The organism is Acidocella sp., assembly GCF_036489515.1.
GTDB lineage: Bacteria > Pseudomonadota > Alphaproteobacteria > Acetobacterales > Acetobacteraceae > Acidocella.
In genome coordinates this window covers 1-56,161 of sequence record NZ_DASXFO010000093.1, presented here as the reverse complement: position 1 = coordinate 56,161, position 56,161 = coordinate 1, and the positions used below count along the sequence as shown (strand labels likewise).

50 protein-coding genes, 2 tRNA genes, 1 other RNA gene and 1 pseudogene (1 of these 54 cut by a window edge) are annotated in these 56,161 nt (G+C 63.1%); 25 read left to right on the top strand and 29 right to left on the bottom strand.

The annotated features are described in order from the left end of the window. From VGG47_RS13800 to VGG47_RS13785, 4 genes are all read left to right on the top strand, one after another. A protein-coding gene (locus VGG47_RS13800; RefSeq protein WP_331539531.1) for a dipeptidase crosses the window boundary here: on the top strand, window positions 1-461 show its 3' portion. Its footprint begins 565 nt before the window's first position; 461 of the gene's 1,026 nt are visible here — the last part of the coding sequence; the start codon falls outside the window, past its left edge; it ends in the stop codon at window positions 459-461. A 453-nt stretch (window positions 462-914) separates the two neighbouring features. Further along, window positions 915-1,928: an SDH family Clp fold serine proteinase gene (locus VGG47_RS13795; RefSeq protein ID WP_331539543.1), complete on the top strand. Its 1,014-nt coding sequence runs from the start codon at window positions 915-917 to the stop codon at window positions 1,926-1,928. Next, window positions 1,918-2,145, top strand: coding sequence for a hypothetical protein (locus VGG47_RS13790; RefSeq protein WP_331539529.1), 228 nt, complete (start codon window positions 1,918-1,920; stop codon window positions 2,143-2,145). Before VGG47_RS13795 ends, VGG47_RS13790 begins: the two co-directional genes overlap by 11 nt. A gap of 44 nt (window positions 2,146-2,189) precedes the next feature. Beyond that, window positions 2,190-3,083, top strand: a complete 894-nt coding sequence (locus VGG47_RS13785) for an IS1 family transposase (protein ID WP_331539527.1) — start codon at window positions 2,190-2,192, stop codon at window positions 3,081-3,083. 120 nt (window positions 3,084-3,203) lie between these two features. On the opposite strand, the gene VGG47_RS13780 is transcribed toward VGG47_RS13785, so the two are convergent. Continuing rightward, a complete protein-coding gene (locus VGG47_RS13780; protein WP_331539525.1) occupies window positions 3,204-3,575 on the bottom strand; it encodes a hypothetical protein in 372 nt (123 codons plus the stop codon). Window positions 3,576-3,589: 14 nt separating this feature from the next. Then, complete coding sequence (locus VGG47_RS13775; RefSeq protein WP_331539523.1) at window positions 3,590-3,925, bottom strand: hypothetical protein; 336 nt, start codon at window positions 3,923-3,925, stop codon at window positions 3,590-3,592. A gap of 239 nt (window positions 3,926-4,164) precedes the next feature. Here VGG47_RS13775 and VGG47_RS13770 point away from each other — a divergent pair, with 239 nt between their 5' ends. The 3 genes from VGG47_RS13770 to VGG47_RS13760 are packed head-to-tail and all read left to right on the top strand — an operon-like array spanning window position 4,165 to window position 7,389. Next, entirely contained in the window at window positions 4,165-5,208 is a 1,044-nt protein-coding gene (locus VGG47_RS13770) for a S1C family serine protease (RefSeq protein ID WP_331539521.1), read from the top strand. 2 nt (window positions 5,209-5,210) lie between these two features. Then, window positions 5,211-5,894 carry a response regulator transcription factor gene (locus VGG47_RS13765; RefSeq protein ID WP_331539519.1) on the top strand — a complete coding sequence of 228 codons (684 nt, stop codon included), beginning with the start codon at window positions 5,211-5,213 and terminating at the stop codon, window positions 5,892-5,894. 19 nt (window positions 5,895-5,913) lie between these two features. After that, window positions 5,914-7,389, top strand: a complete 1,476-nt coding sequence (locus VGG47_RS13760) for a sensor histidine kinase (protein ID WP_331539517.1) — start codon at window positions 5,914-5,916, stop codon at window positions 7,387-7,389. Between the two features lie 145 nt (window positions 7,390-7,534). Here VGG47_RS13760 and VGG47_RS13755 read toward each other — a convergent pair whose 3' ends face one another. From VGG47_RS13755 to dusB, 5 genes are all read right to left on the bottom strand, one after another. Then, window positions 7,535-8,938: a sigma-54-dependent transcriptional regulator gene (locus VGG47_RS13755; protein WP_331539515.1), complete on the bottom strand. Its 1,404-nt coding sequence runs from the start codon at window positions 8,936-8,938 to the stop codon at window positions 7,535-7,537. Beyond that, entirely contained in the window at window positions 8,935-11,157 is a 2,223-nt protein-coding gene (locus VGG47_RS13750; protein WP_331539513.1) for a sensor histidine kinase NtrY-like, read from the bottom strand. The genes VGG47_RS13755 and VGG47_RS13750 overlap by 4 nt, the downstream gene beginning before the upstream one ends. Further along, the gene (gene ntrC / locus VGG47_RS13745) at window positions 11,157-12,614 is read right to left on the bottom strand and encodes a nitrogen regulation protein NR(I) (protein ID WP_331539511.1); all 1,458 of its coding nucleotides are present in this window, start codon (window positions 12,612-12,614) and stop codon (window positions 11,157-11,159) included. Before ntrC ends, VGG47_RS13750 begins: the two co-directional genes overlap by 1 nt. After that, window positions 12,614-13,762: a two-component system sensor histidine kinase NtrB gene (locus VGG47_RS13740; protein WP_331539509.1), complete on the bottom strand. Its 1,149-nt coding sequence runs from the start codon at window positions 13,760-13,762 to the stop codon at window positions 12,614-12,616. The genes ntrC and VGG47_RS13740 overlap by 1 nt, the downstream gene beginning before the upstream one ends. A 76-nt stretch (window positions 13,763-13,838) precedes the next feature. Then, on the bottom strand, window positions 13,839-14,894 hold the full coding sequence (dusB, locus tag VGG47_RS13735) for a tRNA dihydrouridine synthase DusB (protein WP_331539507.1): 1,056 nt from the start codon (window positions 14,892-14,894) through the stop codon (window positions 13,839-13,841). 181 nt (window positions 14,895-15,075) lie between these two features. On the opposite strand from dusB, the pseudogene ispF reads away from it, so the two are divergent. Further along, window positions 15,076-15,558: pseudogene (gene ispF, locus VGG47_RS13730) on the top strand (2-C-methyl-D-erythritol 2,4-cyclodiphosphate synthase); the annotation flags it as partial. 369 nt (window positions 15,559-15,927) lie between these two features. Here the strand turns inward: ispF and VGG47_RS13725 are convergent. Together VGG47_RS13725 and ssrA are read right to left on the bottom strand one after the other, a co-directional pair. After that, on the bottom strand, window positions 15,928-16,236 hold the full coding sequence (locus VGG47_RS13725) for a putative quinol monooxygenase (RefSeq protein WP_331539505.1): 309 nt from the start codon (window positions 16,234-16,236) through the stop codon (window positions 15,928-15,930). 99 nt (window positions 16,237-16,335) lie between these two features. Then, window positions 16,336-16,698: a transfer-messenger RNA gene (ssrA, locus tag VGG47_RS13720) on the bottom strand. Between the two features lie 6 nt (window positions 16,699-16,704). Here ssrA and thyX point away from each other — a divergent pair. Further along, entirely contained in the window at window positions 16,705-17,607 is a 903-nt protein-coding gene (thyX, locus tag VGG47_RS13715) for an FAD-dependent thymidylate synthase (RefSeq protein ID WP_331539503.1), read from the top strand. Window positions 17,608-17,766: 159 nt separating this feature from the next. Here the strand turns inward: thyX and VGG47_RS13710 are convergent, their stop codons facing one another. Next, window positions 17,767-18,552: a Bax inhibitor-1/YccA family protein gene (locus tag VGG47_RS13710; RefSeq protein WP_331539501.1), complete on the bottom strand. Its 786-nt coding sequence runs from the start codon at window positions 18,550-18,552 to the stop codon at window positions 17,767-17,769. Between the two features lie 355 nt (window positions 18,553-18,907). Continuing rightward, window positions 18,908-21,601: an Rne/Rng family ribonuclease gene (locus VGG47_RS13705; protein ID WP_331539499.1), complete on the bottom strand. Its 2,694-nt coding sequence runs from the start codon at window positions 21,599-21,601 to the stop codon at window positions 18,908-18,910. A 533-nt stretch (window positions 21,602-22,134) separates the two neighbouring features. Between VGG47_RS13705 and VGG47_RS13700 the strand changes: the two genes are divergently transcribed. Continuing rightward, complete coding sequence (locus VGG47_RS13700) at window positions 22,135-24,294, top strand: malate synthase G (protein WP_331539497.1); 2,160 nt, start codon at window positions 22,135-22,137, stop codon at window positions 24,292-24,294. Between the two features lie 99 nt (window positions 24,295-24,393). On the opposite strand, the gene VGG47_RS13695 is transcribed toward VGG47_RS13700, so the two are convergent. The 10 genes from VGG47_RS13695 to VGG47_RS13650 all read right to left on the bottom strand — a co-directional run bounded on the left by VGG47_RS13695 (window position 24,394) and on the right by VGG47_RS13650 (window position 33,867). Then, complete coding sequence (locus VGG47_RS13695; protein WP_331539495.1) at window positions 24,394-24,570, bottom strand: hypothetical protein; 177 nt, start codon at window positions 24,568-24,570, stop codon at window positions 24,394-24,396. Between the two features lie 55 nt (window positions 24,571-24,625). Then, entirely contained in the window at window positions 24,626-24,751 is a 126-nt protein-coding gene (locus VGG47_RS13690; protein WP_331539493.1) for a hypothetical protein, read from the bottom strand. Window positions 24,752-25,002: 251 nt separating this feature from the next. Continuing rightward, window positions 25,003-25,380, bottom strand: coding sequence for a hypothetical protein (locus VGG47_RS13685; protein ID WP_331539491.1), 378 nt, complete (start codon window positions 25,378-25,380; stop codon window positions 25,003-25,005). Between the two features lie 157 nt (window positions 25,381-25,537). Further along, a complete protein-coding gene (locus VGG47_RS13680; protein ID WP_331539489.1) occupies window positions 25,538-26,059 on the bottom strand; it encodes a hypothetical protein in 522 nt (173 codons plus the stop codon). Window positions 26,060-26,091: 32 nt separating this feature from the next. After that, window positions 26,092-28,107, bottom strand: a complete 2,016-nt coding sequence (locus tag VGG47_RS13675) for an N-acetylmuramic acid 6-phosphate etherase (protein WP_331539487.1) — start codon at window positions 28,105-28,107, stop codon at window positions 26,092-26,094. A 183-nt stretch (window positions 28,108-28,290) separates the two neighbouring features. Then, on the bottom strand, window positions 28,291-29,637 hold the full coding sequence (locus tag VGG47_RS13670; RefSeq protein WP_331539485.1) for an MFS transporter: 1,347 nt from the start codon (window positions 29,635-29,637) through the stop codon (window positions 28,291-28,293). Between the two features lie 201 nt (window positions 29,638-29,838). Next, window positions 29,839-31,239, bottom strand: a complete 1,401-nt coding sequence (locus tag VGG47_RS13665) for an MFS transporter (protein WP_331539483.1) — start codon at window positions 31,237-31,239, stop codon at window positions 29,839-29,841. Window positions 31,240-31,263: 24 nt separating this feature from the next. Then, a complete protein-coding gene (locus tag VGG47_RS13660) occupies window positions 31,264-32,202 on the bottom strand; it encodes a hydroxymethylglutaryl-CoA lyase (RefSeq protein ID WP_331539481.1) in 939 nt (312 codons plus the stop codon). Further along, window positions 32,199-33,392 carry a CaiB/BaiF CoA transferase family protein gene (locus VGG47_RS13655; RefSeq protein ID WP_331539479.1) on the bottom strand — a complete coding sequence of 398 codons (1,194 nt, stop codon included), beginning with the start codon at window positions 33,390-33,392 and terminating at the stop codon, window positions 32,199-32,201. The genes VGG47_RS13660 and VGG47_RS13655 overlap by 4 nt, the downstream gene beginning before the upstream one ends. Before the next feature lie 400 nt (window positions 33,393-33,792). Further along, window positions 33,793-33,867, bottom strand: a tRNA-Thr gene (locus VGG47_RS13650). Window positions 33,868-33,956: 89 nt separating this feature from the next. Between VGG47_RS13650 and VGG47_RS13645 the strand changes: the two genes are divergently transcribed. After that, window positions 33,957-34,032, top strand: a tRNA-Ala gene (locus VGG47_RS13645). A gap of 168 nt (window positions 34,033-34,200) precedes the next feature. Here VGG47_RS13645 and VGG47_RS13640 read toward each other — a convergent pair. Continuing rightward, window positions 34,201-35,247: a cyclase family protein gene (locus VGG47_RS13640; RefSeq protein WP_331539477.1), complete on the bottom strand. Its 1,047-nt coding sequence runs from the start codon at window positions 35,245-35,247 to the stop codon at window positions 34,201-34,203. Window positions 35,248-35,424: 177 nt separating this feature from the next. Here VGG47_RS13640 and argE point away from each other — a divergent pair, with 177 nt between their 5' ends. From argE to VGG47_RS13625, 3 genes are all read left to right on the top strand, one after another. Continuing rightward, window positions 35,425-36,576, top strand: coding sequence for an acetylornithine deacetylase (gene argE, locus VGG47_RS13635; RefSeq protein ID WP_331539475.1), 1,152 nt, complete (start codon window positions 35,425-35,427; stop codon window positions 36,574-36,576). A gap of 368 nt (window positions 36,577-36,944) precedes the next feature. Further along, window positions 36,945-37,148, top strand: coding sequence for a DUF3311 domain-containing protein (locus VGG47_RS13630; protein WP_331539473.1), 204 nt, complete (start codon window positions 36,945-36,947; stop codon window positions 37,146-37,148). After that, a complete protein-coding gene (locus VGG47_RS13625; RefSeq protein WP_331539471.1) occupies window positions 37,148-38,620 on the top strand; it encodes a sodium:solute symporter family protein in 1,473 nt (490 codons plus the stop codon). Before VGG47_RS13630 ends, VGG47_RS13625 begins: the two co-directional genes overlap by 1 nt. 113 nt (window positions 38,621-38,733) lie before the next feature. Here VGG47_RS13625 and VGG47_RS13620 read toward each other — a convergent pair whose 3' ends face one another. Next, on the bottom strand, window positions 38,734-39,933 hold the full coding sequence (locus VGG47_RS13620) for an SfnB family sulfur acquisition oxidoreductase (protein WP_331539470.1): 1,200 nt from the start codon (window positions 39,931-39,933) through the stop codon (window positions 38,734-38,736). Continuing rightward, the gene (locus VGG47_RS13615; RefSeq protein ID WP_331539469.1) at window positions 39,930-41,114 is read right to left on the bottom strand and encodes an LLM class flavin-dependent oxidoreductase; all 1,185 of its coding nucleotides are present in this window, start codon (window positions 41,112-41,114) and stop codon (window positions 39,930-39,932) included. Before VGG47_RS13615 ends, VGG47_RS13620 begins: the two co-directional genes overlap by 4 nt. Window positions 41,115-41,444: 330 nt before the next feature. Between VGG47_RS13615 and VGG47_RS13610 the strand changes: the two genes are divergently transcribed. The 5 genes from VGG47_RS13610 to VGG47_RS13590 are packed head-to-tail and all read left to right on the top strand — an operon-like array spanning window position 41,445 to window position 46,496. Then, window positions 41,445-42,236, top strand: a complete 792-nt coding sequence (locus VGG47_RS13610; protein WP_331539467.1) for a MetQ/NlpA family ABC transporter substrate-binding protein — start codon at window positions 41,445-41,447, stop codon at window positions 42,234-42,236. A gap of 10 nt (window positions 42,237-42,246) precedes the next feature. Further along, entirely contained in the window at window positions 42,247-43,053 is an 807-nt protein-coding gene (locus tag VGG47_RS13605; RefSeq protein ID WP_413788650.1) for a methionine ABC transporter ATP-binding protein, read from the top strand. Beyond that, window positions 43,034-43,687: a methionine ABC transporter permease gene (locus tag VGG47_RS13600; RefSeq protein WP_331539465.1), complete on the top strand. Its 654-nt coding sequence runs from the start codon at window positions 43,034-43,036 to the stop codon at window positions 43,685-43,687. Before VGG47_RS13605 ends, VGG47_RS13600 begins: the two co-directional genes overlap by 20 nt. A 4-nt stretch (window positions 43,688-43,691) precedes the next feature. Continuing rightward, window positions 43,692-45,059: an LLM class flavin-dependent oxidoreductase gene (locus tag VGG47_RS13595; RefSeq protein WP_331539463.1), complete on the top strand. Its 1,368-nt coding sequence runs from the start codon at window positions 43,692-43,694 to the stop codon at window positions 45,057-45,059. A gap of 18 nt (window positions 45,060-45,077) precedes the next feature. Further along, window positions 45,078-46,496, top strand: a complete 1,419-nt coding sequence (locus VGG47_RS13590; RefSeq protein WP_331539461.1) for an FAD/NAD(P)-binding protein — start codon at window positions 45,078-45,080, stop codon at window positions 46,494-46,496. A gap of 139 nt (window positions 46,497-46,635) precedes the next feature. Here VGG47_RS13590 and VGG47_RS13585 read toward each other — a convergent pair whose 3' ends face one another. From VGG47_RS13585 to VGG47_RS13575, 3 genes are read right to left on the bottom strand one after another with little or no spacing between them, the layout of a single operon-like run. Further along, complete coding sequence (locus tag VGG47_RS13585; RefSeq protein WP_331539459.1) at window positions 46,636-47,844, bottom strand: FAD-dependent oxidoreductase; 1,209 nt, start codon at window positions 47,842-47,844, stop codon at window positions 46,636-46,638. A gap of 13 nt (window positions 47,845-47,857) precedes the next feature. After that, the gene (gene dmeF / locus VGG47_RS13580) at window positions 47,858-49,111 is read right to left on the bottom strand and encodes a CDF family Co(II)/Ni(II) efflux transporter DmeF (RefSeq protein WP_331539457.1); all 1,254 of its coding nucleotides are present in this window, start codon (window positions 49,109-49,111) and stop codon (window positions 47,858-47,860) included. A gap of 7 nt (window positions 49,112-49,118) precedes the next feature. Further along, window positions 49,119-49,397 (bottom strand): metal/formaldehyde-sensitive transcriptional repressor, encoded by a 279-nt coding sequence (locus tag VGG47_RS13575; RefSeq protein ID WP_331539455.1) that lies wholly within the window; start codon window positions 49,395-49,397, stop codon window positions 49,119-49,121. A gap of 350 nt (window positions 49,398-49,747) precedes the next feature. On the opposite strand from VGG47_RS13575, the gene VGG47_RS13570 reads away from it, so the two are divergent. Continuing rightward, complete coding sequence (locus tag VGG47_RS13570; protein WP_331539453.1) at window positions 49,748-49,942, top strand: DUF3311 domain-containing protein; 195 nt, start codon at window positions 49,748-49,750, stop codon at window positions 49,940-49,942. A gap of 13 nt (window positions 49,943-49,955) precedes the next feature. After that, complete coding sequence (locus VGG47_RS13565) at window positions 49,956-51,386, top strand: sodium:solute symporter family protein (RefSeq protein WP_331539451.1); 1,431 nt, start codon at window positions 49,956-49,958, stop codon at window positions 51,384-51,386. 44 nt (window positions 51,387-51,430) lie between these two features. On the opposite strand, the gene VGG47_RS13560 is transcribed toward VGG47_RS13565, so the two are convergent. Further along, a complete protein-coding gene (locus tag VGG47_RS13560) occupies window positions 51,431-52,441 on the bottom strand; it encodes an alpha/beta fold hydrolase (protein ID WP_331539449.1) in 1,011 nt (336 codons plus the stop codon). A 1-nt stretch (window position 52,442) separates the two neighbouring features. Continuing rightward, window positions 52,443-52,631: a hypothetical protein gene (locus VGG47_RS13555; protein WP_331539447.1), complete on the bottom strand. Its 189-nt coding sequence runs from the start codon at window positions 52,629-52,631 to the stop codon at window positions 52,443-52,445. Between the two features lie 78 nt (window positions 52,632-52,709). Between VGG47_RS13555 and VGG47_RS13550 the strand changes: the two genes are divergently transcribed. The 4 genes from VGG47_RS13550 to VGG47_RS13535 form a co-directional block, all read left to right on the top strand. After that, window positions 52,710-53,987 carry an amidase gene (locus VGG47_RS13550; RefSeq protein WP_331539445.1) on the top strand — a complete coding sequence of 426 codons (1,278 nt, stop codon included), beginning with the start codon at window positions 52,710-52,712 and terminating at the stop codon, window positions 53,985-53,987. 231 nt (window positions 53,988-54,218) lie between these two features. Beyond that, a complete protein-coding gene (locus VGG47_RS13545; protein WP_331539443.1) occupies window positions 54,219-54,743 on the top strand; it encodes a 2,4'-dihydroxyacetophenone dioxygenase family protein in 525 nt (174 codons plus the stop codon). A 15-nt stretch (window positions 54,744-54,758) separates the two neighbouring features. Further along, window positions 54,759-55,478, top strand: a complete 720-nt coding sequence (locus VGG47_RS13540) for an SDR family oxidoreductase (protein ID WP_331539441.1) — start codon at window positions 54,759-54,761, stop codon at window positions 55,476-55,478. 49 nt (window positions 55,479-55,527) lie between these two features. Beyond that, window positions 55,528-56,161, top strand: a 634-nt coding sequence (locus VGG47_RS13535) for an MFS transporter (RefSeq protein WP_331539439.1), incomplete at its 3' end; no start/stop codon positions are given.

Below are 56,161 nucleotides of genomic sequence, written 5' to 3'. Positions count from 1 at the left end.
ACGCGGCGAAAACCACCATGATGCAGGCGGCGGAATGCTCCGCCACGCCGATCCTCGCCACCCATTCCTGCATGCGCGCTTTGTGCGATCATCCGCGCAATCTCGATGACGAACAGCTCGACGTGCTGAAGGCGACCGGCGGCCTGGCGCAGATCACCATCGTCTCCGGTTTCCTGCGGCCCAAGGCGCGCGCTGCCGACCTCACGGTGGCGGACATCGCCGATCACGTCGATTACGCGGTGAACCGCATGGGCATCGACCATGTCGGCATCGGCACGGATTTCGACGGCGGCGGCGGCGTGCACGGCTTCATGAACGCCGCACAGGCGCCGCATCTGACCGCGGAACTGGCGCGACGGGGCTACGATCGGGTGGCCTTGCAAAAAATCTGGGGCGGGAATTTTCTGCGCTTGTTGCGGCAGGCCGAGGTCGCAGAAGAGAAGAAAGTGGCCGCTTTTTAAAAAAAGCGGCGCAAAAATTTGGTAGTGGGTTAGTTTGAAAATAACAAAAATGCTTGACCGCTTACGGACGCGGCGATATCCTTGCAGTCACCCACTTTCAACCTTGCCGAGAATCACGTATTTGTGATGCAATTCATCTGATCATTTAAGAAACGTTATAATATGAAACGCTACAGGCTAGGAATTGGTTCGGGAGTGTGCATATTTAGGGTATGCCTAACCGCTCAAGCAAACGCCCGACCGACCCGAACCAGCTCGCCAAGCTAATAGTGGATATCGCCAGTGGTGAGGCGGAAGACGTCCTTATCGACCCGCAATCGGGAAAAAATTTGGCGGCTGTCGCTCTCGGTCGAAAGGGCGGCCTAAAAGGAGGAGTGGCAAGGGCGCAAAATTTATCCTCTGAAGAAAGAAGTAGGATCGCCAAAAATGCGGCCAAAGCTAGGTGGAAACGTGATGCCGAATGATTACAATGAAACTGCATCAGATCAAGACGTCACGCCTGCTTCGTCTAGCCAAGATGAAGCATCGGTGAAAGCTGGTATGTGCAAAGCGAGCATCTACCAAGACAAGCCATTTACGGCCGACTTTTCGGAGGCCGTTTTACAACTACAAGAAGCACTTGGGCTCAAACTATGGGTTCTCATCCAGAATGGTGGGAATCATTTTGGCGACCTTAATAGTCGGATTTGCCAAGGCTTTAATGCGCAGAAGAATGCAATCAAAAAAGACGAAAAAGTTGGCCTTCTCGTACATTCTCCAGGCGGGAGCGCGGGAGATGCCTACAAGATTGCGCGGCTATTTCAGCGCAGAACGAATGAGTTTTATACTATTGTGCCTCTATACGCCAAAAGCGCGGCCACGTTGCTTTCGCTCGGAGGCAAGGAGATCATCATGGGCTCAGAGGCCGAACTTGGACCTCTGGATGTTCAAATGTACGATGACGACAAAGAGGATTATGATTCGGCGTTGAATGCCGTTCAATCGTTAGAGAGATTGAACGCATACGCATTGTCGGCCTTCGACCAAGCGATGTTTCTGTTTTTGTCGAGGACTGGGAAGAAGGCTGAAATCGTTATGCCCATGGCGATGCAATACGCCACTAGCATGGTGAAGCCGCTGGTCGAGAAAATCGATACCATTGAACTTACCAAAAAATCGCGTGAGCTAAAGGTCGCAGAAGATTATGCGATCCGCTTGATGCGGCAAAATTATAATGCGCGAGACTATGAGCGCATAGCAGATGCGCTTGTCTCGAAATATTCGACACATTCATTTGTCATAGATCGAGCTGAGGCGGGAAAGGGAAACTCGATGGGCAGACCTCAGAGTTCTGCCTCCAATGCTTTGAATCTTGGGCTAAATGTAATGCTGCCGAACGATATCGTTGAGGATTTGTTTGCAAGAATAGCCACGGAACTTTGGTCTGTAACGGCGATTGGGCAAATCATCGAGGTGGATGATGAATAATAGATTGTTTGAAAAGAGAACAGAAGTAATGCGTAGCTCTCGTCAAGTTGTTGAACACGCAATTTCACGTGCTAAGAGTGAGCGTGGATCGACCTGGGAGCTTGCTGCTCGTCAACATAAGATTCATGGGGAGCAATGGCCGGAAGAGGGTGAACCTTCAAACACACCCTCTCCCACTTCAGTTAAAGAGCGCTTCCGCTCGCCGATTTCAAAATAACTTTTTGCTTGACCGGTTAAGCATGAAGGGATACTCTCCCCTTCATGAACAAGCTCACGTCTGCTGATCGCGCTAAAATCCTTCACCTTCTCTGTGAGGGCAGCAGCATCCGTGCAATTGAGCGGATAACCGGCGTGAATAAGATCACGATCACGAAACTGCTGGTCGATGCCGGCAAGGTTTGCATGGACTACCACGATGCAAACGTCCGTGACGTTCAATCCAAGCGCGTCCAGTGCGACGAAATTTGGTCCTTTTGCTACGCAAAGAAGCGCAACGTAGAGGCCGCCAAGGCCGCCCCGGAAGGTGCTGGAGACGTTTGGACTTGGACTGCCTTGGACGCCGACTCCAAGCTAGTCATTAGTTACCTTGTGGCGAACCGGGACGCGCCTTCGGCCTATGCCTTCATGGCCGATCTGGCCGGTCGGCTGGCAAGTCAAGTTCAACTCACTACCGATAACCTCCGGTCCTATCTGGATGCGGTTGAGGACGCCTTTGGTGGCGATATTGACTATGCTATTTTGACGAAGCTCTACGGCGATGCGCCGGAGCCCAAAGGGCGCTACAGCCCTGCTTACTGCACCGGAACCCGTAAAGCTCGTATGATGGGCGCTCCCGACATGGCGCATGTTTCAACCTCATATGTCGAGAAAAACAACCTCACGATGCGGATGCATATGCGCCGCTTTACCCGGCTGACTAATGCTTTTTCGAAGAAGTTTGAAAATCACGCTTACGCAGTCGCGCTTCACATGATGTATTACAACTACGTCAAAATTCACGGTAAGTTGCGGACTAGCCCGGCCATGGCCGCCGGCATCGAAACCCGGCTGTGGGAAATATCTGATATTGTGGCGCTCTTGGAAGCTTGCGAAACTGCGACCGCTTCCAAGGTTCGCGGGCCTTACAAAAAGAAGGTTGCGGAATTTTCAAACTAACCCACTACCAAAAATTTTTGTTGTGCTGGGTTATGGGCGTTGTCGCCGACAACGCCCATAACCCAGCACAACAAAGTTTTTTTGCTACTTTTTGTTCACAAAAAGTAGTCCTAACTTCCTTTAGCTTTTGCGCCTGGGCACGGAAATATATTCGGCGAGCGCGCCGACCACCAGCGAGACGAGCAGCGCCTTTTTCGGATCCTTCCGCACCAGCATCGCCGTTAGCCTGCTCGCCAGGCCGAGGATGCTGCCGAATTCCGCCATCAGGCTGACCCGCCGCCGTTTCAGCTGGCGCAGGAGCACGCCGCCGGCCAATGCGAGGAAGGCGGCCACGCCCAGCAGCGCCGCCCCGGTGATTGCCGCCGCAGCCGCAGCACCCAGATGGGGGGCTATCCAGAGATAGAAAGCGGCGACGAAACACCCGGTCGCCGCCAGCGCGATGCACAGGACGGCGACGGCCAGGAAAATCCAGATCGCCGCCCCCTTGATCACGCTGTCGAACCTCGTCAGGAGCGGCGAATCAGTTGCGCGGCGAGCGCGCCGACCCCGAACGCGACCGCCAGGCTGGCGAGCGGCCGTGCGCCGACTTCGTGTTCCAGCTTCGCCACGGCATCCTTGCCGGTGCCCTTCAGCCGCCCCGCCAGATGTTCGAGCTCGGATTCCAGCATGCTGACGCGTGAAGAGAGCTGGCCCCTGTCCAGATAGGCGCTCATCTGCTCCAAGGTTTCGGCGGCATTATTGCTTAGTTTATCATTCATGCCGGCGAGTTCGGCGCGGAAACGGTTGAATTCCTGCTTCAGATGCTCGAGGTCGAACGTGTTGGGGTCGATATGGCTTTGCATCGGCGTCCTCCTGATGAGAGCCGCATCGCAGCGATGCAGGCTCCAGTCTATCTTTTGCAAGCTATTTCAGTCGCTTAAGCGGAAGCGGTTGTTCCCGGCTCAACGGCTGGAGCTACATCTTCCGATTTCGTAAGGCAGGCCGGGGTTTTCAACGCCTGACGGCAAATTTGCAGGCGGTGGTGTTGCCGCCATGCGGACGGCTTGCACGGCGCGGATCGGGATGGCATTGCCCATAACCCATGGAGCGTTTCCCGAAATACCGCCTGCTGGGGGTGGTTCTGGCCGTGCTGGTTGGCGCAGCACCTGCGCATGCGCAGCTCGGCCTGTTCGTCCGCGCACCGGCCTCGCTGGCGCCGCTGGTGCGCGCGGTGGCGCCGGTGGTGGTGGGGATCGCCGTGACCGAGACGGCGGACGCCGTCACGACCCAGGGGCCGGCGCCGGGCCCGGGGCTTCCCGGCCCAACCCAACAGGTTTCCGAGGCCGCGGGCTCCGGCTTCATCGTCAGGGACGACGGCATGATCGTCACCAATGACCATGTCGTGAAGGGGGCGGCGAGCATCGTCGTCACGCTGGATGATGGCGAGCGTTTCCCGGGCCGAGTCGTCGCGGCGGACGATCTCACGGACATTGCGATCGTGAAAATCAACGATCCCAGGAAGCTGCCGGTGGCGCAGTGGGGCAATTCCGCGAGGGCCCAGGTGGGCGACTGGGTGCTGGCCGCCGGCAACCCGTTCGCGCTCGGCAATTCCTTCACGCTGGGCATCGTCTCGGCGGAGGGGCGGGACATCGGCGATGGCCCGTTCGATCATTTTCTGCAGCTCGACGCGCCGATCAATCCCGGCAATTCCGGTGGGCCGGCCTTTGACATGCAGGGTCAGGTGATCGGCATCAATTCCGCCATCGTCTCGCCGTCCGGCGGTTCGGTCGGCATCGGCTTCGCGATCCCCAGCGACAGCGCGCGGCCGATCGTCGACGCCCTGATCGCGCACGGCGACATTGCGCGCGGCTGGCTCGGCGTGTCGGTGGCGGATGCGCCCGGCGGTCGCGAAGGTGCGGCCATCACCGGCGTCGAGCCCGGCGGGCCGGCCGACCAGGCGGGCCTGACCAGCGGCGAAGTGGTGGTGAGTGTCGATGGACACTGGGTGACCGGCGCTGCCGGCCTAACCCGGGCGATCGCCTCGATTGCGCCAAGGACCAGGGTGGTCCTTGGGATTCAGGACAATGGACATATATCCTACCTGCCGGTCATGATTGACCGTCGGCCGGTTCAACTGGGAGAGTAGAGATGCGTATACTCGTCGTGGAAGACGACAAGGATGTTGCCGGTTTTGTTGTCAAAGGCCTGCGCGAAGCGGGCCATACGGTGGAACATGCCGACAACGGCCGCGACGGTTTGTTTTTGGCTGCGTCGGAAAATTTCGATGCGATCATCCTGGACCGCATGCTGCCCGGCGGGATCGACGGCCTGCGCCTGCTGGAAACGTTAAGGGCGCAGGACAATGCGACGCCGGTGGTTTTCTTGTCCGCCCTCGGTCAGGTTGATGATCGGGTGAAGGGGCTGAAGGCGGGCGGTGATGATTATCTGACCAAACCGTTCGCCTTCGCGGAATTGCTGGCGCGGGTCGAAGCCTTGACGCGGCGCGGCAAGAGCGACGGGCCGACCACCCGGCTGGTGGTGGGCGACCTGGAGATGGACCTGCTGTCGCGCTCGGTGCGCCGCGGCGCGCAACGGATCGACCTGCAGCCGCGCGAATTCCGTCTGCTGGAATATCTGATGCGTCATGCCGGGCAGGTGGTCACCCGTACCATGCTGCTCGAGGGCGTGTGGGACTACCATTTCGACCCGCAAACCAACGTGATCGACGTGCACGTGTCCCGGCTGCGGCAGAAGATCGACAAGCCGTTCGACCTGCCGCTGCTGCACACGGTCCGCAATGCCGGCTATATGTTGAAGTCTGAAGAGGTTTAACGGCAGACGGCATGACCTGATGGAGACAAATCAGCGATCTGGCGCGGGCTGGTGGCGGGCTGTGCCGCCGGCCGTTTCAGTGCCGGCCCCGCGGCCGCAGAAACGCCGTGCACGCCCGCTGATCCGCTCCGCCGGCATCCGCTTCGCGCTGATCTACGCGGTGGTGTTCGGCGTCTCGGCCTTCCTGCTGGCCTTCTCGCTCTGGTACTCCACCGTCGGCCTGCTGCAGCGCCAGGTGGAGATGTCGATCCGCAATGATTCGATCGCCCTGAACGAGCGTTTCAGCAGCGGAGGCCTGCCGTCGGTGATCGCGGCGATCCATGACCGCATGACCGACGCGCTGGACTCCGACGGCATCTATCTGCTGCTCGATCCGATGGGCAATCGCATCATCGGCAATCTCGACCAATGGCCGGTCGGGCTGACCGAGGCCGGCACCTGGTACCAGCTGCCGGTGAACCGCCATGGGGTGAGCTCGATCGCGCTGCTGCGGGCCTCGACGCTGCCGGGCGGCGACCAGCTGCTGGTCGGGCGCGACGTGCGGGCGCGCTCGGAGCTGCGCAACGTGCTGCGCGACGGCCTGCTCTGGGCGCTGGGCATGATGTTCGCGCTCGGCATCATCGGCGCGTTCCTGATCCGCTCGCTGTTCCGGCGCATGATCCGCGACATTTCCACCACCACCAGGGCGATCGCCCGAGGCGACCTGACGCGGCGCGTCCCCAAGACCGGGGATGGCGACGAGTTCGACGAGTTGGCCGAGATCATCAACGACATGCTGGAGCGCATCTCGCGGCTGATGGACGGGGTGCGGCAGGTCTCCAACGCCATCGCGCACGACCTGCGCACACCGATCACCCGCGCCCGCACGCGGCTGGAGGACGCCTCGCTGCACGCGCATTGCGTGGACGACCTGCAATCGGCGATCGAGCGGGCGACCCAGGACCTCGACGGGATCGTCGGCGTGTTCGAGGCGCTGCTGCGCATTGCCGAAATCGAGGCCGGCTCGCGCCGCGCCGCTTTTGCCAAGATCGACCTGGCGCCGATGCTGTGCGACATCGACGAGCTGTACCGCGCCGTGGCCGAGGAGCGCGGGCTGATGCTGGAAACCAAGATCGACCGCAGGCTGCCGCTGCTGGGCGACCGTGAACTGGTCCAGCAGGCGGTGGCGAACCTGCTCGACAACGCGCTGAAATTCACCGCCCCCGGCACCGTCATCGGTTTCCGGGCCAAGCTGGACGAGGGGGTGATCGAGATCAGCATCGCCGATCGCGGCCCCGGCATCGCGCCAGAGGATCGCGGCCGCGCCACCGAGCGGTTTTTCCGCGCCGAGGCGGCGCGCAACACCGCCGGCTCCGGGCTCGGCCTGGCACTGGTGGCGGCAGTGGCGCAGCTGCATAACGGCACGCTGCACCTGGCGGACAACCATCCCGGCCTGCGCGCCATTATTTCGCTCCCGGTCAGGGGCGATGGGCTGGGGACGAGGCCACCGGTTTAAGACAGAAAGCGGCCGCTTTTTAAAAAAAGCGGCGCAAAAATTTTTTATGCTGGGTCATGGGCGTTGTCGCCGACACCGCCCATGACCCAGCATAGCAAAGTTTTTTTGCTACTTTTTGTTCACAAAAAGTAGCTTTCCTTCCTTTCTAAGCCTGAATGCGCTCCTCGGCGGCGCCGATGCCGAGTTGCTTCAGCTTGCGGTGCAGGGCGCTGCGTTCCATGCCGACGAAATTCGCGGTGCGGCTGATGTTGCCGCCGAAGCGCAGCAGCTGCGCCTGCAGATACTGCGTCTCGAACACGTCGCGGGCCTCGCGCAGCGGCATCGCCATCACGTCCGCGGACGGGTCGATGGCGAGCGCGCGGGGCGCGTGGACGGAGAGTTCGGTCGGCAGATGCTCGGCGCGGAACAGATCCGTGGTCTCGCCGCTGCGCATGATCATCAGCCAATCCATGACGTTGCGCAGCTGCCGCACATTGCCCGGCCAGTCATGCGCCTGCAGGGCGGCGATGGCGTCGGAGGCCAGCGCCCGGATCGGCAGGCCGGAGGTTTCCGCCGCACGCATAAGAAAGCTGGTCGCCAGTTCCGGAATGTCCTCGCGCCGTTCCTTCAGCGAGGGCACGCGCAGCGGCACCACGGCTAGGCGGTAATACAGGTCCTCGCGAAAGGCCCCGGCGGCGATGGCGCCGGTCAGGTCCCGACAACTGGAGGCGAGCACGCGGATATCCACTTTCACGCGCGTGCCCGTGCCGCTGCCGACGCGTTCAAAGCTCTGGTCCTGCAAGACGCGGGCGATCTTGCCCTGGGTTTCCAGGGGCATGTCGGCAACTTCGTCGAGCAGCAGCGTGCCGCCATGGGCGCGCTCGAGCACGCCGATGCGGCGCGGCGAACCCTGGCCGTCAACCCCCGCCTCGACGCCGAACAATTCCGCCTCGAAGCGCTCCGGCGCGAGAACCGCGCAGTTCAGCATCACGAACGGCCCATCGGCGCGGCGGGATTTGGCGTGGATCAGGCGCGCCACTGTCTCCTTGCCGGAGCCGGGCGCTCCGGTGATCAGCACGCGCGAACCGGTGGGGGCGACGCGCTCGAGCGCGCTCTTCAGGGTGGCGACGCCGTGGCCCTCGCCGGTCAGCGTGGTGTCGTTGCCGACGCGCAGGCGCAGTTCGGCATTCTCCGCCGCCAGTTTCGCCGCTTCCAAAGCGCGGCGCACCACCAGCAGCAGGCGGTCGGAATTGAAGGGCTTTTCGATGAAGTCATAGGCGCCGCGCTGGATCGCCGCGACCGCGGTCTCGATCGTGCCGTGGCCGGAGATCATCACCACCGGCACACGCGGCACTTCCTGATGCAGCACGTCCAAGATACCGATGCCATCGAGTTTCGAGCCCTGCAGCCAGACGTCGAGGATCACCAAAGCCGGGCGGCGGGCCCGGTAGGCGGCGATCGCTTCATCTGCGGTGGCTGCGGTGCGGGCCTCGAAGCCCTCGTCGCGCAAAATCGCCTCGACCAGCAGGCGGATATCCGGCTCGTCGTCGACGATCAGGATTTCAGTCATCTTGAGGGCATCTCCTTAACATCTTCCTTGGCCGGTTCAGACGCCGCGGGCAGAGCGGGCAGGACCAGACGTACTTCGGCGCCGACGCCGGCGGGGCCTTCGAGCAATTCGAGACGGCCCTCATGGTCCTCCATGATCTTGCGGACGATGGCAAGACCAAGCCCGGTGCCTTTCGGCTTGTGCGTGACATAAGGTTCGGTGAGGCGGGCGCGGTCGGTCGTGGGCAGGCCGACGCCGTCATCGATGACGCTGAAGACCGCATTCGCGCCGTCGGCCTGGAGGCGCAGTGTGACATGTTTCGCGCCTTCGCGCATCGCCACCGCGTCGGCGGCGTTGGCGAGCAGGTTGGTCAAGGCCTGGCCGATCAGCCGCCGGTCGCAGGTGGCGCGCGGGCTCTCCTGGATGTCGACCACCCATTCGATCTGCGGCTGCGCGACGCGTTGCAGCACCATCGCCTCACGGGCGAGGCGTTCCAGCGATTCCGGCCGCATCACCGGTGCCGGCATGCGCGCGAAGGTGGAGAATTCGTCCACCATGCGGCCGATATCGCCGACATGCCGCACGATCGTGTCGGCGCATTGGGTGAAGCTGTCGGGGTCGGAGGTGATCTCCTTGGCGAAGCGGCGCTTCAGCCGCTCGGCGGAGAGCTGGATCGGGGTCAGCGGGTTCTTGATCTCATGGGCGATGCGCCGCGCCACGTCGGCCCAGGCGGCCTTGCGCTGTGCCGAGAGCAGTTCCGTGACGTCGTCGAAGGTCACAATGAACCCGTCCGCCATGCCCAATTTCATCTCCGCGCCGATGCGCACCAGCAGCACGCGCTTATGCATCGCCGGGCCGTGCTCGATTTCCGCCGTCGCCGGGCGCTCAGGATTGGCCATCACGGCGGCCATCAGCGGCTGAAATTCGGGCACGACCTCGGCCAAACTCTGGCCAGTCTGGGGCGGCAGGTCGATTCGCAGCAACTCCGAAGCGGCGCGGTTGGGCAATTCGATGCGGCCCTTGCTGTCCAGGCCGATGACGCCGGCGGAGACGCCGGCCAGCACCGTCTCGGTGAAGCGCCGGCGCTCGTCGAGCTGGCCGTTGACGTCCAGCAGCTCGGCCCGCTGCGCGCCGAGCTGCGCGGTCATGCGGTTGAAGGCGCGCGAGAGCCCGGCCATCTCGTCGCCGGTGTCGCGTTCGGGCACGCGCACCGAGAGGTCGCCGGCGCGCACATTCTCGGCGGCGCGGATCAGATGGCCGATCGGCTTGGCGATCTGGTTGGCGATGACCAGGCCGAAGCCGACCAGGGCCGAGAGCACCAGCAAAGTGAGGATGGCGATCACCAGGGCGAAGGAGATTTCCAGCCCGGCGCGGTTGTGCGACAGGCGCTGGTACTCGGCCACGGCCTGCTGCGTGTGGCGGACATGGTCGAGGATCGACGGGTCGATCGGCTTCTCGATCATCAGCATCAGCGGCGGGGTGATGTCGAGCTTGATCACCGCCTGCTCGACGGTGCTGCCCGCAGGGGCGATCACCGGCACCTGGCCGGCCTGGGCCAGGGCCTGGATGCGCGCATCGGGCATGGTGGCGGCGATGCCGCCGAACAGCCCGGCGGAAGCGACCATGCCGCTCTCGGGGCCGAAAATCTCCGCTTCGGTCAGGCCGCGCTCGGCCACCTGCACTTCGAGATAGTTGGCGAACTCGTTGGGGTCGCCGAAGAACACCGAGCCGTTCTGCGAGAGGTCGCCGGCCATGGCCAGGGCGTCGAGCCGGATGTCGTTGTTATGCTCGGCGAGATAGCCCTGGGCGACCTGGTTGCTCTCGTCCAGGGCGGTCTGCACACGCTGGTTGAACCAGGCTTGGATGCCGAAATTGAAGAACACGATGGCGAACACCGCGACCAGGATGGCCGGCACGGCGGCGACGCCGCCGAACAGCAGCACCAGCCGCACATGCAGCCGCGCCCCGGCCGCACCCCGCCGGTGCTCCAGCACCACGCGGGTGACGCGGCCGACCAGCACGATGATCAGCATCAGCAGCGCCGCGAAATCCGCCACCATCATGCCGACGGCGGCGCCGGAATGCACGTCCAGCTTGATCCGCCCGGCCAGCACCGCGAAGGAGGCGATGCCGAGGGTGAGCGCGACCGAGGCGACCAGCAGCGTCGAGACGCGCCCGAGCAGAATGTCCAGGACGTTGCCTGACCAGGAGCGGGAGCTTGTCTCGGGCCGGGCTGCCATCAGCCCACCCGGCGTTGCACGCCGATGCCGTGCTCGCGGATCTTTTTACGCAAGGTGTTGCGGTTGAGGCCGAGCAGGGCGGCGGCGCGGATCTGGTTGCCGCGGGTTTCCGCCAGGGTCATGCGGATGAGCGGGCGCTCGAGTTCGGCCAGCGCGCGTTCGTAGAGCACGCCTTCCTCGCCGCTCTCGCGGATCGCGGCGAGCAGGCGGTTGACATGGCGCTCCACCACCGCGGCCATGGTGTCCGGGTCGTCGCTGCCGGCGGCTTCCACCGGCTCTTCCATGGGCACGTAGTCGGCGAGTTCCTCGGCCAGCAGCGCCTCGGTGATCACCGGCTGCGGCACCAGAGCGGCGAGGCGGCGGATCAGGTTCTCCAGCTCGCGCACATTGCCCGGCCAGCGATAGGTGGAGAGCAGGGCCATGGCGCCCGGGTCCAGCGTTTTGGCCGGCAGGCCTTCGCTCTGCGCCTTATTGAGGAAGTGCTGGGCCAGCACGGGGATGTCGTCGGGGCGCTCGCGCAAGGGCGGCAGGCGGATCGGCACGACGTTCAGGCGGTAGAACAGGTCTTCGCGGAACTGGCCGGAGCGGATCAGCGCGCGCAGGTCGCGATGGGTGGCGGCGACGATGCGGGCATTGGCGCGGATCGGCTGGCGGCCGCCGACGGTGGTGAACTCGCCTTCCTGCAGCACGCGCAACAGGCGGGTCTGCGCCTCGGGCGGCATGTCGCCGATCTCGTCGAGGAACAATGTGCCGCCATTGGCCTGCTCGAAGCGGCCGACATGGCGGTTGGTGGCGCCGGTGAAGGCGCCGCGCTCATGGCCGAACAGCTCGCTTTCGATCAGCTCGCGCGGGATCGCCGCCATGTTGATGGCGACGAACGGGCCTTGCCGGCGGCGGCCGTAATCGTGCAGCGCGCGGGCCACAAGCTCCTTGCCGGCGCCGCTCTCGCCGTTGATCATCACCGTGAGGTCGGTGGTCGTGAGGCGGGCGATGATGCGGTAGATCTCCTGCATCGCCGGGCTGCGGCCGATCAGAGGCAGCGCGTCGTCGGGGTTCGGTTTGGGTCCCTCCGCCGCGCCGGCCGGCGCGATCGGCTGTTTCAACGCGCGATCAACCACCGCGAGCAGATCCCCCAGATCGAAGGGCTTGGGCAGATAGTCGAAGGCGCCGCGCTGCGTCGCCTGCACCGCGGTGGTCAAAGTCGATTGCGCGCTCATCACGATCACCGGCAGTTCCGGGCGGATGCGGCGGATGCGCGGGATCAGGTCCAGCCCGTTTTCGTCGGGCATGATCACGTCGGTGATGACCACGTCGCCCTCGCCATCCTCGACCCAGCGCCACAAGGTCGCCGCCGAGGAGGTGGCGCGCACCTGGTAGCCCGAGCGCCCGAGCGCCTGGGTCAGCACGGTGCGGATGGAGCGATCGTCGTCGGCGATCAAAATGGTCGGCAGGGTCATCAGGTGCTACTCTCAGAGGGTTCTTCGAAGACCGGTAGGTTGATGCGGAATTCGGTGCGGCCGGGGCGGCTGTCGACATCGATCAGCCCGCCATGGTCGGCGACGATTTTCGCGACCAGAGCGAGGCCGAGGCCGCTGCCGGTTGCCTTGGTGCTGATGAAGGGCTCGAACAGATGGCGGCGGATGTCGTCGGGGATGCCGGGGCCGTTGTCGCGCACCGCGACGAACAGCGGCAGGTTGGCCCGCGCGCGCCCGGAGGAGGCGGTGAGCCGCACGCCGCGCTGGAACCCGGTGGAGAGATGGATCTCGCCATCGGCACGGTCCATGCCGGCGATCGCCTCGGCGGCGTTCTTCACCAGGTTCAGCAGCACCTGGATCAGCTGGTCGCGGTTGCCGTGCACGTGCGGCAGCGAGGGGTCGTAGCTCTCGATGAATTTCACGTTCGTGGCGAAACCGGAGCCGGCGAGCCGGCGGACATGCTCCAGCACGCGGTGGATGTTCACCGCCTGGCGTTCGAGCTTTTTCTCGCCGAAGGTTTCCATGCGTTCGACCATGGCGCGGATGCGGTCGGCCTCGTCGCGGATCAGGACCGCGAGCTCGCGGTCCTGCACCGGGGCGCTGGTCTCCAGCAGCTGCGCGGCGCCGCGTATCCCGGAGAGCGGGTTCTTCACCTCATGCGCCAGGATCGCCGCCATGCCGGTGATGCTGCGCGCGGCGTTGCGGGCGGACATTTGCTGGTCGAGTGCGCGGGCGGCGGATTCGTCCTGCAAGGTCAGCACCACGAAGCCCGGATTTTCCAGCAGCGGGGCAGCCTGCACCGAGCAGCCGCGCCGCGTCATGCGCGGGCTTTCCAGGATCATGTCGTGCTCGGCGATGGTCAGCCCGTCGTGGCGGGCGCGCTCCAGCACCAGAAACACCGGATGGTCCGCGGGCAGGATGTCGCTGAGCGGAGAGTCGAGCAGCAGCGCCCGGGAGGAGCCGAAAAACTCCTCGGCCGCGTAATTCACGGAGACGAAGCAGTCCTGCTCGTTCAGCACCGCCACGGCGAGCGGCAGTGCGGCGAGGATCTGCGCCGGGTCGAGGGTGACATTTCGCGCCGCTGTACCGGAGCGCTTGAGAATGCCGAAGACCCGTCTTGCAGTGTTCATGCTGCCGCTCCCCTGCGGGTCGCGGCAGCATGCTTATTGGTTTGGCGCATGGCCGCCCCACCATCCCCATGCGCCCTCATGCTGCCAACGCCATTTCGTCCTGGCGCACGAAGCCGGAGGCGATCAGAGGGTCGTAGAAATCGTGGATGAGCTGTTCCACTGCGGCGCCGTTGTCCAGCCGGTTCATCTGCGCGCGGAAGGCGGCGGAGCCGTGCAGGCCGTGGCTGTACCAGGAGACATGTTTGCGCCCCAGGCGCACGCCGGGGCCCTCGCCGAAATGCGCGCGGATCGCGCGGTAATGCTGGAGCAGAATGGCCTTTTGGTCCTCGAGGCTGGGGGATTGGGTGAGCACGCCCGTGGTGAGGTAATCAGAAACCTGTTTGAGGAACCAGGGGCGGCCATAGGCGCCGCGGCCGATCATCACGCCATCGGCGCCGGAGCGGCGCAGCGCGTCTTCCGCCTTTTGCTCCGTGGTGATGTCGCCGTTGACGATGACCGGGAGCGACACCGCCTGCTTCACGTTCGCCACGAAATCCCAGTCCGCCACGCCCTCGTAGAATTGCTGGCGGGTGCGGCCGTGCACGGTGATCATGGTGATGCCGGAGGCTTCGGCGATGCGCGCGAGGGCGGGGGCGTTCAGGCTGGCATGGTCCCAGCCCATGCGCATCTTCAGCGTCACCGGCACCTCGACGGCGCGGGCGGTGGCCTCCAAGATGCGCGCCGCCTGGAGCTCGTCGCGCATCAGCGCCGAGCCGGCGGCCTGGCCGACCGCGACTTTTTTCACCGGGCAGCCGAAATTGATGTCGATCAGGTCGGCGCCGTTGGCGACGGCGATGCGCGCCGCCTCGGCCATGGCGTCGGGGTCGCAGCCGGCCAGCTGCACCGAGGAGGGGCCGCCGCCGGCGACCACCTCGGCCATGCGCATGGTGTTGCGGTTCTCCCGCACCATCGCCCAGGAGGCGATCATCTCCGAGACCACCAGCCCGGCGCCGAGGGATTTGGCCAAGGCGCGGAAGGGCAGGTCGGTGACGCCGGAGAGCGGTGCCAGGATCACCGGTGTCGGCAGCGTGACCGCCTTTGGTCCGCTGCCGAGGGTGATCGGCTTGATGAGAGGAGAAAAGTCATTGCTCATGATTTGTGCAAATTACAGACCGAATCCGCGCAGCGCAATCGGCCTTGCGAAAGGATATGCATAAAAAGAGCGCCGTGCATGCGTGTGGTGCGGGCGTCTGCCTTGTGAGCCCTCGCTTATGGTTGACGCGCCGGGCGGGGCTCGTCACATCTGCCGCTGAAACTTAACAGCAGGAGCTTGCATGATCCCCCGTATCGGCACCGGATTCGACGTCCACGCCATGGCGCCCGATCGCCCGATGATTCTTTGTGGTGTCACCGTGCCGCACGAGCTGGGCCTGGCCGGGCATTCCGATGCCGATGTGGGCATCCATGCGCTGTGCGACGCCATTTATGGCGCGCTGGCGGAGGGCGATATCGGCCGGCATTTCCCGCCCACCGAAGAGGCCTGGAAGGACGCCGACAGCGCCCGCTTCCTGCGCCATGCCGCCGCGCGGATCGCCGCACGGGGCGGGGAGCTGGCCAATGCCGATGTCACGCTGATCTGCGAGCGGCCGAAAATCACCCCGCACGCGCCGGCGATGCGGGCGCGGCTGGCGGAACTGCTGGGCGTGGACATCGAGAAAATTTCCGTGAAGGCGACGACCACCGAGAAGCTTGGGTTTCCCGGCCGCGGCGAGGGTATCGCGGCGCAGGCTGCAGTGATCGTTCTAGTACCCCGATAGGTTACAGCTATTCTCTGCAGAAACCTGCACGCCGCGCAGGGTTGCTATGAATAACAGTACAGTTGGCGACTGCTTCCAACAATTCTGCGCTGCACAAAGCTCGCTTGTGAGCGGACAGGGAGATCGCCTATTACATCCCTCGACAGGATGAGTTTCTCTCCTGTCTTTCTTGGACGTTTCCTCCCTAAACTTGGCGGCGCTTTATGCGCCGCCTTTTTTTGCGCAGAAGAAAGAAGCCGCTTTTTGAAAAAAGCGGCGCAAAAACTTTTGTTATGCTGGGTCATGGGCGTTGTAGGCGACAGTGCCCATGCCCCAGATTAATAAAGTTTTTTTGCTACTTTTTGTTCACAAAAAGTAGCCTTTCTTCGCTTATGAGCCGCCGATCAGCTTGGTCTGGGCGATCACCGGCGGGGCGGTAAGGATCGGGCCGACCTCGTCCACCAGTGCGGCGAGGTAGGGCGAACCCATGTGGAAGTCGGTCGCGGCCTGGTCTTTGTAGATTTCGAAGAAATAGAAGGCGGCCGGGTTCTTCTGGTCCTGATGGATCATGTAGCTGATGCAGCCCGGTTCCTTCTTGGTCGGCTCGATCATCGCCAGGAGCGCGTCGCGGAGGATCTGCTCCTTGCCCGGCTGGGCGATCAGGATCGCAAAAACGTGGATTTGTTCGGACTGTGCCATTGATGGGAATTCCCTGTGCGAAGTTGCTCGGGCAGCCGGAGGGGCTGCCGGGCCGCGTGAGGCGGCGGGCAAGATGTGCGTATTCGCGCGGAAATGTGAAGTGGGGGGCTTCTGTTGCCCGGTGCCCCCCGAACCGCGCTTAGCTGCTAGTTAGGCAGCGACCGCGAATGCAACGTTGTTATCGTTCGCATTTATAATATAGCCCGATAACGGCGGTACAATGCCGGGCAAAAGATGGGTCTTTACCACGCGTGTCGAGCCTGTTTCACCCCCTCATAACCCCGAAGCGTCCCGATGACGGAGCGGCGACAAGCCGCGCAGTCTGAATCGGGCCGCTTGGAATATATGGAGGTGCCGGGTACTGCCCCCGGGTCCACAACGATTATTCCACGCACCGTTTATCACCATAGCCGGCAAGCCGGCACGACCAATATAGGCAATCTCGCCGGGATATGGAAGAGAGGCATTATGAGCCTGACACCGGACCAGAAAACTGAGATCGAAACCGCGCGCGCGCAGAGCCATGCGACGCGCCGTCCCACCGTCCCGGCGCTGGAGGAGATGCTGTTCTCCGCCATCCCCGTGCTGGATCACGGGTTTATCCGTGTCGTCGACTATATGGGCGACGATTCCGCGGTGGTGCAGGCCGCGCGCGTGTCCTATGGGCGCGGCACCCGCAAGACCACCGAGGATGAGGGGTTGATCCGCTATCTGATGCGGCATTACCACTCCACGCCGTTCGAGATGTGCGAGATCAAGTTTCATGTGAAGCTGCCGATTTTCGTGGCGCGGCAATGGATCCGGCATCGCACCGCGAATGTGAACGAGTATTCGGCGCGCTATTCGATCATGGACAAGGACTATTATCTGCCGGCGCCGCACCAGCTGGCGGCGCAGTCGATCGACAACCGCCAGGGACGGGGCGAGGTGCTGGGCGAGGGGACCGCCCAGCAGGTGCTGGCGTTGCTGCGTCAGGACGCGGAGCAGACCTACGGGCATTACGAGCTGATGCTCGAGGAGGATATCGGCCTGGCGCGCGAGCTGGCGCGGATGAACCTCACGCTGAACACCTATACCCAATGGTACTGGAAGACCGACCTGCACAACCTCTTTCACTTTCTCCGCTTGCGCGCCGACAGCCACGCGCAATACGAGATCCGCGTCTATGCCGAGGCGATGCTGGAGACGGTGAAGGCCTGGGTGCCGTTGTCTTACGCCGCGTTCCGGGACTACCGGCTGGGCGCGGTGACGTTCTCCGCGAAGATGCTGGAGGTGCTGCGCAGGCAGCTGGCAGGCGAGGCGGTGGACCAGGCCTCTTCCGGCTTGTCCAAGCGCGAATGGACCGAAATGCAGGCGGCGCTAGGCCGCTAGAAGGTTAGAAGGAAGGAAGACTTCTTTTTGTGAACAAAAAGAAGCAAAAAAACTTTGTTGATTTGGGTCATGGGCGTTGTCCGTGACAACGCCCATGACCCAGCACAGCCAAAAATTTTTGCGCCGCTTTTTTTAAAAAGCGGCCACTTTCTTATCCGTTCAGCGGCTGTTGCGCTGCCCGAACAGCTGCAGCATGAACATGAACAGGTTGATGAAGTTCAGGTACAAGGCCAGGGCATCGTAGACGCTGCGCTTGCCGGCCATGGCGACGCCATAGGAAGAGCCGTATTGCAGGTAGCTCGTCTTGATGCGCTGGGTGTCATAGGCGGCGAGGCCGGTGAAGATCAGCACGCCGAGCACGCTGACGGCGAAATTAAGCGCCGGGGAGTGCAGGAAGACGTTGACCAGCATGGCGATGAGGATGCCGATCAGCCCCATGACCAGGAAGCTGCCGAAGCTCGTGAGGTCACGCTTGGCGGTATAGCCGTAAAGGCTGGTGCCGGCGAAGGTGCCCGCGGTGACGAAGAAGACTTCGGCGATCGAGGTCTGGGTGTAGACCAGGAAGATGCTGGTCAGGCTGGCGCCCATCGCGGCGCAGAATACCCAGAACAGTGCCTGGGCGGCGGTGGTGGAGAGCTTGTTGATGCCGAAGCTCATCACCATCACGAAGACCAGCGGCAGGAAGATCGCGATATAGGCCAGCGGCGTGGGGGCGCGGACGAAGGCGCCGGAGGCGGTCTGCACCAGCGGGTAGAAGGCATCCATCAGGCTGGTGTGGGAGATGGCGTAGGCCACCAGGCCGGTGAGGACGAGGCCGGACGCCATCCAGTTGTACACGCGCAGCATATAGGCGCGCAGGCCCTGATCGAGCAGCGCCGCACTGCTGGAGGCGGCATAGCCGGCCTGCGCGGTGCGATATGAGTTGCCGTTCGGGTTGTAAGCCATGGAAATTCTCGCTCCTGAAAGTGGCTTTGATGGGCCACACTAGCACAATTTTGGTCCGTCGCGGAGGGGATATCAAGTCTACGACCGGCCCTGGCTTGTGGTTTTGGGCAGGCATTCCCAGTCGGACGTTTTATCGAGTGTCAGGTTAGTGACTTTTGCGCCGGCTCACAAGGAAGGGGCGCTCAGGCGGAGGAAAGCGGCCGCTTTTTAAAAAAAGCGGCGCAAAAACTTTTGTTATGCTGGGCCATGGGCGTTGTCACCGACAATGCCCATGGCCCAAATTGATAAAGTTTTTTTGCTTCTTTTTGTTCACAAAAAGAAGCCTTTTCTTACTTTACCTTACCTGGATGCCGCTTCAGCGGCGCCACCAGCCGCGCTTTTTCTCCGCGGCGGGGGCTTCGGTGGCGCCGATGACGATCGGCTTCACCTGCGTGTCCGGCACCGTGGCTTCGACGATGGCCGTCGTTTCGGCCGGGGCGCTGTCCATCACCGGGGCGGTTTCGGCCAGAAGTTCGGGCTGAACGGCCTCGGTCGGCGCCACGATCTCGTCCGCGGGTGCGGCCTTGGTCGCCTTGGCGGTCTTCGTGGACTTGGCGCGGGTGCGCTTCTGGCGGGTTGCGGCTTCGACGCGTTCCGCCGCTTCGAAAATATCGGCGATGTCGGCGAAAACCGGTTCGGCCGGCGTTTCCACAGGTGCTGCCGGGGCCTCGCCGGTGCGGCGGCGGCCGCCACGGGCGCGGCGGCGTGGTGCTGCGTCTTCGGCCGGCGCTTCGGCTGCGGGCTCGGCCGGGGCCATCATCTCGGTGACGACCTCGACGGGTTCACCGAGGGCGGCGGCCAGAACCAGATCGAGCTCGCTCGACTGTTCCACCGTTTGTTCCACCGGCTGTTCCGCCGCGATTTCCGTGGTCTCGGGGCCGGCCGCGTCGCCGGTTTCGCTCTCCGGCGCGGAGGCGGCGGCCGCTTCGGCGCCAGCATCCGGACGGCGCTTGCCACGGCGGCGGCGGCGGCGGCGCTTGCGCTCACCCTCCTCGGCGGTGTCGTTGGCATTCGGCGCGTCGGCTTCCTGGTCCTCCGCCCCATCGGCTTCTGCGGTCTCGACCGGTGCGGCGCGTTCGGCGCGCTCGGTCTGGCGTTCCACCGGACGCTCGGGCTGGACCGGCCCGGCATAGGTGGCGGGCGGCAAAGCCGGCGCGGCGGCGGCTTGGGCGCGGATTTTTTCGATGCGGAAATTGGAGCCGGTCAGCGCCGCATCGGGGGAGAAAATCACCCGCATGTTATAGCGCGCCTCGATGGCCGAGAGGCGCTCGCGCTTGTGGTTGAACAGATAGAAGGCGATTTCCGGCGGCAAGGTGACGGCGATCTCGGCGGCGCGGAATTTCGCGCCCTCATCCTCGATCGCGCGCAGGATATGCAGCGCCGCGCTCTCCGGCGAGCGCACATGGCCCATGCCGGCGCAATGCGGGCAGACCACCAGGGAGGCCTCGGTGAGCGAGGGGCGCAGCCGCTGCCGGCTGATTTCCATCAGGCCGAAATGGCTGATCGCGCCGACCTGGATGCGCGCCCGGTCGTTCTTCAGCGCGTCCTTCATCTTGCGCTCGACCGCCGCGTTGTTCTTGCGGACTTCCATGTCGATGAAGTCGATGACGATCAGCCCCGCGAGGTCGCGCATGCGCAACTGCTTGGCGATCTCCTCGGCGGCTTCCAGATTGGTGCGCAGCGCCGTGTCCTCGATGCTGCGTTCACGCGTGGCGCGGCCGGAGTTCACGTCGATGGCGACCAAAGCCTCGGTCTGGTTGATGACGATGTAGCCGCCGGAGCGCAGCTGCGCGACCGGGCTCAGCATCGCATCGAGTTGGGCTTCGACCTGGTGCTTCGAGAAGAGCGGCTGGCCTTCGGTCCAGAGCCGCACCTTCTGGGCGTGGTTGGGCATCAGCATGCGCATGAAGTCCTGCGCCGCGTGGAAGCCTTCCTCGCCGTCGACCAGCACCTCTTCGACGTCGCGCGTGTAGACGTCGCGGATGGTGCGCTTGATCAGGCTGGCTTCTTCATAGATCAGCGCCGGGGCGACAGCTTCCATGGTCCGCTCGCGGATGTCGTCCCAGAGGCGGAGCAGATACTCGCAGTCGCGCGTGATTTCGGGTTTCGGCCGGTTGGCGCCGGCGGTGCGCACGATCAGCCCCATGCCCTGGGGCACGTCGAGCTCGGCCATCGCCTCCTTCAGGCGGCGGCGGTCGGCGACCGAGGTGATTTTCCGCGACACGCCGCCGCCGGTGGGCGAGTTGGGCATCAGCACGGAATAGCGGCCGGCGAGGGAGAGATAGGTGGTGAGCGCCGCACCTTTATTGCCGCGCTCTTCCTTCACCACCTGGATCAGCATGATCTGGCGGCGGTGGATGACATCCTGGATCTTGTAATTGCGGAGGAAGCGCTGGCGCTGCCGGCGCTCGCGCGCCTCGGCCGCGTCGTCGCCATCACCGCCCAGGCTTTCCGGCGCCGGGGCGGTCTCGGACTCGGCGCCGGACTCCGGCGCCTCGAGGGCGGGTTCGTCACCGGCGGGCGCGGTCTCGTCTTGTGTGGCGCTTGTCGCGTCCTGTGGCAGCGTTTCGGCGGGTTGTTCAAGCGCGGTGACGTCACCTTCCGGCGATGCCTCCAGAGTTTCGCCCGGCGGCGGAGCCTCGAGGATTTCAATCGGCTTGACGTCCAGCGGCTGCGCGGCGCGCGGCGTCTCGTCGGCTTCGGCGCGGGCCTCTTCGGCCTCTTCCTCGGCCTGCATTTCCAGCAGCCGTTTCCGGTCGGCGACCGGGATCTGGTAGTAATCGGGGTGGATTTCGCCGAAGGCGAGGAAGCCGTGCCGGTTGCCGCCATATTCGACGAACGCGGCCTGCAGGCTGGGCTCGACCCGGATTACCTTGGCAAGATAGATATTGCCTTTGATCTGCTTGCGATTGGCCGTCTCGACGTCGAAATCCTCAAGGCGGTTACCATCCAGCACCACCACGCGGGTTTCTTCCGCGTGGCTGGCGTCGATCAACATTTTTTTCGTCATTAAGTAGGGAACTCCGATGCGCCGCGTCCGCTGGCAGGGAAGAACTTCTTCTTCTCGGTGCCGCGACGCCGCGATTCTGGGGATAAAACAGGGGGGCGGACGTGAGCCGCATCTCATCCGAACGGAACATCGAAAAGTCGATCGGCAGAGCGGTCATCGGTCCTTAATCTCGGTGGCCGGAACGTTCCGGCCGTTGGGTCGTCTTGGGTTCGTTTCGGCGAGTTTGGCCGTGGGCCAGCCCGGCTCTTGATCGAACTCGTCTTATGTTGATGACGGAAATACAGTTTCGCCGCAAGAGGGATGTTGCCCTGGGCGTTTTTACGGGCACAAGAAAACATAAATAAAATGTAATCCGGCTCAAAGCGGGGCCGGTTGGGGCGAAATTCTGGCGTGGCGAGCGGGCGACGCACGGTGCGGATGGTCAGCACTGCGCCTGACCGCTCCCACGGTCAGGCGCGGCGGGGATGAATTACCGCCTCTTGTAATTCCGTGCCAATGCGGCATCTGATGCATGCAAAACGAGGAGCCCATTGATGCCCGATCCCAGAACCAATGCCGGCGGCCTGCAGGTCGCGACGGTCCTTTATGATTTCGTGGAAAAGGAAGCGCTGCCGGGCACCGGCCTGGACGCTGCCGCCTTCTGGGAAGGCCTTGCCGCGCTGCTGAAAGAGTTCGCGCCGCGCAACGCCGCGCTGATGGCCAAGCGCGACGCGCTCCAGGCCAAGCTCGACACCTGGCACCGTGACCATAAAGGCCAGACGCACGACGCCGCCGCCTATCAGGCCTTCCTGAAGGAGATCGGCTACCTGCTGCCCGAGCCGGCGAATTTCTCGGTCGATACCGACCATGTGGATGACGAGATCGCTGCCATCGCCGGGCCGCAGCTGGTGGTGCCGGTGAACAACGCCCGCTACGCGCTGAACGCCGCCAATGCCCGCTGGGGCAGCCTGTACGACGCGCTGTACGGCACCGACGCGATCGCCGATGACGGTGATGCGAAGCGCACGGCCGGCTTCAACAAGGCGCGCGCGCAGGCAGTGGTGGCCCGCGGCCGCGCCTTCCTCGATGCCAATTTCCCGCTGAGCCATGGCAGCCATAAGGACGCCCAGGCCTATCGCGTGAAGAACGGGCATCTGTGCGTGGCGCTGTCGAGCGGCGAGACCGGGCTGAAAGACGGCGCGAAATTCGCCGGCTTCAATGGCGATGCCGCGCACCCGAGCGCGCTCCTGCTCAAGAACCACAATCTGCATGTCGAGCTGGTGATCAACCCGGCCAGCCCGATCGGCAAGGACGACGCCGCCGGCGTGGCCGACATCATTCTTGAATCCGCCATCAGCACCATCATGGACTGCGAGGACAGCGTCGCCGCCGTGGACGCTGCCGACAAGGCGGAAGTGTATCGCTGCTGGCTCGGCCTGATGAAGGGCACGCTGGAAGCCCCGGTCGAAAAGAACGGCAAGGTTTTCACCCGCAAGCTCAACACGGATCGCACCTACACCGCGCCGGATGGCAAGGGGAAAGTGACGCTGCACGGCCGCTCGCTGATGCTGGTGCGCAATGTCGGCCACCACATGCTGACCGATGCGATCCTCGACGCCGGCCAGGAAACGCCGGAGACGGTGCTCGACGCGGTGTTCACCTCGCTGATCGCCATGCACGACCTCAAGTCGCGCGCCAATTCGCGCAAGGGCTCGGTCTATATCGTCAAGCCGAAGCTGCACGGGCCGGAGGAAGTGGCGCTCGCCAACGACCTGTTCGGCGCGGTGGAAAAACTGCTGAAGCTGCCCGCGAACGCGCTGAAAATGGGCATCATGGACGAGGAGCGCCGTACCAGCGCCAACCTCAAGGCCTGCATCCAGGCGGCCAAGTCGCGCGTGGCGTTCATCAACACCGGCTTCCTCGACCGCACCGGCGACGAGATCCACACCTCGATCGAGGCCGGCGCGTTCATCCGCAAGGCGGACATCAAGAACACGCCGTGGATCAAGGCCTATGAGGACCGCAACGTCGATTTCGGCCTGGCTTGCGGGCTGCAGGGCAAGGCGCAGATCGGCAAGGGCATGTGGGCGGCTCCCGACCAGATGGCGGCGATGATGGAACAGAAAATCGCGCATCCGAAGGCCGGCGCCAACACCGCCTGGGTGCCGTCGCCCACCGCCGCGACGCTGCATGCCACGCATTACCACACCGTCGACGTCGCCGCGCGCCAGGAGGAGCTGAAATCTCGCCCGGTGGCGAAGCTCGACGACCTGCTCACCATCCCGCTCGCCGACCGGCCAAACTGGAATCCGGCAGAGGTGCAGCAGGAGCTGGACAATAACTGCCAGGGCCTGCTCGGCTACGTGGTTCGCTGGATCGACCAGGGCGTGGGCTGCTCGAAAGTGCCGGACATCCATGATGTCGGGCTGATGGAAGACCGCGCGACGCTGCGCATCTCCTCGCAGCACATCGCCAACTGGCTGCTGCAGGGCATCGCCAGCAAGGAGCAGGTGATGGAGACACTGAAGCGCATGGCCGTGGTGGTGGACAAGCAGAACGCAGGTGATGCGGCCTACAAGCCGATGGCCCCGGACTTCAAGGGCCCGGCTTTCGCTGCAGCGCTCGACCTGGTGTTCGACGGCCGTAACCAGCCGAACGGCTATACCGAGTTCGTGCTCACCCGCCGCCGCCGCGAGGCGAAGGCCGCCGCGTAAGGCAAGCAGCCGCTTTTTAAAAAAAGCGGCGCAAAAACTTTTATTTATGCTGGGCCGTGGGCGTTGTCGGCGACGACGCCCACGGCCCAGCTTTTTGCTCTAGGCTGCCCTTTTTCCGTCCGTTTGGACCAGCTTCCACACCATGGTGATGCGGCCGGAGGTCGCGTCGCGGCGCCAGGTAGCGACGACGCGGCGACGCGGTGGGATTTCGGCGTAGACGACCTCCTGCAAAGCGGGGATCGAGATCAGGCGAGTCTTGTTGCGGCGAAAGATCATGATGATCCCTCCTCTTAAGTCAGCGTTGGCAGCGGACCCGGGAGGGATTCAAGGGTCAGCGGCTCGTGCGCGCTGCCCCCAACATTCCAGCCCGGGCGATGATCCAGACGGCGGCGATGTCAGCGGGCGCGAAGCGCCGACTGTCACTCTCCGAGGTCTGGCTGGTAGATCGCGGGTTCATGTGTTCCTGTGCGGTTTGAAAAAAACGACGGCGAAAAACGCCGCCGATCGCCGGCCTATACGCCTGCGCGGAATAAAATATCAAGAGGGATTCAGGAGGCAACTGGGGAAATCGGCAGAGTGGGAAGCTGCCGTGCAAAGAGCAGAGGAAAGGCTTAATGCCGGGTCATGGGCATTATCGCCGACACCGCCCATGATCCAGCATAACAAAAGTTTTTGCGCCGCTTTTTTCAAAAAGCGGCTGCTTTCTTCCTAAGTCTGGTCATCCTGGGTCTCGAGCGCCCGCGTTATGCGCGCGCTCAGCTCCTGGTTCGTCTGGTGCAGCTCGGTCATCATGGCCTGAATGTTCTGCACCGTCTGCATCATCGCCTCGTGCTGATTGCGGACTTGCTGGTCGGTGGAGCGCGCCGCCAGGATGGTGCCGACGCCGATCAGCGGCATTGCCACCAGCTGCAGCACGCCGGAGCTGGCATATTGCACGAACGGCATGGCGGCCGGCCAGCGCAGCGGGATAAGCGTGAAGACCAGACAGAACCAGAAGAACCCCATGGTCGCGAAAACCTGGTTGGAACGGATAGCGAGCTGATCATTGAAGGCGGAGAGATATCGTCTCATGGTCGCGTACGTCATGCGGGGCTCCAAACACTTTTGTTGCCAGAAGCATAATCGGTGCAGGAAGCGGATGCCACGCGCTAGGCCTGAGGCTGTGTCGGTGACAACGCTCATGTCCCAGCATAGCAAAGTTTTTTTGCTGCTTTTTGTTCACAAAAAGTAGCCTTTCTTTCGCTTACCTAAGGGCGGAGATCGTGACCGGGCGCAGCACGCCGACTTCGCGCCGTAGCGGCGGCGGTTCGCGGCGGCAGCAGATGATCCAGTAGGGCAGCACCACCAGCAGGGTCCAGGCGAAGTTGAAGCCGAGTTCGCCATGCGCCTCGATCGGCCATTGCAAGGGGAACACCGCCAGGTCGAGCAGCCAGGCGGTGCGCCAGAACAGCCCGGTGGCGCGCACCGCCGGCAAGACATTCGTGCGCTGCGGCGCGTGGGCTTCATGCACCCGGATCTGGGTGAAGGTGACGATGACCATGATGCCGAGGCAGAGCATGTCCTGGTAGAAATCGGTGCTGGGGAAACGGTCGAAGCGGTGCAGCCAGATCACCCCGATGCCGGCGCCGAGCACGGTGCAGACACGGGCGATGAGATAGAGGGGAAGGCCCAAATACCACTGCGCGACATTGATCCCGGGCTGCAAGGCACGGTCGATGATGAAGTCATCGATGGCTTTCGCGATGGTCACCAGCCTGCCGGCCACGGTCTCTGTCCTTCAGCTCCGCTCGTCGTCGTTCAGATCCGCTCGTTCAGCGCTCGCCGTAGCGAACCGCCCGCTCGTTCGAGCCGCTGCGCCGCTTCTTGCGGGGAGAGCGCGAGCAGCAGCGTCACCACGGCTGTTTTTACATGCATCCCGCAGGCCTCCAGTGCAAGGAGTGCTGCAGGTTCTGACACATTTGCAATTTTTGCAGTCATGCCGACGGCGCGGCGCCGCAACTTCTCGTTGGTGGCGCGGACATCGACCATATAAGGGCCGAAGGTTTTGCCGAGGCGGATCATCACCGTCGAGGACAGGATGTTCAGCGCGATTTTTTGCGTGCTGCCGGCGGAGAGGCGGGTGGAGCCGGCGATGATTTCCGCGCCCGAGGCGATCTGCACGGCGATCTGCGCGGCCTGGGCGAGCGGTGCGCCGGGGCTGTTGAGGATCGCGCCGGTCAGTGCGCCGCAGGCGGCGGCGTGCTTGACGGCGGCGAGCGTGAACGGGGTCGCGCCCGAGGCGGCGATGCCGACCAGCGCATCGGCGGCGGAGACTTCATGCGCAAGCAGCGCGGCGATGGCGGCTTCCTCATCGTCCTCGGCACCCTCGGCGGCACGCAGAAAGGCCATCTCGCCCCCAGCCAGAACCGGCACGATGACCCCGTCCGGGATGCCGAAGGTGGGGCCGCATTCCACCGCGTCGAGCAGCCCGAGCCGGCCGGAGGTGCCGGCGCCGACATAGAACAGCCGCCCACCGGCGTGCAGCCGCGCCGCCACGGCGTCGGCGAGTGCGACGAGGGCAGGGGCGGCGGCGGAGAGCGCGCGTTGCGCAGCGCCCTCCTGCGCCAGGAAGGCGCTGACGATGTCTGCGGTGGGCTGCTCTTCGAGGTTCGAGACTTCGTCGCGCGCGGTTTCTGTCCCCCTTGTCGGCGCGGTGGTCTGTGTGCCCGCGCCGGTCCAGACCTGGCGGACGCGAAAATCATCGCCCCACCAGACCAGATCGGCGCGCGCGCCCGGCGCCAGCCGGCCGCGATCGGCGAGGCCGAGGGCTTCCGCCGGGCGCGCGGTGGCGGCGGCGAGCGCCACCTCTGGCGCCACCCCGGCGGCGATCAGGCGCCTGATCCCCTCATCCAGCGTGATGCCGGCGCCGGCGAGGGTGCCGTCCGCGCGCAAGCCGACCCCTTGCGGCCCGAGCCGCACCGGCGCCCCGCCAAAATCTTGTTCTGCACCTGCCGCCAAGCCCGCGATGAGAAGCGAATCCGTGACCGCGATCGCGCGGGGGCAGGCGGCGAAGGCGATTTGCAGCACCGCCGGGTCGACATGCACGCCGTCGGCGATCAGGCAGGGGAACAGGCGCGGATCGGTGAGCGCCACGCCGGGGGCGCCGGGCTCGCGGTGGTGCAGCGGTGATTGCGCGTTGAACACGTGCGTGACCAGGCGCGCTCCGGCGGCGGCGGCGGCGCGCATCTGCGCTGCGCTGGCCTCGGTATGGCCGAGCGAGACGGTGACACCCGCCGCGACCAGCCGGCTTATGGCGGCCAGCGCCCCGGGCCGCTCCGGCGCCAGCGTGACCAGGCGCAGGATGCGCCGCAGGGGTTCGTGGTTCAGAAGCGTGTCGAGCGCGGCCTCGTCCGGGTCGCGCACCCATTCCACCCGGTGCGCGCCGCGTTTCGTGGGCGCCAGAAACGGGCCTTCCAGATGCAAGCCGAGCAGGGTTTCGTGGCGTGCCATCGCCGCCGCCACAGGCTCGGCCGCCGCGCACAAAGCGGGCAGCGGCGCGGTGACGATGGTGGGCAGCACCGCGGTCACGCCGTGTGCGAGAAGCCCGGCGACATACCGGTCCCAGTCCTGCGGCTGCGCGGTGGCGCAATCGACGCCAAACGCGCCGTTATTGTGCAGGTCGATCAGGCCGGGGCTAAGAAACCCGTGCTCGAGGCGGATATCCGCGTCGACTGGCCCGGAGAGGATTTCCACGATCCGCCCGGCTTCGATGCGCACGGCGCCAGGCTCGCTGAACGCGCCGTGCAGGAACAGTTTGGGGGCAGAAATGATCATTGCGGCAGTTTAGGCCGGCATCTCGGAGAGAAGAAAGAGGCCGCTTTTTGAAAAAAGCGGCGCAAAAACTTTTGGCTATGCTGGGCCATGGGCTGCGTCGGCGACAACGCCCATGGCCCAGATTAATAAAGTTTTTTTGCTACTTTTTGTTCACAAAAAGTAGTGCTTTCTTTTTGCTTGCGCCTACGGCGGCAATGGGCGCCCGGCCGTCTCCGGCAGGAACCAGGGAATGACGAGGCCGATGACATAGACGCTGGCCATGCTGAGGGCGGCGTTGGGAATGCCGCCGAAGCGGGTGACCAGAATTCCGGCGATGATCGGGAAGATCCACGCCACCAGCCGCGCGGCATTGAAGATGAACCCGCTGGCGGTTGCGCGCACCCGCGACGGGTAAAGCTCGACGAGGTAGATCGCCATCCAGCTGAATCCCAGCCCAAGCGTGAAGGCGCCGTTGAAGAAGGCGAGGAGCATCAGCGGCGGGAGCGCGCCATGCCAAGTGTATGTGAGCACCGACATCACCAGGGAGCCGGCGAAGGTGAGGAGCATGTAGGGGCGCCGCCCCATCGCGTCGGCGATGAAGCCGGAGGCGAGATAGGCGGCGATGGCGCCGACATTGTAGATGAGCGACATGCGCGCCACCCAGATCCCCGCGGGCTGGCCGCGAAGTTGGGCGAGGTGAGCCGTGTAGGCCGGCAGCCAGCTTGAAACCGCCCACCAGCCCACCGTCGCCGCGAAGGACAGCGTGGTGGTGAGCAGAACGCGGCGGCGGCTTTCCGGGTCGCGAAAAATTTCCGCCAGGGTAAAAGGACGTGTCGTGACGACCGTTCCGTCCGCCGCCGTATGGTGCTGCGCCTTGACGGCGGCGGCCCATTTCTCGGATTCTTCCAGGGCCCGCCGCAGGTAGAGAACGAAGAATGCGGGGACGCACCCGACCGCGAAAATCAAGCGCCATGTCTCGGTGCCGAGCGGCTCGAAACTGGACAGCACGAACCAGATGAGAGCGGCGAGCAGAGCGCCGGCGCCGAAGCCGGACTGCAGGAAGCCGCATCCCTTGGGCCGCGCGCGGTCCGGCCAGGTTTCGGAGACGAGGGCGACGCCCGTGCTCCACTCGCTGCCGATGGCGAGGCCGGTGATGAAGCGCAGCAGCGCGAGCGTGGCGAAGCTGGTGCTGAAAGCCGTCAGCCCCGTGAACAATGCGTAGAAGAAGACGGAGAGCATCATCATGCGCTTGCGGCCGATGTAGTCGCACAGGACGCCGCCGATCACGCCGCCGAGGCCCCAGCCGAGCAGCGTGATGCCGATGGCAGCACCCGCGTAGAAGGAAGGCGTCTGCGCCTGATGCGCGGTGAGGAGTGATTTGAGCGCGAAAGGCAGCACCACCACCAGCGCGAACGCTTCGAACCCATCGAAAATCCAACCGAAATAGCTGCCCAGGAGGATCCGCCAGTGACGCGGTGTCAGCCCCGCATGCCAAGGCTGTGCGCGCGATGCCGCGATGTCTGGCTGAGCCGGGCTTTTTTCAACATCCATTCCGGTGCGCTCCCCGTTTTTCAAAATAGATTTGATTGAGCAATGTTAATTCGCCAAGCGAAAGGAAGGACTACTTTTTGTGAACAAAAAGTAGCAAAAAAACTTTGTTAATTTGGGCCATGGGCGTTGTCGGCGACAACGCCCATGGCCCAGCATAACAAAAGTTTTTGCGCCGCTTTTTTTAAAAAGCGGCTGCTTCGCTTAATTATTGATCTGTTCGAGGGCGAGACCTTTCGTCGACGGGCCGAACAGGCCGATCACGACGATGCCGACAACCATCGCCAAGCCGATAAAGATCGCGACACCGGGAACACCGTAGCTGTGCAGGAGTGCGCCGATCACGAGCCCGGCGAAGGCGGCGGCCAAGCGGCTCCAGGAATAGACGAAGCCGACGGCCTGCGCCCGGATACGGGTCGGGTAAAGCTCCGATTGGTAGCTGTGATAGGCGTATGACATCACATTGGACGCCAGAGTGACGATGACGCCCAGGACGATCAGGAGCGCCGGGCTGTTCAGTTGCGAGAAGGCGGCCATGGCGATCCCCATCACCAGAAGGCCCAGGACGATCTGCGTCTTGCGCTCGATCCGGTCGGCGAACAGCGTGCCGAGTAACGGGCCGCAGGGATTCGCGATGGCGATGATGAAGGAGTATTCGAGGCTGTGGGTCACGGTGATCCCGCGCGCGATCAGTAGGCTCGGCACCCAGGCCGCGAAGCCGTAGAAACCGATGACCTGTGCCGCATTGAAGATCGAGAGCATCACCGTGCGCTTGAGATAGGCGGGCCCGAAAATTTCGGAGAAGGAGCCGGCCCCTTCGGTCGCGTGTACAACGATCTGCGGCGGTGGCAGCGTGATGTTCTTCTCGGCCGCGACGCGGCGCTCAAGATCGGCCATGATGCGTTCCGCCTCCTCTAGCCGGCCGACCGTTGCCAGCCAGCGCGGGCTTTCGGGGATCCGCGCGATCAGGAACCACACGACGATCGCCCCGACGGAGCCGATCAGCACCACCCAGCGCCAGCCGTCGAACCCGGCCGGCTGCAGCGGCACCAGCAGCCAGGCGAGCAGGGCGACAACCGGGACAACGGCGAACAGAACGACCTGGTTGATCGAGAACGCGCGCCCTCTTTCGTTACGCGGCATGATTTCGGAGACATAGGCATCGATCGTGATGAGCTGTACGCCGAGCCCGACACTCGCGATAAAGCGCCAGATATTGACGCTCTCGCCCGTCGTCTGGAATGCCATGATCGCAGTGCAGGCCATGTACCAGACGAGCGACCAGGTGAACACGAAGCGCCGGCCGAACTGGTCCGCTACCCGGCCGAACAGGACCAGGCCGACCCACAGGCCGGCGAAGGTGGAAAACACGAACGTGCCGACGCCGGCGACCTGGATGGCGTGCAGAGCGGCGAAGAAGCCGAGCGATTGCGGCGTGAACAGGCCCGACTTCACCAGGCCGGGCGCGACGTAGCCGGTGAAGAACAGATCGTAGAAATCGAATATGCCGCCGAGCGAGATCAGGATGACGATGGTCCAGATCGTGCGCGAAGGCGGCAGCCGGTCCAGCCGGGCTGCGATTTCAGCCGATTTTTGTGCGGACATTTCTCTTTCCTGTCGTGTTGTTGGTTATTGCGTCACGAAATCCGGCTTCGGGTGGAGGTCTCGATTGAGCCCGGCTTTGGCGACCTGGCCCGGCAGGTCGTGGCCCAGCACGGCGGCGAGCCGGCGCGATTCGGCGATCAGTGCCCGCAGGTCGAGGCCGGTCGGGATGCCCATCTCGGCGCACATGTTCACCAGGTCTTCGCTGCAGATATTGCCCGTTGCCCCGGGCGCGAAGGGGCAGCCGCCGAGGCCGCCCAAAGCTGCATCGAACCGCCGTGCGCCGGCGTCATAGGCCGCGAGCACATTGGCGAGGCCCATGCCGCGGGTGTTGTGGAAGTGAAGCGTGAGCCTTTCCGCTGGCACGAGTTCCAGGGTCCGCCGCACCAGCGCCGCGACCTGGCGCGGATTCGCCATGCCGGTGGTGTCGGCGAGGGTTATGCCGCTGACACCGAGTGCCAGATAGCGCGAGGCGATTTCCAGAACATGATCGGCTTGCTGCTCCCCTTCGAACGGGCAGCCGAAGGCCGTCGCGACCGACGCATTGACCAGGACGGGCGCGCCCGCGACGGCTTCCATGATTGCAGCGAACCCGGCGAGCGATGCCTCCCTGGTCATCCGCATGTTGGCGAGGTTATGCGTCTCGCTCGCCGACATCACCATGTTCAGCTCGTCGGCCCGCGCGGCGAGCGCCCGCTCGGCGCCGCGCAGGTTGGGAACCAAGGCGACATAGACGGTGCCGGGCCGGCGGGCGATGCGCGCGAAGACCTCTTCGGCATCGCGCAGCATTGGGATCGCCTTGGGAGACACGAAGGAGGAAACCTCGATCCGGGAAAACCCCGCGCGCGAGCAGGCATCGATGACCCGGATCTTCTCCTCGGTCGGGACCCAGGCCGGCTCGATCTGGAAGCCGTCGCGCGGGGCGACCTCCTGGACCAGCAAGGCATCCGCCGCTAGCGGCATCATTGCACGACCCCGATTTTCTGCAGCCGTTCGATCTTTCCGGCATCGAAGCCCAGCCCGCGCAGCACGTCCGCGGTGTGCTCGCCGAGGCGGGGGCCTTCCCAGCGCACGCCACCTGGAGTGGCCGAGAGCTTGGGTGTGACGCCGGGCATCTTCACCTCCGCCCCGTCCGGTAAAACGGCCTGCCGGATCATGTCGCGGGCCAGATAATGGGGGTCGCTCATGATATCCGCGACCGAGTAGATCCGGCTCGCCGGCACCTCCGCCGCCTCCAGCGCGGCAAGGACGGCCGCGGTCGGCAGCGTGGCGCTCCACGTGGCGATCGCCGCATCCAGTTCTTCATTGCGCGCGACGCGCCCCTCATTGCCGCGCAAAGCGGGGTCGTTCGCGAGGTCGGCGCGCCCGATCACGCCCATCAGCCGGCGGAAGATCGGGTCGGAATTGCCGGCGATGACGACGTAGCCGCCATCCGCCGTGGGATAGGTGTTCGAGGGGCTGATGCCGGGCATTGCGCCCCCGGAGCGTTCGCGGACATGGCCGAAAAAATCGTATTCCGGCACCAGGCTTTCCATCAGATTGAACACGCTCTCGAACAGCGAGACGTCGACGACCTGGCCTTGCCCCTGTCCGGTCTTCACCCGCAGGAGCGCCATCAGCGCGCCGATCACGGCATGCAGCGAGGCGAGCGAATCGCCGAGGCTGATGCCGACCCGAGAGGGCGGTGTTGATGGGGCGCCCGTGGTGAAGCGGATGCCGCCCATCGCCTCGCCGATGGCCCCGAATCCCGGGCGGTCCCGGTAGGGGCCGGTCTGGCCGTAGCCGGAGATGCGGACCATGACGAGGTTGGGGTTCAGCGCGGAGAGGACATCCCAGCCGAGGCCCAGTTTCTCGAGCCCCCCGGGACGGAAATTCTCGACCACCACGTCCGCCGTCGCGGCAAGCTGGCACGCGATGTCGAGACCTTCAGGCGTCTTCAGATCGAGCGCGACGGATTTCTTGTTGCGGGCCTGAAGGTACCACCATAACGAGGTCCCCTCATGGAGCTTTCTCCATTCGCGCAGGGGATCGCCCCGGCCGGGAGCCTCGATCTTGATCACCTCCGCGCCGAAATCCGCCAGCATGCGTGTGGCGAACGGGGCCGCGATCAGTGTACCTATCTCGACAACCCGTATTCCTAACAGAGGTCCAGCCATGGATGTTTCTCTCTTAATTATTTGCCGGAAACCGTTTCGTCCCGGTTTGCTTGGGTCAATCATGCGCCATGGTGACTGTCTCAGAAAGAGGAAAGAAGCCGCTTTTTAAAAAAAGCGGCGCAAAAATTTTTTGCTATGCTGGGCCTGGGGCGGTGTCGGCGACAACGCCCCAGGCCCAGATTAATAAAGTTTTTTTGCTTCTTTTTGTTCACAAAAAGAAGCCTTCCGCTTCGCTTGCTCGTTCCTTCGCTTGCTCGTTCCTTCGCTCGACCGAAGCGCCGCGTGATTCGCCTTCAGGCCATATGGCGCCAGGGGAGCCACGCCATCGTGAGGGCGCGTGGGCCTAAAGCGGCCGAATAAAAAGTGAGACGGCTTAATTATTTGATTTCAAAGAAAATTCTGGTGCCGGGTGAGGGATTTGAACCCCCGACCTTCGGTTTACAAAACCGCTGCACTACCACTGTGCTAACCCGGCGCCGGGTGATCAATATCATAAACAAAAATAGCTTCCACCCCCCTCTTGATCTGGGAGCAAACTCTGGTCTATATGCCCGCCACCGGTTCGGGGCTATAGCTCAATTGGTAGAGCGCCTGCATGGCATGCAGGAGGTCAGCGGTTCGATTCCGCTTAGCTCCACCAACCGGCCTTCTGAAAATCCTCGCAAAGTTCTGGGAAATAAACAGGTTGCCGTGCTGGTTTCGCTGCCGCGGGCTCCAGCAGAGCAAAAGTTTTTGCGCCGCTTTTTCCAAAAAGCGGCTGCTTTCTTCCTCCTGAATAGTTTGGTGACGTTTCCTAAGGTTTTTGGTTCTACACCGTGCCGACCGGTGTGACGGGCGAGCCGATCGCGCCGGGCAGGCGCAGAGGTGGGGCGGTGAGGAAGAAGCGATAGCGGCCATGGGCGCGCAGCCAATCGGCGAGGTCGGAGAGCAGCCACATCTCGCCCAGCGGCACGCCAAGCTTGAACAGGCAATGCGCGTGCAGCGGCAGAGCCGAGCATTGATGCTCATGGCTCTCGCCGGGTGGCAGTGCCTCGACCGCGGCGTTGTCCGAGATCAGCGCGGCGAGGCCGGTATCGGTGATCCAGTTCAGCAGTTTCTGATCGCGGCCGTCGAGGGCTGCGCAGCAGTCCAGCCCTGCCACGGTCGGGCGCTTGTTCATGCCCAGCAACACCCGGTCGTAGCCGGTGCGCAGACACACGAGATCGCCCTCCGTCACTTCGACCTTGTCGGCTTCAAGGATGCGCATCATCGTATCGTAGCCGACCCGCGTAAAATCGCGGCCGAGATGGGCTTCGAGGTCGATCATCACGCCGCGGCCCTGCACGCAGGTTTCCGCCATCGTTTCGATGCCGAGCCGGTAGGCGCCGGTCTGCTCGGCATGGGTCGGCTCGATCTCCTGACCTTCGTAACGGACGGGGCCGACCACATGCTCATGCGCGCGAAACCCGTTGTAATAAACCTGCTCGGGGACGCCGTCGCCATCGGCGTCGAAGAGCTGTCCGACATGGGCGAGGCTGTCCCATTGCGTGGAATATTGCAGGTGCAGCAGCACCGCGTCGTCGTTCATCACGTCGGTTAGTTGCGGGTCGCCGCGCTGCATCAGGTAGTTCATGTTGGGCAGGCCGGCGCGATAGGTGGGGCGCAGTTTGGGCGGGTAGCGGCGCGGGTTCAGCGTGTTGTCGCCGGGAAAATCCAGCGGCAGGCTGAGGCAGAAGGCGCGCGCTTCCCTTACCTCGGCGATGCCCTCGCGGATTTTTTGCGGGGTGAGGAGGTTGAGGCGGCCGATTTGGTCGTCGGGGCCGAAATCGCCCCAGGTGGCGTTTTCGGGGCGGTGCTTCCAGCGAAGGTTCGACATTTTCAGCGTCTCCTCGGTTAGATTTTTTCCCATTCTAGGCAGGATTTGCGACGAATTTATCTGAAATGGTTCGGCGTGCAAGCCGTGTCGAGAGGGAATATAAGGGGGCTAAAGCACGTCCGGTGCGTTGCCGTGACGCTGCATTGCAATCGCATGCGCAGATGTTAAGGGGCCCTCATGACTATGCAATCAAGTGTCGAAACCTTGGCCCGGCTTGTCGCCTTTCCGACGGTCAGCCGGGATTCCAATGATGCGTTTACGCGCTACGCGGCAGAGCGTCTCACCGCCGCAGGCGGCCGGGTGCGCGTGCTGCCCGGCGATCTTGCCGGCAAAACCAACCTGATCGCGAGTTTCGGTCCTGATGGCGAGGGCGGCATCGTGCTGTCTGCCCATAGCGATGTGGTGCCAGTCGATGGCCAGGAATGGGCCAGCGATCCTTTTGCGCTGACCGAACATGACGGGCGGCTCTATGCGCGCGGCAGCTCCGACATGAAGGGGTTCATCGCCTGCATGTTGACGGCGGCCGAGCGCCTTCGGGGTGTCCGTCTTGTGCGTCCGCTGCATATTGCCATTTCCCATGACGAGGAGATCGGCTGCGTCGGCGTGCGCAGCATGCTCAAGCGCCTCGCCGACGAGGGCTTTCGGGCAGCGGGTTGCATCGTCGGAGAGCCCACGGGGCTCACCATCGCGACCGGCCATAAGGGCAAGGTCAACGGACAGATCAGCTGCCTAGGTGAAGCCGCGCATTCCGCGAACCCGACGCTCGGATGCAATGCCATCAACCTCGCCGCGCGCATGATCGGCGAGACGGAGGCGTTGCAGGAATGGCTCGCCCAGCACGGCGCCCATGACGCCGCTTATTCGGTGCCGTACAGCACCGTCCATGTCGGCACCATCGCAGGCGGCACGGCGCTCAACATCGTGCCTGATAGCTGCAATATCCGTTTCGAAATCCGGCTTCTGCCGGGCGATTCGCCGGATGATCTGCTGGCAAGGCTGACCGCGCGCGGACAGGAGATCGCGGCGGCCGCGCGTGCCGGCGGCCGCACCGCCGGCATCGAGATCAGCGTGCAGAATGCCTATCCCGGCCTGCAGACCGAAGAGGACGCGCCGATCGCGAGACTGGCCAAGGCCGCCGGGGCGAGCGTGGCGGGCAAGCTCAGTTTCGGCACCGAAGGCGGCTTGTTCAACGACATGCTCGGCTTGCCGACGGTGGTCTGCGGTCCAGGCTCGATCGACCGTGCGCACAAGCCCGACGAGTTCATCACCAGAGATGAACTCGCTGCCTGCGACGGCTTCCTCGATCGCATCGTGAGCTCGCTGGGGTAAATAGGAAAGTAGCCGCTTTTTAAAAAAAGCGGCGCAAAAATTTTTGTTATGCTGGGCCATGGGCGGTGTCGGCGACAACGCCCATGGCCCAGCATAACAAAGTTTTTTTGCTTCTTTTTGTTCACAAAAAGAAGCCTTCGCTTCCCTGAGGGTGCTGCTCCCGGGGCATATGCGTATTCGCTATATACGTGCTCAAAAGATGCCTTTTTAAGGTCGCATTTGGTTAGTTTTTGGGCAAATCGGAGCTGCGACGCGAAGAAGGCGCGGCCGAGGCACCTTGCGTCTGTCAGGTGGAATGGCCATGGTCCGCCCGATTCCGTGCCGGTGTCTCCTTCGCAGGAGAGCCGGCACACGTCTTTGGAGGTACTATGAAGCGTATCGGCTGGCTTGCCGCCATCCCCTTTATCGGCATGTGTGCCGGTCCCGTTATCAATAACAGAGCAGCGCCTTTCATTCTCGGAATGCCGTTCATTCTGGCTTGGATGGTGGCGTGGGTGTTCCTGACATCGTTGATCATGGGCGTCATTTATTGGCTTGACCCTTCACCCTGCGCTGACGAGGAGACGGTCTGATGAACATTGCCTTGATTATCATTGCGGCCGCCACGGTTTTTGCGCTGGTGTTGGGCATCGCCGCGCGCTCTCATCACAAGATGAGCTTGGAAGAATGGACGGTCGGCGGCCGCCATTTCGGTGCGCTGCTGGTGTTCCTGCTGTTTGGCGGTGAGATCTACTCGACCTTCACCTTTCTCGGGGCTTCAGGATATTCCTACGGGTTTGGCGGGCCGGCCTTCTACATTATCGGGTATTCCACGCTGGCTTATGTATTCTCCTATTTCATGCTGCCGAAGATCTGGCGTTATGCGCGCAAGCATGCGCTGGTGACGCAGCCAGATTTCTTTGTACGCAAATACGACAGCCCCGCGCTCGGCGTGCTGGTGGCGCTGGTCGGGATCGTCGCGCTGGTGCCCTATCTCGTGCTGCAGCTCACCGGCCTTGGGATCATCGTGCAGGCGGCGAGCTATGGCGCCGTGCCGAAGGCGGCTGCCATCATCATCGGCGCCGTCGTGGTCACGCTCTATGTGATCATCTCCGGCATCCGCGGCTCGGCCTGGACGGCGATCGTCAAGGACGTCATGATCGTGTCCGTGGTTGCCTTCCTCGGCTTCTATCTGCCGATCCATTATTTCGGCAGCATCGGAAAGATGTTCACGGCAGTGAATGCGGCGCGGCCCGGCTTCCTCGCTTTGCCGGCGCACGGGCAGAGCGTGTCCTGGTTCATCTCTACCACCTTGCTTACCTCGCTGGGCTTGTTGATGTGGCCGCAGACTTTCGGTGCGTCCTTCACGGCGAGCAATGCGAACGTGTTCCGCAAGAACGCGGTGGTGCTGCCGCTTTATCAGCTGCTCATGCTGTTGGTGTACTTCGTCGGCTTCACCGCACTGCTGGTGGTGCCGGGGCTGAAGGGTGGCGACACGAACATGGCGCTGCTGAAGATTTCCGTCGCCGCCTTCCCGTCCTGGATGGTCGGCATTATCGGCGCTGCGGGCGTGTTCACGGCCTTGGTGCCGGGCTCGCTGATCATCATGTGCGCCGCGACTTTGTTCTCGCGTAATTTCGTTGCAGCACTTCGGTCTCGCCAGAGCGATGAGAGCACAGTGCGGCTAGCCAAATTCCTCGTGCCGGTGATGGCCGCCATTGGCTGCTATTTCTCGATTTCCGGGAGCAGCACCATCGTTGCCTTGCTGTTGATGGGCTATAATTTCGTCACGCAGCTTTTCCCAGCGGTGGTGTTCAGCCTGCGGAAACGCAACCCGGTAACCAAGGAAGGTGCTGCCGCCGGCATCATCGCCGGTGTCGCCACCGTGGTGTATTTCACGCTCGCGCATGAGACCATCGGCAAGCTGATGCCGGGTCTGCCGGATGTGGTGAAGGACATCAATGTCGGTGTCGTCGCCTTGATCGTCAACGTGGTGGTGCTGACGGTGGTGAGCGCAGCGACCGCGGGGCGCCGGATTCAGTTGGTAGAAGAGACAGTCAAGTGAAGGGAAGGCTACTTTTTGTGAACAAAAAGTAGTTTTCTGCTCCTTCGGGCCATGGGCTGCGTCGGTGACAACGCCCATGGCCCAGCATAACAAAAGTTTTTGCGCCGCTTTTTTCAAAAAGCGGCTGCTTTCTTACGTATAGGCTTGCCCGGCAGAACGCCGTTGAGGAGGTAATTGCCGGCGCTGTGGTATCGCCACTGATTCGCGTCGTGAACCGTATGGGTCCGGGCATTCCGCCAATGACGGCTGAGATTCAAGGCGTTGTCAGTGGCGCTTGCGCCAGACAGCGCAAAGATTTCATTCGTGATTTCAATGACGACATCTTCGCTGAAGGCCTTCGCCTCGGCCACCGCGACAGCCGCTTCGCCGGCCAGCTCGATGGTCAAGTCAGCCGTCGCTCGATCGAGCAGCCGTGCGGCCCGCAGCAACAACTGTTCCGCGGCGTGAAATTTAGCCGAGAGCTGACCGAACCGTAGAATAACATGCGGATCCTCGGTTGCCTTGGAGACCGGTGCGCCAAGTCTTGGCCGGCCTCTCGCACGGACGAGCGCGACAGCATCGCTCAAGGCATTCTGTGCAATCCCGATGTCGATGGCCGTGTGGAGTTGCGAGGCATAGGCATGAAACACGCTTGGGCGATCAAACAGGCGCCAATGCGGGATGACATGGTTTTCCGGCACCGCCACATTTTCGAAAGTCGTTGTGCCGCTAAAGGTCACGCGCTGGCCCATGGCGTTCCAATCGCTCGAAACGATGACGCCGTGTTCCTTGCGCGGGACGAGGGCCAGTACCAGGCGTTCCTCCGGATCGAATGCCGCAACAGGCAGCCAGTCCGCCAAGATCGCGCCGGTGCAATAATATTTGGTGCCGTTCAGGCGATAATTTCCGCTGTCACCCTGCGTCAGTTTCGTCTGTAGATCGAGGGCGGAGGCCGAACCTTTTTCGGCCTGCGCGTTTCCGAGCCGCGCACCGGCCAGGACCTGGCCAAAGAAAAACGCCTTCTGCTCCTGTGTGCCGTCCTGCCGGATCGCATCCAGAAACAGAAAATGGCTCTGCGTCATCTGAGTCACCGCAGGATCACCCGCCGACAGGCGCTGAAAAACGTTCGTGATTGTCTCGAACGATACGTCGGCGCCACCGAATTCGCGCGGCACCGTAATCGCGAGGATGCCGCTGGCAGACAACCTGTCCAGTTCTGCGGCTGGAGGTTCCGGCTTTTGGTCGCGCTCGGAAGCTCCCGCGACCAAAAACTGGCGCAGTTCTTCCGCGATCGAATTGGCTTCAGAATCAGAGGAGATGATGTGTGCTGTCATCTTGCTTTGCCGGATTGGTGTTTGGACTCGGTTGCCGGCAAGAAGGGGACATCGCCGGTCACTTTGACGTCAGACTCTTCGCCGCGCGGATGCGTCCACAAGCCCGCTTGCTGCAAAAGCGGCAGAACGCCTTCACCGAACCAATAGGCCTCTTCGAGATGAGGGACACCCGACAATACGAATTCGGTAATGCCGAGGTCAGCGTATTCCTTGATGCGTTCCGCCACCTCCGCGTGACTGCCCACGAGCGCCGTTCCGGCGCCCCCGCGGACCAACCCAAAGCCGGCCCAGAGATTGGGCGCGACCTCGAGATTGTCGCGCGCCCCCTGGTGAAGTGCGACCATGCGCGCCTGGCCAACGGATTCACTGCGCGCAAAACCGGCCTGCATCTTGGCGACGGTTTCCGGATCGATTGCTGCCAACAGGCGCCGCGTTTCCGCCCAGGCTGCTTCGGACGTGTCCCGCGTGATGATATGCAGCCGGATTCCGAACCGCACGTTGCGGCCCTCGGCCTCGGCGAGCCCCCGGATCCAGGCGATTTTTTTGGCAACATCGGCTGGTGGTTCGCCCCAGGTCAGGTAGACATCGGTATGTTGGGCCGCGACGGGGCCAGCCGCTTGCGACGAACCGCCGAAATAAAGGGGCGGGATGATCGTGGGAAGGCGCGGTAGTGTCGCACCCTCGATACGAAAATGTTTGCCCTCATAATCGACCGGGCCACCCTGCCACAGAGCCCGGACGATCTGCAGAAATTCGCCGGCGCGCTCGTAGCGTTCATCCTTGGGCAGAAAATCGCCGTAGGCACGTTGTTCATGGGGTTCGCCGCCGACCACAACGTTGAGCAACAGCCGGCCATTCGAATAATTCTGATATGTCGAGGCCATCTGGGCCGCGAGAGTCGGCGCAATCAATCCGGGACGAAATGCCACCAGAAATTTCAGACTCTCCGTAACTTCGGTCAGCATGGCTGTCGCCAACCATGCATCCTCGCACCATGCCCCGGTTGGCGTCAGGGCGCTGACGAAGCCCAACTGCTCGGCGCTGCGGGCGATCTGGCCAAGATAGGCGAGGGTAGGGGCGCGGGTGCCTCCGGCCGTGCCGGCGGGCAGGCCATGCCCACCGCCGACGATATAGCGGCTATCGCCATAGGTGGGCAGAAACCAGTGGAAGGTGAGTGTCATGCGCTTGCTCCCATGTTGCCTAGTTATCTTATGGGTTGAATAGAAAGATTGCAACGTCGCGGCCATTACTCATCAAGTATAAGAAAGCGGCCGCTTTTAAAAAAGCGGCGCAAAAATTTTTGCTATGCTGGGTCATGGGCGTTGTCGACGACAACGCCCATGACCAAAATTAATAAAGTTTTTTTGCTACTTTTTGTTCACAAAAAGTAGCCTTCCCCTTCGCTTGCCTGAGCCATCACCGCGGGTACATTCCTATTAATTTACTGTAGTTAGTTGACTAAATAATATTAAGCCTGTAGGTTTTGATCTTACGTGAAAATGGAGAGGTAAATGAAACCGTTCGGCAACCTGGCTTCGATTGTCGGCCTCGCGGTTTTCGCCACAACGGGCCTCGCGAATGCTGCTGTGCCGCTGAAGATCGCGGTGACCCCCGGGCCGATGGCGGACATCATTCAGCACGCGGCGGATCTCGCGGCGAAGCAGGGGCTGCCGGTCAAGGTGGTGGTATTCTCCGACTGGATGACGCCCAACGTTGCGGTCGCCGACGGTGACGTCGATGCCAATTTCTACGAGCACAAGCCATACTTGGCGGTCGCCGACGCAACCCAGCATTTCAACCTGGTCGCGGTTGCGCCTGGCGTCATCATGCCGATGGGCCTGTTCTCCCATAAGCTGAAAAACCTCGCCGATATCCCCTACGGCGCGCAAGTGGCGGTCGCCAACGATCCGATCAATCGTGGCCGTGGCCTCGAGCTCTACCAGAAAGCCGGGTTGATCACGCTGAAGCCCGGCGTTGGCGATTTCGCGACGGTCGCCGATATCACCTCCAACCCCAAGCATCTGCATTTCATCGAGCTCGAGGCGCCGCAACTGGTCCGCGCGTTGGACGATGTCGAAGTTGCCCAGGTCAGCTTCACCTTTCTGCTGGCCTCGGGCGGCGACCCGAATAGCGCGCTGATCACCGATGGCTCCCGTAACCTGCATTATGCCATTCAGATCGTCGCACGCCCGGCGGAAGCGAAAGATCCGCGGCTGCTGAAGTTCATCACGATCTTCCAGTCGCCGGACGAGAAGGCCTTCATCCTCAGCCGTTATCACGGCTTTTTCACGCCGGCATGGTGAGGTGCCCCCGATGACGCATGCATCGCACACATCCCCCTTGGTGACGGTCGAGCAGCTGTGCCGCCGGTTTGGTAAGACCCAGGCGCTTGCTGATATTTCCTTCACGCTCGAGCGCGGTCAGGTGCTCAGCGTGATCGGGCGATCCGGGGCCGGCAAATCCACGCTGCTTCGCTGCTTGAACGGGTTGGAACGGCCGGATGAAGGCCGGATCGTGATCGACGGAAAGGATATCGTCGGCTGCGGTGAGCGTGACCTGCGCGTCGTGCGCCAGCGGATCGGCATGATCTTCCAGCATTTCAACCTGCTTTCGGCCAAGACCGCGCTCGGCAACGTGGCACTTCCGCTCAAGCTGCGCGGCATCGGCCGCGCTGCCCGCCACGCCCGTGCCGCGGAACTGCTCGATCTTGTCGGCCTCGCGGACAAAGCGGGCCATTATCCGGCGCAGCTGTCCGGCGGCCAGAAGCAGCGTGTAGGCATTGCCCGCGCGCTCGCCTCCGACCCCGCGCTGCTGCTGTGCGACGAGGCCACGTCCGCGCTCGACCCCGAAGCGACGCTTTCGATCCTTGAGCTTCTCGGCAGGATCAACCGCGAGCTCGGTCTCACGATCGTGCTGATCACCCATGAGATGAACGTCGCGCGCCTGATCGCCGACCGCGTTCTGGTGCTCGCCGCGGGCCGCATCGTCGAGGAGGGGGTGACCCGGGCGGTGCTGTCACACCCGAAGGCGGCGGAAACGCGCCTCATGCTCCGTGCGGCAGGCTTCCTACCAGATACTAACCCTCAGTCAGGGACACGCCATGCTCAACTTGCCGTTTGACGATCTCCTGACCTGCCTGGGCCAGACCATCGAAATGGTCGGCGCCGCCGGGCTGATCTCTCTTGTGCTCGGTCTGCCGCTCGCGCTTGTCATGGTGGCGACGAGCAAACGCGGCATCGCACCGCAGCGTTTGATCAATCGTAGTGTCGCCGCCGTGGTCAACGCGGTCCGCTCGGTGCCCTTCATCATCCTGCTGGTCGCCGCCATCCCCCTCACGCGTCTCATCATCGGCACGGCGATCGGCACCGAGGCCGCAATCGTGCCGCTCGCGATCGCGTCCACGCCCTATTTCGCGCGCATCGCCGAGGTATCGCTGCGCGAAGTGGAGAGCGGGTTGATCGAGGCGGTGCGCGCGATGGGCGCAAGCCGCATCGCCATCATGCGCGAGGTGCTGATCCCGGAGGCGCTGCCCGGGTTGATCTCCGGTTTCATCGTCACGCTGGTCACGCTGATCGGCGCCTCCGCCATGGCCGGCGTGGTCGGCGCCGGTGGGCTCGGCGATCTCGCGATCCGCTACGGCTACGACGAGTTCAACACCAGCGTGGTGATCGCGGTGGTGGTGGTGCTGGTGGTGCTGGTCTGGGGTGTCCAACTCATCGGCGACCGCATGGCCGCCCTGTTCAATAGGCGTTAATCCGATGACCCGTGAAATCCGCTTTAATGCTTTCACCATGAACACGCCGGTGCATCTCTCGCCGGGCCTGTGGCGGCATCCGCGTGACCGTGCGACCGACTTTACCAAACTCTCTCACTGGCTGGATCTCGCGCGGCTGTGGGAGCGTGGTCTGTTCGACGGCGTTTTTCTGGCCGACGTGCTCGGCCCTTACGACGTTTTCGGCAATTCGCCGCGCGCCGCCATCGCGCACGGCACCCAGCTGCCGGCGCATGATCCGCTGCTTCTGGTGTCCGCGATGGCGGCGGTGACCGAACATCTTGGTTTTGGCGTCACCGTCTCGCTAACCTACGAGCCTGCCTTCCTGCTCGCGCGCCGCTTCTCCACGCTCGATCACCTCACCGGCGGCCGGATCGGCTGGAACATCGTCACCTCCTATCTCGACAGCGCCGCGCGGGCGATGGGGCTCAGCCGCCAGCGCGGGCATGACGACCGTTATGCCGAGGCCGAACATTACATGCGCGCCGTCTACGGGCTCTGGGAACAGAGCTGGGCGGATGATGCTGTCATACGCGACCGGGCAAGCGGCCTTTATGCGGACCCGGCCCGCGTGCGCGTGATCGATCACCACAGCCCCGCCGGCGCGATGCAAGCGCTCCACATCGTCGAACCTTCACCGCAGCGCACGCCTGTCCTCTATCAGGCCGGCAGTTCCGGGGCGGGGCAGGCCTTCGCCGCGCGGCATGCGGAATGCGTGTTCGTCTCCGGTCCTTCGGAGGCCGTCATCGGCCCGCGCGTCGCCAAGCTCCGCGAGGAAGTGCGGGCCGCCGGGCGGCGCCCTGAGGAGGTTCTGGTTTTCGCCCTGGCGACCGCGATCGTGGCGCCCAGCCGCGCCGAAGCCCTCGACCGGCTGGCCGAATACCGCAGCTACGTCGATCATGAAGGTGCGTTGACGCTGCTCTCCGGTTGGGTTGGCGTCGACTATGCCGGCTACGATCTCGACCAGAAGATCCGCTACATCGAAAACGATGCCGGCCGTGCCGCGATGGCGAATTTCTCACGGGCCGATCCTTCGCGCGAATGGACGGTTCGCGAGGTCGCTGAATATGTGGGGATCGGCGGCATGGGGCCGGTCTTCGCGGGATCTCCCGCCGACGTGGCCGAGGCGATGGAACGGTGGATCGCGAAAACCGATGTGGACGGCTTCAATCTTGCCCATGCGGTGCTCCCCGAGACCTTCACCGATATCGTCGATTTTCTGGTGCCGGAACTGCAGGAGCGGGGCCTCTACAAAACGGCCTACGCGCCCGGTACGCTGCGGGAAAAGCTGTTCGGCGCCGGCCCGCGTTTGGCGGCGGGGCATCCTGCCCGCGCTTTGGCAGCCTACACCTGACGCCGGCGGCAGCGCATCATGCTCCCTCATCCCGCCTTGGCTTCGCACACAGTCGCGATCATCGGCGGCGGTTTTACCGGTGCCGCGGTTGCTTTCCATCTCGCTTGCACGGCCTCGTCGCGCACGCGCATTCTGGTGTTCGAGCCGCGCCGGGTGTTGGGTTGCGGCCTCGCTTACGACACCGACAATCCCGTGCATCGGATCAACGTCACCGCCCAGCGCATGAGTCTGCTGCCCGAGGACAATGGTGATTTCGCGCGTTGGATCGACGCCACCGGCGCCTGCGCCGACGATCCGGAAGCCTTCCTGCCCGATGGCCGCATCTTTCCCCGGCGCGCGGTATTTGGCCGCTATGTCGCCGCACGGCTCACGCCTTTTCTGGCCGCCGGACGCATCAGCCATATCACCGAACGCGCTACCCGTCTGTCGCGTGGTTCGAACGGCTGGTTCATCGCGTGCGACCATGGTTTGGCGCACGCCGACACGGTCGTGCTCGCTCTGGGAAATCCGCTGCCGATCGTTCCCGCTCCGATCGCGTTGGCGTTGCAGGGCGACCCGCGCCTCATCGCCGATCCTAACGCCGCCGGCGCGCTCGACGCCATCGGGCCACAGGATCGGGTGCTCGTGATCGGCACGGGGCTGACGATGGCCGATGTGGTGGCCTCGCTCGACCGGCGTGGCCATCGCGGCCCGATCCACGCGGTATCGCGCCGGGGCCAGCGCGCCCACGGCCACGCGGCGATCGTGACGCCCCCCGTAGGCTCGTTTGTCGATTTGTCCTCGTGCACGGCGCGTGGCCTGTTGCGACAGGTGCGCGCCAGGGTCGCGCAAGGGCGCAAGGAGGGGCTCGACTGGCATCCGGTCTTCGATACTCTGCGCATCGAAGCTCAAACGATCTGGGCGGCCTTACCGCTCACGGAACAACGCCGGCTGCTCTGCCATCTGCGCCCTTATTGGGAAACCCATCGCCATCGCGTGGCGCCGCAACTCAATTGCGTGCTGGAGCACCAAGCAGGGACCGGGTCTCTGCTGGTGCAGGCAGCCTCGATCGTCGCGGCACGGCGGCAGGATAACGCGCTGGCGGTAACGCTGCGGCCGCGCGGCCATGCCACCACCGTTGAAGCGTTTTTCGACGCGATCATTGTCACCACAGGATCGGCTCCGGCGAGCCTCACACGACGCGAGCCGTTCATCGCGGAGCTGGTTCGCGCAAGGCAGCTGGCGCCTGACCCTACGTCTCTTGGATTGGCTTGCGATCGCCTCGGCCGCGCGCTCGATGCGTCCGGCGCGCCGCAGCTGGATCTGCTGATCGCCGGACCGCTGGCCAGGGGCATTTTCGGCGAATTGACCGCGGTTGCCGAAATCGCCTGCCAGGCGGCCGACCTCGCCGCGCAATGCCGCGTTCCTGGCGTGCGCAGGAAAGCAGCCGCTTTTTGAAAAAAGCGGCGCAAAAACTTTTGGTTATGCTGGGTCATGGGCGTTGGCACCGACAACGCCCATGACCCAAATTAATAAAGTTTTTTTGCTTCTTTTTGTTCACAAAAAGAAGCCTTCCCTCTCACTTGCCTCAAGCAGCTCAGCGCGGCCGCACATGCTCGGGCCGGACACCGAGCCCGATAAGCCGGCCGGCGAGGCGCGCGAGCACCGGCCAGCGCGCGATCGTGAGCATGAAGGCAGGAGGGCCGCTACGTTTCTCCACGTCGCGGTCGCGCTTGCGTCGGTCGCGACGCATCATCAATTGCAGTTTCTGCGTCACCTTGGTCGGAAGGCGGCGGCGGCCCTCGACGGCCTTAAGGTGACGGTCGGCGAGTTTTCCGTCTCTCAGAGGGCCGGCGAGGATATTCGCCGCGGCGACAGCGTCCTGTATCGCGAGGTTCACACCAACCCCGCCGATCGGGGACATGGCGTGAGCCGCATCACCGATGCAGAGCAATCCCGGTCGCCACCAGCGTTTCAATCGATCGATGCGTACACTGAGAAGATGCACGTCCTCCCAGGATATCACCTCCTGCACGCGCTCCGGCGGAAGGGGCGAGACGGCGGCAACAGCCGCGCGAAAAGCATCGATCCCCTGCGCCTTTACGTCCGCGAAGCTGCCCTTGCGCACGACATAGCCGCATTGCCAGTAATCGCCACGATCCACCATCACGAAGCCCTGGCGCGGCCCGCCATGCCCCATCGTGTAGGGCGGATCGTTGGGCTGGTGCGACAGCTTCATCCAAAGCACCTCACTCGGGCGGCCGAAGCTTTTCACTTCCAGCCCGGCCTTCTCCCGGACAACGGAGTTGCGGCCGTCCGCACCGACGACAAGCGCCGCCTTCACCTCGAGCAGCTCTTCAGGCGTTTGTGCCCTCAGGCCGACGATCCTGCTGCTCTCTTCTATCAGCTCCGTCACTTCGGCATTTTTGATGAGATGAAAGTTTTTGTAGCGCCCGGCCGCGCGGGCGACATAGTCAAGAAAATCCCATTGCGGCATGAAGGCAATGAAGCGGCACTGCGTCGGCAGGCGGGAGAAATCAGCAATGGTGACATCCTTGCGCGCGATCTCGGCGTGGAGCCGGGGCGCTTGCGTATGAGGCAGCGCAAGTAAGCCGTTGAGCAGCCCGAGTTCGTGCATGACTTCCAGCGTTGAGGGGTGGATGGTGTCACCGCGGAAGTCGCGCAGGAAGTCGCCATGCTTCTCGATCACCGTGACGTCGATTCCGGCGCGAGCGAGGAGCAGGCCCAGCATGAGGCCCGCGGGGCCGCCACCGACGACGGCGCAATTCGTCTCGATGGATGTCATGATCAGTCTCAGTTCAGTGGCCGGTATTGTGCTCAACTTCGATCGTGACATGGGAGAGCGAACGGAACCGTGCCAACTTTGCGCGGTAATACGCCGGCCCATGCGTATTTTTGGTCTTGAGAGCAACAATGGCTCCCAGATGGCCTGGCCCCAAGCGCCAGAGATGCAGATCGGATAATTCGTCCCCCTCTGCCTCGATCGCCTCCTGAAGCTTTTCAGCCATGCTCCGGCTGGCCGTCATATCCAGCAGAATTCCGCCTGTATCGCGGATCAAGCCAAAGGCCCAGCTCGCAATGACAAACGAACCGACGATGCCGACGATCGGATCCATCCAGAGCCAATCGAAAGTTTTCGCCAGGAGCAAGCCGACAATGACCAGAATCGAGACGGCTGCATCGGCCATCACATGAACGATCGCAGCGCGCATGTTATTGTCACGGTGTGCAGCCTCATCGGCGTGGTCGTGTTCCTCAAACACAATAGTGTTGAGGTTTGTTCCGACACGGAGATCCGCTCTGAAGGCATGCGGTTCGGGAATTTCTTCCCGTGATTCGAGGTAGAGGCCGCGGTCCTGAAAGGTGAAGACCTGGCGTGCGCCATCTGGCCGTACCGTTTCAATGGTCACCTCAGAAGCGGACAACGCCTGGCCGTTTTCAGGCCGCACCCGAAAGCGTGGGGGAACACCGTCTTCAAAGATCTCCAGTTCGACAACGCCTGTGTCCGTCGTAACCCGGTGCATGGCTTCATGCTCATGATGCTCCGAGCCATGGCTATGACCGTGACTATGGCTATGCCCATGCTCGTGATGATGACCTCCCGCCAGCAACAGAGCGCTTACGACATTTACGCCAAGCCCCAGGCAGGCGATTGGAATGGCCGCCGCGAAATGGATCGACACCGGGAAAAAGAAGCGGTGGATCGCTTCATAGGCAATGAGCAGGGCGATCATGGTGAGGATGATCGCGCTGGTGAAACCGGCTAAGTCGCCGAACTTGCCTGTTCCGAAGCTAAAGCGAGGATCGTTCGCGTGCTTGCGCGCATAACGATAGGCCAAAGCGGCGAGCAGCAACGCGCCAGCATGGGTGCTCATATGCAGGCCATCGGCGACCAGTGCGATCGAGCCGAACAGAAGCCCACCGACAATTTCCGCGATCATCATGGCGCCGCATAACCAGATGACCCACCACGTCCTGCGTTCACTACGTTCGTGATCGGCGCCAAGGAAGACGTGGCTATGGGCGGGTTTTGCTATGGTTGAGACGAACATAGGAGGCTCACTTTAAATAGGTGCGAATGACCACGAGCAATTGCTCGGCGGCCTCCGCATTGAGCGCTTCAGGATGTTTTTCCTGATCGACAAGATGCGTCAGGACGTGGTCCTCAACGACTTCAGCCATCAACCCCGCGATCGCACCGCGTACGCCTGCGAGCAAGTGCATCACCTTTTCGCATTCGGCTTCACTCTCAAGCGCACGTTCTATCGCTTCAACCTGGCCACGCATGCGGCGGACACGGGCTAAAAGCCGCTGCTTTTCACGGATGGTATGGGTCATACCCAAATTATAGCATAGCCCCCCACCCTATTCTAGAGAGGGCGGACAAGGGCGGCGCAGCGCCTTTGGGCCCGTACTGTTTCAGTGCCTCAGGCCCAGCATAATAAAAGTTTTTGCGCCGCTTTTTTCAAAAAGCGGCTGCTTTCCTGCATCCGGGAAGGCGGTGCGGCATATTTAATCAATCGCTTAAAATTAAAGCTCTTTCTTCACGATTTTGGCGCGTGTTTTTATAAAACGCGCTTTCATCACACGTAAATCCGGATGGCACGGGGCTTGCTCAGCACCGGTCGGGCAGCTTGTCGGTTTCCCCGCCGGCCAGGTTCTGTCGCGTATGATTGTAAGGAAGATTGATGCTAAGAGTTTTGATTGGGCTTGGGATACCGTTCATCGCCATCGTGGTGATGCTGCCCCTGGTGAACGAGGTGAGTTTCACCCTTTTCAATATCCCGTTCCTGTATCTGTGGATGTTCTCCTGGTTCATCCTGAGTTCGGCGTGCCTCGGCATCTGCTGGTTGTGCTTCGACCGTCACCGGCCCGAATACTGAGGAGCGCGTGACCATGGCCACCATCGTTTTTGCGGTCCTCATCGCCGCCTCGCTCGTTCTCGCCGTCTTGGCGAAAAAGGGGCACCATTCCACCAATGTCCGCGACTTCTTCATTGCCTCACGGCAGTTCGGAGGTTTTCTCGTCTTCTTTCTCTCGGTCGGCGAGATTTACAGCATCGCCACCATCATCGGTTTTTCAGGCCTTATTTACGCCAAAGGCGTCTACGGTATCTGGTACCTCGGCTATTTTGTGCTCGCCTCCGCGGTGGCGTATTTCGTCAACCCGCTGATCTGGCGCGCCGGAAAACTGTATGACGCGGTGACCATCGCCGATCTGTTCAAGGGGCATTTCAAGAATCGTCCCGGTGCCCGGGCGCTGGAACTGACAGTAACGATCTCCGCCATCACCTTTCTGATCCCCTGGGGGCAGTTGCAGTTTGGCGGCTTGCTCGTCGCACTTGGCGGGCTGGGCTGGCACATCAGCCCCGCGGTGCTGGTCATCTTCGCCGCGGCACTTGCCCTCGCCTATGTCGTGATCGCCGGGATCCGCGCCCCGGCTTATGTGGCGATCCTGAAAGACATTCTGCTGGTCGCGGCGGTCATCATCACCGGCGGCGCGGCACTGGCGCAGACGCATCTTACCACCATCTTTCATGCGGGGACTCCGATGGTCAGCAGCCACCTGACCGCGCCGCAACTGCGTTTCTCGATGTCGACCATCGCTTTCCAGGCGATCGGCTTCTTCATGCTGCCCTTCAACACGCAGAACCTGTTCACGGCGAAGTCCGAGCAGACCATTCGTCGCATGCAAATGTTCATGCCGCTTTACATGATGATGTTCCCGTTCCTGGTGATCGTCGCTTATTACGAGTTGGGGACGCATGTGCATTTGAGCGGGCCGAACGGCGCCTTCATGGCGGCGGCCACGCAAATGCTGCCGTCCTGGGTGCTTGGCATCGTCGTTGCCGGCGCCTCGCTCACGGGTCTGCTGGTGCTGGCCGGCACGAGCCTCGCCATCGGGCCGCTTGTGACGCGCAACCTGTTCGGTCATGTGCCGGAGCAGAAGCAGCGCAGCGTGGCGCAATTGGTCATCGTTCTGTATCTGGTGCTGTCGATCGTATTGACGCTGGTTGCACCCGGCTTGCTCACCACGATCCTGAACACCGCCTTCTTCGGCATCACGCAGTTCTTCCCCGGCATGCTGGCGATCATGTTCTTCCGCCGCGCCAAGCCGCTGGCGATCGCGGCCGGCATCATCGTCGGGGATGTTCTCTCGGTCGCCTTCTTTGTGCTGAAAGTGCCGACGCATGATTTCAACATCGGCGCGGTCTGCCTGCTGATCAACGCGGCGATTCTCATCGGCGGCAGCCTGCTGACGGGACGCCAGCAGGTGATGCCGGTGGCGTTGCGCGGCGCGGCGGTGATGCCCGCCGCCGGCGATTAAACCCATTCCCCTCCGCCCCGTGCGGGGCGGAGGGGGACCAAAACTCAGTCCAGCCAGCTGCGGACGGCGTCCTTCAGGAAGGCGGCGTCGGCCGGGTTGGCAGCGGGGTTGCCGGCGCGGTGACCCCAGACGCTGGGGATCGGCAGCAGCTCGGCTTTGGCGAGATGCAGCATTTCCAGAGCATTGTCGGGGATGCGGAAATACAGGTCGGTCTCGCCCGGCATCAACAGCACCTTCGCCTTGATCGCGCCCAGCGCCTTCGCGAAATCGCCGCCATAGGTCGTATTGGCGCTGATATCGCCATGCGACCAGGTGACGAGTTGCGCGTAGCAATCGGCGGCGTCGCGTTTCAGGAACGAGGCTTCCCAGTCGTTTTTCAGATAGGCCTCCAGGTCCGGTGCGCCGAAGGCGGTGAGATGCAGGCGCTCACGGTAAAAATCCTGGCTCAGCGCCCAGCCGGCATAGATATGGCCCATGGCGCGCAGCGTGCCGACCGGCGGGGCGGAGAAACGGCCATTGCCGATATGCTCAGGCGCCGCCTCGAAGGTGCGCAGCAGGCCGGAGATGAAAACCTTGTTATGCACCGCGGTCTTGGCGCTGCTGCAGACCACGATGGCGCGCTCTACCGCATCGGGGAACATCGCCGCCCAGTGATAGGCCTGCTGCCCGCCCATTGAGAACCCGTAGACGGCATGCAGCCGCTCGATGCCGAACTGCTCGAGCAGCAGGCGGCGCTGCGCCGTCACGTTGTCCCAGGACGTCACCACCAGGGGGTAGTCCGGTGTATTGCCGGCGCCGGAGGAGAGGCCGTTGGAGAACATGTTGGGGATGATGATGAACCAGCGCGTCGGGTCCAGGATCCCGTCCGGTCCGATCAGCCATTCCATATCGCCATGCTTGGCGCCGTAGCTGCACGGGTAGAGAATCACATTGTCGCGGGCGGCGTTCAGCGTGCCGTAGGATTTCCATACGAGTTTCGCATCGCGCAGCACTTCGCCCGATTGCAGCGGGAAATTGCCAAGTTGAAATTCCCCGTGTTCCGTTGGCCAGTTCATGTCAGCAGACTTCCTTTTCAAAAACGGCACCCTTGGAGCGGCGGGTGACCGGCTTCAGGCTTATCACCCAATGCGGTCGGCGGAAAATCGGCAGGCTCGTGGCGGTCGGGAGAACATTGCTTTTCCAAGGGCGCCGTTTTATTGGCCGACCTGCATCGGCGAGAAAAATCCAGCGAATTTCGTCGTGCATGCGATTTTATCGTTCCGAATTGTCTATAATATGACAGGGTGTTTTTGTTCATGACCGATCTGCGGTGGGGAAATCAAGATGCATAACGAGTCTGTCTGGCGTCTCACTGCCACTGAGGCCGCGGAGTTGATCCAGGCTGGGAAGCTCACCAGCGAAGCTCTGACCGGGGCCTGCCTTGAGCGCATTGCGAGCCGCGAGGCCGTGATCGAAGCCTGGGAAACGCTTGATCCCGATGGGGCGCTCAGCCAGGCGCAGATGCGGGACCGGGAAGCCGGCAGCTTCCCGCTACAGGGAATCCCCGTGGCGGTGAAGGACCTCATCGATGTCGCCGGTCTGCCCACGCGTTATGGCTCGCCCATTCACGCCCATGCCGGCGCCGCGGCCAGCGATGCCGCCTGCGTCGCGGCGGCGCGGCGGGCTGGCGCGGTCATCCTGGGCAAAACGGTGACGACTGAGTTCGCAGGCGCAGAGCCAGGGAAAACCCACAACCCCCTCAATCTTGCGCATACGCCTGGCGGTTCCTCGAGCGGCTCGGTGGCGTGTGTTGCGGATGGCATGGCGCCGTTGGCATTCGGCACGCAGACCGCGGGATCAATCATCCGTCCTGCGGCGTATTGCGGGATTGTCGGCTTCAAGCCGAGCTTTGGCTGGATGGATCTCACCGGCGTCGGGGTTTTCGCACCCTCTCTGGATACGCTCGGGCTGTTCAGCCGGAGTGTCGCGGATGTCGCACGCTTCTATGCCGCGTTGACCGGGCGCCCGCAAACGCCAGCCCCGGCCGGTGGACCGGTCCGCATTGGCCGCCTGTCCGGCCCTCCGGTCGCCGCCGCTTCGCCTCTGGCGGAACAGGCCATTGCCGTGAGCCTCACGAAACTTTCAGGCCATGGCGCGGAGATTGTGGACGTTGCCCCGCCCATTCCCTTGGTCACGTTGGCCCGCGCCCAGCTCACGGTCATGGCCTATGAAACGAACCAATCCCTGCTTCAGGCACAGCAGGAGCACCCGGGCTTGCTGTCACCAAAAACGCGGGAGCTTCTGGCCCTCGGCGCATCGATCTCGCGCACGGAATACGAGGCGTCTCTGGGCCTCGCTGGCCAAGCGCGGCAATCATTTGCCGCGGCGATGGAAGGGGTCGATGCCCTGATCATGCCGCCCACTTCGGGTATCGCGCCATACGGCCTGCAGGATACGGGTGATCCCGCGTTTTGCCGGGTATGGAGCCTGCTGGGCTTTCCGGCTCTCACGCTGCCCGTTCTGCGCGACGAGAGTGGGCTTTCCGTAGGCATTCAACTCGTCGCGGCGCCGGCGGGAGATGATCGGCTGCTCGCGGTCGCTCACCTTGCCGGTCGGGTGTAAGAAAGCGGCCGCTTTTTAAAAAAAAGCGGCGTAAAAATTTTTGTTGTGCTGGGCCTTGGGCTGTGTCGCCGATAACGCCCATGGCCCAGCATAGCAAAGTTTTTTTGCTACTTTTTGTTCACAAAAAGTAGCCTTCCCTTCGATGAGGCACCATCGTTGACATAACGTAAGACCTGCGAAATACTTTTCCCTGGACAAGTCCGCCGATAATGGACAGCCGAGGAAAACGAAATGCCGACAGATGCCGCCGACCAGCAGCGCATGCCTTATCAATATCCGAATCCGCCGGAAGCCTTGCGCGACATCGTCGTGCCCGAGGCGGTCCCGAGCGACGAGCGGGTCTGGGTGCCGCAGGCGCCGAATGTCTGGTTCCGCCCGCTCTGCCTCAACATCTCCCAGGGCTATTGGATGAACCTGCTGCGCGTGCGCAAGGCAGGCGTGCTCAGCCGCCATCGCCATCCGGGGCCTGTGCACGGTTTCGTTCTCAAAGGACGTTGGCATTATCTCGAACATGACTGGGTCGCGACCGAGGGCAGCTACGTGTTCGAGCCGCCGGGAGAAACCCACACCCTCGTCGTGCCCGACGACGTCGAGGAGATGATCACCTATTTCCAGGTGAACGGCGTGATGTACTACGTCGATCCTTGGGGCAAAGGCATCGGCTACGAGGACGTCTTTACCAAGCTCGACATATGCCGGAAGCACTACGCGGAGATCGGGCTCGGTGCGGACTACGTCGACCAGTTCGTCCGTTAGCCGCGGATAACACGCATGCTGTGCTACGATTTCGCAGGGCGTGTGGCGGTGGTGACCGGCGGCCGGCAGGGCATCGGCGCCGCGATTGCGGGCGCGCTGCGTGCGGCCGGCGCTTCCGTTGCCGTTTGGGACCTGATCGCGGATGACGAAAACGGCTTCTGCGGGGAGGTCGACGTCACCGACGACGCCTCCGTCGCCCGCGCCACCGAGGCAACCCGCGCGCAATTCGGCGGCATCGACATCGTCGTCAACAATGCGGGCTTTGCCGGGCCGACCGTACCGGTCGAGGCGTACGACCCTGCCATGTGGCGGCGCATCATCGACATCAACCTCACCGGCACCTTCAATGTCTGCCGCGGCGTCATCCCCGCGCTGCGCGCGAGCCGGCACGGCCGCATCGTCAACATCGCCTCACTCGCCGGCAAGGAAGGCACGCCGAATGCGAGCGCCTACAGCGCCGCCAAGGCCGGCGTGATCGCGCTGACGAAATCGCTCGGCAAGGAACTTGCCGGCACAAGCGTGCTCGTCAACGCGATCGCACCGGCGGCGGTGGACAGGCCTCTCCTCGCGCAGATGGCTCCCGCGCATGTCGAGACGATGGTCCGCAAAAGCCCGCTCGGACGCCTGGGTAAGCCTGAGGAAGTCGCAGCCCTCGCGCTCTGGCTGGCGTCCGACGCCTGCAGTTTCAGCACCGGCGCCGTCTTCGATCTCTCCGGAGGACGCGCGACCTACTGATCCAGCCCCCGGCCAAGCTGGGCACTTTAAAACAAAAAAGGAAACGAAGTTGAGCATCGCAAAGACATCGCGCATCCGGCGTGTACAGTGGATCGCGACGGGCTTCCTCACCGTCGGCGGCATTGTGAACTATCTCGACCGCAGCGCGCTCTCCATCGCCAACCAGCCGATCAGCCACGAGATCGGCCTGAGCCCTATCGAGATGGGCCTGCTGCTCTCGGCCTTTTCCTGGTTCTATTCCTTCTCCCAACTTCCCATCGGCGTGCTGCTCGACCGGCTCGGCGCGCGCCTCATGCTTGGCGCCGGCATGCTGCTCTGGTCGGCGGCACAGCTCACGGCAGGCTTCGTCCACTCGTTTTCCGCCTTCGTGACCTGCCGCGCGCTGCTCGGTCTCGGCGAGGCGCCGCAATTCCCCGCAGGCGCCAAGGTTGTCAGCGAATGGTTCAACATCCGCGAGCGCGGCTTACCGATCGGCATTTTCGTCGGCTCGTCCTGCCTTGGGCCCTGCATCGCGCCGCCGTTGCTCACCGTGCTCATGCTCGGTTTCGGCTGGCGCGCGATGTTCATGATCATGGGTCTTCTCGGCATCATCGTCGCCGTGAGCTGGTACGTCACCTACCGCAACCGCTCCGAGGTGCCGCTCAGCCCCGAGGAGCGCGGCCACCTCGCCGACGGTGAGGCGA

What these genes read in the sequence shown, in the direction of transcription:
- VGG47_RS13795 (WP_331539543.1), top strand. Translation starts at nt 915, where the DNA reads ATGCCGAATGATTACAATGAAACTGCATCAGATCAAGACGTCACGCCT.
- VGG47_RS13790 (WP_331539529.1), top strand. Translation starts at nt 1,918, where the DNA reads ATGATGAATAATAGATTGTTTGAAAAGAGAACAGAAGTAATGCGTAGC.
- VGG47_RS13785 (WP_331539527.1), top strand. Translation starts at nt 2,190, where the DNA reads ATGAACAAGCTCACGTCTGCTGATCGCGCTAAAATCCTTCACCTTCTC.
- VGG47_RS13775 (WP_331539523.1), bottom strand. Translation starts at nt 3,925, where the DNA reads ATGCAAAGCCATATCGACCCCAACACGTTCGACCTCGAGCATCTGAAG.
- VGG47_RS13770 (WP_331539521.1), top strand. Translation starts at nt 4,165, where the DNA reads ATGGAGCGTTTCCCGAAATACCGCCTGCTGGGGGTGGTTCTGGCCGTG.
- VGG47_RS13765 (WP_331539519.1), top strand. Translation starts at nt 5,211, where the DNA reads ATGCGTATACTCGTCGTGGAAGACGACAAGGATGTTGCCGGTTTTGTT.
- VGG47_RS13760 (WP_331539517.1), top strand. Translation starts at nt 5,914, where the DNA reads ATGGAGACAAATCAGCGATCTGGCGCGGGCTGGTGGCGGGCTGTGCCG.
- VGG47_RS13755 (WP_331539515.1), bottom strand. Translation starts at nt 8,938, where the DNA reads ATGACTGAAATCCTGATCGTCGACGACGAGCCGGATATCCGCCTGCTG.
- VGG47_RS13750 (WP_331539513.1), bottom strand. Translation starts at nt 11,157, where the DNA reads ATGGCAGCCCGGCCCGAGACAAGCTCCCGCTCCTGGTCAGGCAACGTC.
- ntrC (WP_331539511.1), bottom strand. Translation starts at nt 12,614, where the DNA reads ATGACCCTGCCGACCATTTTGATCGCCGACGACGATCGCTCCATCCGC.
- VGG47_RS13740 (WP_331539509.1), bottom strand. Translation starts at nt 13,762, where the DNA reads ATGAACACTGCAAGACGGGTCTTCGGCATTCTCAAGCGCTCCGGTACA.
- dusB (WP_331539507.1), bottom strand. Translation starts at nt 14,894, where the DNA reads ATGAGCAATGACTTTTCTCCTCTCATCAAGCCGATCACCCTCGGCAGC.
- VGG47_RS13725 (WP_331539505.1), bottom strand. Translation starts at nt 16,236, where the DNA reads ATGGCACAGTCCGAACAAATCCACGTTTTTGCGATCCTGATCGCCCAG.
- thyX (WP_331539503.1), top strand. Translation starts at nt 16,705, where the DNA reads ATGAGCCTGACACCGGACCAGAAAACTGAGATCGAAACCGCGCGCGCG.
- VGG47_RS13710 (WP_331539501.1), bottom strand. Translation starts at nt 18,552, where the DNA reads ATGGCTTACAACCCGAACGGCAACTCATATCGCACCGCGCAGGCCGGC.
- VGG47_RS13705 (WP_331539499.1), bottom strand. Translation starts at nt 21,601, where the DNA reads ATGACGAAAAAAATGTTGATCGACGCCAGCCACGCGGAAGAAACCCGC.
- VGG47_RS13700 (WP_331539497.1), top strand. Translation starts at nt 22,135, where the DNA reads ATGCCCGATCCCAGAACCAATGCCGGCGGCCTGCAGGTCGCGACGGTC.
- VGG47_RS13695 (WP_331539495.1), bottom strand. Translation starts at nt 24,570, where the DNA reads ATGATCTTTCGCCGCAACAAGACTCGCCTGATCTCGATCCCCGCTTTG.
- VGG47_RS13690 (WP_331539493.1), bottom strand. Translation starts at nt 24,751, where the DNA reads ATGAACCCGCGATCTACCAGCCAGACCTCGGAGAGTGACAGTCGGCGC.
- VGG47_RS13685 (WP_331539491.1), bottom strand. Translation starts at nt 25,380, where the DNA reads ATGACGTACGCGACCATGAGACGATATCTCTCCGCCTTCAATGATCAG.
- VGG47_RS13675 (WP_331539487.1), bottom strand. Translation starts at nt 28,107, where the DNA reads ATGATCATTTCTGCCCCCAAACTGTTCCTGCACGGCGCGTTCAGCGAG.
- VGG47_RS13670 (WP_331539485.1), bottom strand. Translation starts at nt 29,637, where the DNA reads ATGGATGTTGAAAAAAGCCCGGCTCAGCCAGACATCGCGGCATCGCGC.
- VGG47_RS13665 (WP_331539483.1), bottom strand. Translation starts at nt 31,239, where the DNA reads ATGTCCGCACAAAAATCGGCTGAAATCGCAGCCCGGCTGGACCGGCTG.
- VGG47_RS13660 (WP_331539481.1), bottom strand. Translation starts at nt 32,202, where the DNA reads ATGATGCCGCTAGCGGCGGATGCCTTGCTGGTCCAGGAGGTCGCCCCG.
- VGG47_RS13655 (WP_331539479.1), bottom strand. Translation starts at nt 33,392, where the DNA reads ATGGCTGGACCTCTGTTAGGAATACGGGTTGTCGAGATAGGTACACTG.
- VGG47_RS13640 (WP_331539477.1), bottom strand. Translation starts at nt 35,247, where the DNA reads ATGTCGAACCTTCGCTGGAAGCACCGCCCCGAAAACGCCACCTGGGGC.
- argE (WP_331539475.1), top strand. Translation starts at nt 35,425, where the DNA reads ATGACTATGCAATCAAGTGTCGAAACCTTGGCCCGGCTTGTCGCCTTT.
- VGG47_RS13630 (WP_331539473.1), top strand. Translation starts at nt 36,945, where the DNA reads ATGAAGCGTATCGGCTGGCTTGCCGCCATCCCCTTTATCGGCATGTGT.
- VGG47_RS13625 (WP_331539471.1), top strand. Translation starts at nt 37,148, where the DNA reads ATGAACATTGCCTTGATTATCATTGCGGCCGCCACGGTTTTTGCGCTG.
- VGG47_RS13620 (WP_331539470.1), bottom strand. Translation starts at nt 39,933, where the DNA reads ATGACAGCACACATCATCTCCTCTGATTCTGAAGCCAATTCGATCGCG.
- VGG47_RS13615 (WP_331539469.1), bottom strand. Translation starts at nt 41,114, where the DNA reads ATGACACTCACCTTCCACTGGTTTCTGCCCACCTATGGCGATAGCCGC.
- VGG47_RS13610 (WP_331539467.1), top strand. Translation starts at nt 41,445, where the DNA reads ATGAAACCGTTCGGCAACCTGGCTTCGATTGTCGGCCTCGCGGTTTTC.
- VGG47_RS13605 (WP_413788650.1), top strand. Translation starts at nt 42,247, where the DNA reads ATGACGCATGCATCGCACACATCCCCCTTGGTGACGGTCGAGCAGCTG.
- VGG47_RS13600 (WP_331539465.1), top strand. Translation starts at nt 43,034, where the DNA reads ATGCTCAACTTGCCGTTTGACGATCTCCTGACCTGCCTGGGCCAGACC.
- VGG47_RS13595 (WP_331539463.1), top strand. Translation starts at nt 43,692, where the DNA reads ATGACCCGTGAAATCCGCTTTAATGCTTTCACCATGAACACGCCGGTG.
- VGG47_RS13590 (WP_331539461.1), top strand. Translation starts at nt 45,078, where the DNA reads ATGCTCCCTCATCCCGCCTTGGCTTCGCACACAGTCGCGATCATCGGC.
- VGG47_RS13585 (WP_331539459.1), bottom strand. Translation starts at nt 47,844, where the DNA reads ATGACATCCATCGAGACGAATTGCGCCGTCGTCGGTGGCGGCCCCGCG.
- dmeF (WP_331539457.1), bottom strand. Translation starts at nt 49,111, where the DNA reads ATGTTCGTCTCAACCATAGCAAAACCCGCCCATAGCCACGTCTTCCTT.
- VGG47_RS13575 (WP_331539455.1), bottom strand. Translation starts at nt 49,397, where the DNA reads ATGACCCATACCATCCGTGAAAAGCAGCGGCTTTTAGCCCGTGTCCGC.
- VGG47_RS13570 (WP_331539453.1), top strand. Translation starts at nt 49,748, where the DNA reads ATGCTAAGAGTTTTGATTGGGCTTGGGATACCGTTCATCGCCATCGTG.
- VGG47_RS13565 (WP_331539451.1), top strand. Translation starts at nt 49,956, where the DNA reads ATGGCCACCATCGTTTTTGCGGTCCTCATCGCCGCCTCGCTCGTTCTC.
- VGG47_RS13560 (WP_331539449.1), bottom strand. Translation starts at nt 52,441, where the DNA reads ATGAACTGGCCAACGGAACACGGGGAATTTCAACTTGGCAATTTCCCG.
- VGG47_RS13555 (WP_331539447.1), bottom strand. Translation starts at nt 52,631, where the DNA reads ATGCACGACGAAATTCGCTGGATTTTTCTCGCCGATGCAGGTCGGCCA.
- VGG47_RS13550 (WP_331539445.1), top strand. Translation starts at nt 52,710, where the DNA reads ATGCATAACGAGTCTGTCTGGCGTCTCACTGCCACTGAGGCCGCGGAG.
- VGG47_RS13545 (WP_331539443.1), top strand. Translation starts at nt 54,219, where the DNA reads ATGCCGACAGATGCCGCCGACCAGCAGCGCATGCCTTATCAATATCCG.
- VGG47_RS13540 (WP_331539441.1), top strand. Translation starts at nt 54,759, where the DNA reads ATGCTGTGCTACGATTTCGCAGGGCGTGTGGCGGTGGTGACCGGCGGC.